The sequence below is a fragment of the Candidatus Atelocyanobacterium thalassa isolate ALOHA genome (assembly GCF_000025125.1).
GTDB classification, from domain to species: Bacteria; Cyanobacteriota; Cyanobacteriia; order Cyanobacteriales; family Microcystaceae; genus Atelocyanobacterium; species Atelocyanobacterium thalassae.
Genome location: NC_013771.1, coordinates 980,415 through 1,038,085 on the forward strand (window position 1 = coordinate 980,415; position 57,671 = coordinate 1,038,085).

Annotated in this window: 43 protein-coding genes and 1 pseudogene (2 of these 44 cut by a window edge); 18 read left to right on the forward strand and 26 right to left on the reverse strand. The window is 30.5% G+C overall.

Translation table 11 applies throughout. The annotated features are described in order from the left end of the window. The 5 genes from UCYN_RS04055 to UCYN_RS04070 all read right to left on the reverse strand — a co-directional run. A protein-coding gene (locus tag UCYN_RS04055; RefSeq protein ID WP_012954232.1) for a UPF0182 family protein crosses the window boundary here: on the reverse strand, positions 1-329 show its beginning. It extends 2,554 nt beyond the left edge of the window; 329 of the gene's 2,883 nt are visible here — the first part of the coding sequence; it begins with the start codon at positions 327-329; the stop codon falls past the left edge of the window. Positions 330-773: 444 nt separating this feature from the next. Beyond that, positions 774-2,663 (reverse strand): DNA-directed RNA polymerase subunit gamma, encoded by a 1,890-nt coding sequence (locus tag UCYN_RS04060; protein WP_012954233.1) that lies wholly within the window; start codon positions 2,661-2,663, stop codon positions 774-776. Between the two features lie 589 nt (positions 2,664-3,252). Continuing rightward, on the reverse strand, positions 3,253-3,915 hold the full coding sequence (deoC, locus tag UCYN_RS04065) for a deoxyribose-phosphate aldolase (protein WP_012954234.1): 663 nt from the start codon (positions 3,913-3,915) through the stop codon (positions 3,253-3,255). A 132-nt stretch (positions 3,916-4,047) separates the two neighbouring features. Then, a complete protein-coding gene (locus UCYN_RS06295; protein ID WP_012954235.1) occupies positions 4,048-4,212 on the reverse strand; it encodes a DUF8624 family small hydrophobic protein in 165 nt (54 codons plus the stop codon). Positions 4,213-4,389: 177 nt separating this feature from the next. Continuing rightward, complete coding sequence (locus UCYN_RS04070) at positions 4,390-5,709, reverse strand: GAF domain-containing sensor histidine kinase (RefSeq protein WP_012954236.1); 1,320 nt, start codon at positions 5,707-5,709, stop codon at positions 4,390-4,392. A 223-nt stretch (positions 5,710-5,932) separates the two neighbouring features. Between UCYN_RS04070 and UCYN_RS04075 the strand changes: the two genes are divergently transcribed. Beyond that, positions 5,933-6,253 carry a DUF3155 domain-containing protein gene (locus UCYN_RS04075; RefSeq protein ID WP_012954237.1) on the forward strand — a complete coding sequence of 107 codons (321 nt, stop codon included), beginning with the start codon at positions 5,933-5,935 and terminating at the stop codon, positions 6,251-6,253. A gap of 67 nt (positions 6,254-6,320) precedes the next feature. Here the strand turns inward: UCYN_RS04075 and UCYN_RS04080 are convergent, their stop codons facing one another. Further along, positions 6,321-6,836, reverse strand: coding sequence for a cofactor assembly of complex C subunit B (locus UCYN_RS04080; RefSeq protein ID WP_012954238.1), 516 nt, complete (start codon positions 6,834-6,836; stop codon positions 6,321-6,323). Between the two features lie 1,529 nt (positions 6,837-8,365). On the opposite strand from UCYN_RS04080, the gene UCYN_RS04085 reads away from it, so the two are divergent. Together UCYN_RS04085 and UCYN_RS04090 are read left to right on the forward strand one after the other, a co-directional pair. After that, the gene (locus tag UCYN_RS04085) at positions 8,366-9,118 is read left to right on the forward strand and encodes a Tic22 family protein (RefSeq protein WP_012954239.1); all 753 of its coding nucleotides are present in this window, start codon (positions 8,366-8,368) and stop codon (positions 9,116-9,118) included. 518 nt (positions 9,119-9,636) lie between these two features. Continuing rightward, positions 9,637-11,706 (forward strand): FAD-dependent oxidoreductase, encoded by a 2,070-nt coding sequence (locus UCYN_RS04090; RefSeq protein WP_012954240.1) that lies wholly within the window; start codon positions 9,637-9,639, stop codon positions 11,704-11,706. Between the two features lie 172 nt (positions 11,707-11,878). Here the strand turns inward: UCYN_RS04090 and smc are convergent, their stop codons facing one another. The 3 genes from smc to UCYN_RS04105 form a co-directional block, all read right to left on the reverse strand. After that, entirely contained in the window at positions 11,879-15,475 is a 3,597-nt protein-coding gene (gene smc, locus UCYN_RS04095; RefSeq protein ID WP_012954241.1) for a chromosome segregation protein SMC, read from the reverse strand. Positions 15,476-15,749: 274 nt separating this feature from the next. Beyond that, complete coding sequence (gene ispE / locus UCYN_RS04100) at positions 15,750-16,685, reverse strand: 4-(cytidine 5'-diphospho)-2-C-methyl-D-erythritol kinase (RefSeq protein WP_012954242.1); 936 nt, start codon at positions 16,683-16,685, stop codon at positions 15,750-15,752. 110 nt (positions 16,686-16,795) lie between these two features. Then, positions 16,796-17,212, reverse strand: a complete 417-nt coding sequence (locus UCYN_RS04105; protein ID WP_012954243.1) for a hypothetical protein — start codon at positions 17,210-17,212, stop codon at positions 16,796-16,798. A gap of 300 nt (positions 17,213-17,512) precedes the next feature. Between UCYN_RS04105 and hisS the strand changes: the two genes are divergently transcribed. Further along, entirely contained in the window at positions 17,513-18,811 is a 1,299-nt protein-coding gene (hisS, locus tag UCYN_RS04110; RefSeq protein WP_012954244.1) for a histidine--tRNA ligase, read from the forward strand. A gap of 108 nt (positions 18,812-18,919) precedes the next feature. Here hisS and UCYN_RS06200 read toward each other — a convergent pair whose 3' ends face one another. From UCYN_RS06200 to UCYN_RS04120, 3 genes are read right to left on the reverse strand one after another with little or no spacing between them, the layout of a single operon-like run. After that, the gene (locus UCYN_RS06200) at positions 18,920-19,081 is read right to left on the reverse strand and encodes a DUF5989 family protein (RefSeq protein WP_012954245.1); all 162 of its coding nucleotides are present in this window, start codon (positions 19,079-19,081) and stop codon (positions 18,920-18,922) included. Beyond that, entirely contained in the window at positions 19,081-19,479 is a 399-nt protein-coding gene (locus UCYN_RS04115; protein WP_012954246.1) for an SxtJ family membrane protein, read from the reverse strand. The genes UCYN_RS06200 and UCYN_RS04115 overlap by 1 nt, the downstream gene beginning before the upstream one ends. 34 nt (positions 19,480-19,513) lie before the next feature. Further along, on the reverse strand, positions 19,514-21,361 hold the full coding sequence (locus UCYN_RS04120) for a carbamoyltransferase family protein (protein ID WP_012954247.1): 1,848 nt from the start codon (positions 21,359-21,361) through the stop codon (positions 19,514-19,516). Between the two features lie 563 nt (positions 21,362-21,924). Here UCYN_RS04120 and aspS point away from each other — a divergent pair. Next, complete coding sequence (gene aspS / locus UCYN_RS04125; RefSeq protein WP_041487761.1) at positions 21,925-23,721, forward strand: aspartate--tRNA ligase; 1,797 nt, start codon at positions 21,925-21,927, stop codon at positions 23,719-23,721. 87 nt (positions 23,722-23,808) lie between these two features. Here the strand turns inward: aspS and UCYN_RS04130 are convergent, their stop codons facing one another. Together UCYN_RS04130 and cofH are read right to left on the reverse strand one after the other, a co-directional pair. Beyond that, a complete protein-coding gene (locus UCYN_RS04130) occupies positions 23,809-24,966 on the reverse strand; it encodes an FtsW/RodA/SpoVE family cell cycle protein (protein WP_012954249.1) in 1,158 nt (385 codons plus the stop codon). A 197-nt stretch (positions 24,967-25,163) separates the two neighbouring features. Next, positions 25,164-26,318, reverse strand: a complete 1,155-nt coding sequence (cofH, locus tag UCYN_RS04135) for a 7,8-didemethyl-8-hydroxy-5-deazariboflavin synthase subunit CofH (protein ID WP_012954250.1) — start codon at positions 26,316-26,318, stop codon at positions 25,164-25,166. Between the two features lie 423 nt (positions 26,319-26,741). Here cofH and galE point away from each other — a divergent pair, with 423 nt between their 5' ends. Next, on the forward strand, positions 26,742-27,734 hold the full coding sequence (gene galE / locus UCYN_RS04140; protein ID WP_012954251.1) for a UDP-glucose 4-epimerase GalE: 993 nt from the start codon (positions 26,742-26,744) through the stop codon (positions 27,732-27,734). A 121-nt stretch (positions 27,735-27,855) separates the two neighbouring features. Here galE and acsF read toward each other — a convergent pair whose 3' ends face one another. Next, complete coding sequence (gene acsF / locus UCYN_RS04145) at positions 27,856-28,932, reverse strand: magnesium-protoporphyrin IX monomethyl ester (oxidative) cyclase (protein WP_012954252.1); 1,077 nt, start codon at positions 28,930-28,932, stop codon at positions 27,856-27,858. Positions 28,933-29,487: 555 nt separating this feature from the next. Between acsF and UCYN_RS04150 the strand changes: the two genes are divergently transcribed. Further along, positions 29,488-30,132: a cofactor assembly of complex C subunit B gene (locus UCYN_RS04150; protein WP_012954253.1), complete on the forward strand. Its 645-nt coding sequence runs from the start codon at positions 29,488-29,490 to the stop codon at positions 30,130-30,132. A gap of 51 nt (positions 30,133-30,183) precedes the next feature. On the opposite strand, the gene UCYN_RS04155 is transcribed toward UCYN_RS04150, so the two are convergent. Together UCYN_RS04155 and UCYN_RS04160 are read right to left on the reverse strand one after the other, a co-directional pair. Continuing rightward, the gene (locus tag UCYN_RS04155) at positions 30,184-32,013 is read right to left on the reverse strand and encodes an ABC transporter ATP-binding protein (protein ID WP_012954254.1); all 1,830 of its coding nucleotides are present in this window, start codon (positions 32,011-32,013) and stop codon (positions 30,184-30,186) included. A 71-nt stretch (positions 32,014-32,084) separates the two neighbouring features. After that, a complete protein-coding gene (locus UCYN_RS04160) occupies positions 32,085-33,500 on the reverse strand; it encodes an amidase (RefSeq protein ID WP_012954255.1) in 1,416 nt (471 codons plus the stop codon). Positions 33,501-33,736: 236 nt separating this feature from the next. Between UCYN_RS04160 and wecB the strand changes: the two genes are divergently transcribed. Next, a complete protein-coding gene (wecB, locus tag UCYN_RS04165) occupies positions 33,737-34,861 on the forward strand; it encodes a non-hydrolyzing UDP-N-acetylglucosamine 2-epimerase (RefSeq protein WP_012954256.1) in 1,125 nt (374 codons plus the stop codon). 54 nt (positions 34,862-34,915) lie between these two features. Beyond that, positions 34,916-36,367, forward strand: a complete 1,452-nt coding sequence (gene cysS, locus UCYN_RS04170) for a cysteine--tRNA ligase (RefSeq protein ID WP_041487762.1) — start codon at positions 34,916-34,918, stop codon at positions 36,365-36,367. A 119-nt stretch (positions 36,368-36,486) separates the two neighbouring features. Here cysS and ftsY read toward each other — a convergent pair whose 3' ends face one another. Then, complete coding sequence (ftsY, locus tag UCYN_RS04175) at positions 36,487-37,794, reverse strand: signal recognition particle-docking protein FtsY (RefSeq protein WP_012954258.1); 1,308 nt, start codon at positions 37,792-37,794, stop codon at positions 36,487-36,489. Between the two features lie 296 nt (positions 37,795-38,090). Here ftsY and rpsO point away from each other — a divergent pair, with 296 nt between their 5' ends. Further along, positions 38,091-38,360 (forward strand): 30S ribosomal protein S15, encoded by a 270-nt coding sequence (gene rpsO, locus UCYN_RS04180; RefSeq protein WP_012954259.1) that lies wholly within the window; start codon positions 38,091-38,093, stop codon positions 38,358-38,360. A gap of 187 nt (positions 38,361-38,547) precedes the next feature. Here the strand turns inward: rpsO and chlG are convergent, their stop codons facing one another. After that, a complete protein-coding gene (chlG, locus tag UCYN_RS04185; RefSeq protein ID WP_012954260.1) occupies positions 38,548-39,528 on the reverse strand; it encodes a chlorophyll synthase ChlG in 981 nt (326 codons plus the stop codon). 200 nt (positions 39,529-39,728) lie between these two features. Continuing rightward, entirely contained in the window at positions 39,729-40,970 is a 1,242-nt protein-coding gene (locus tag UCYN_RS04190; protein WP_012954261.1) for a site-2 protease family protein, read from the reverse strand. 453 nt (positions 40,971-41,423) lie between these two features. Between UCYN_RS04190 and UCYN_RS04195 the strand changes: the two genes are divergently transcribed. Both UCYN_RS04195 and UCYN_RS04200 read left to right on the forward strand, forming a co-directional pair. Continuing rightward, complete coding sequence (locus UCYN_RS04195; RefSeq protein WP_041487867.1) at positions 41,424-42,455, forward strand: chlorophyll a/b binding light-harvesting protein; 1,032 nt, start codon at positions 41,424-41,426, stop codon at positions 42,453-42,455. 267 nt (positions 42,456-42,722) lie between these two features. Continuing rightward, positions 42,723-43,514 (forward strand): HpsJ family protein, encoded by a 792-nt coding sequence (locus UCYN_RS04200; RefSeq protein ID WP_041487868.1) that lies wholly within the window; start codon positions 42,723-42,725, stop codon positions 43,512-43,514. A 62-nt stretch (positions 43,515-43,576) separates the two neighbouring features. Here the strand turns inward: UCYN_RS04200 and fabI are convergent, their stop codons facing one another. Continuing rightward, positions 43,577-44,353, reverse strand: coding sequence for an enoyl-ACP reductase FabI (gene fabI / locus UCYN_RS04205; RefSeq protein ID WP_012954264.1), 777 nt, complete (start codon positions 44,351-44,353; stop codon positions 43,577-43,579). A 227-nt stretch (positions 44,354-44,580) separates the two neighbouring features. Between fabI and ntcA the strand changes: the two genes are divergently transcribed. The 3 genes and pseudogenes from ntcA to UCYN_RS04220 all read left to right on the forward strand — a co-directional run bounded on the left by ntcA (position 44,581) and on the right by UCYN_RS04220 (position 47,167). Further along, the gene (gene ntcA, locus UCYN_RS04210) at positions 44,581-45,258 is read left to right on the forward strand and encodes a global nitrogen regulator NtcA (protein ID WP_041487869.1); all 678 of its coding nucleotides are present in this window, start codon (positions 44,581-44,583) and stop codon (positions 45,256-45,258) included. 24 nt (positions 45,259-45,282) lie between these two features. Then, complete coding sequence (locus UCYN_RS04215) at positions 45,283-46,746, forward strand: DUF3084 family protein (protein WP_012954266.1); 1,464 nt, start codon at positions 45,283-45,285, stop codon at positions 46,744-46,746. Beyond that, a pseudogene (locus tag UCYN_RS04220) lies at positions 46,746-47,167 on the forward strand (RuvC family protein). Before UCYN_RS04215 ends, UCYN_RS04220 begins: the two are co-directional and overlap by 1 nt. 48 nt (positions 47,168-47,215) lie before the next feature. Here the strand turns inward: UCYN_RS04220 and alaS are convergent. Continuing rightward, positions 47,216-49,858 (reverse strand): alanine--tRNA ligase, encoded by a 2,643-nt coding sequence (alaS, locus tag UCYN_RS04225; protein ID WP_012954269.1) that lies wholly within the window; start codon positions 49,856-49,858, stop codon positions 47,216-47,218. A 199-nt stretch (positions 49,859-50,057) separates the two neighbouring features. Between alaS and UCYN_RS04230 the strand changes: the two genes are divergently transcribed. Beyond that, positions 50,058-50,477: a BlaI/MecI/CopY family transcriptional regulator gene (locus UCYN_RS04230; RefSeq protein WP_012954270.1), complete on the forward strand. Its 420-nt coding sequence runs from the start codon at positions 50,058-50,060 to the stop codon at positions 50,475-50,477. A 2-nt stretch (positions 50,478-50,479) separates the two neighbouring features. Continuing rightward, the gene (locus tag UCYN_RS04235; RefSeq protein ID WP_041487763.1) at positions 50,480-51,331 is read left to right on the forward strand and encodes a M56 family metallopeptidase; all 852 of its coding nucleotides are present in this window, start codon (positions 50,480-50,482) and stop codon (positions 51,329-51,331) included. Between the two features lie 190 nt (positions 51,332-51,521). On the opposite strand, the gene ligA is transcribed toward UCYN_RS04235, so the two are convergent. After that, positions 51,522-53,570, reverse strand: a complete 2,049-nt coding sequence (gene ligA, locus UCYN_RS04240) for an NAD-dependent DNA ligase LigA (RefSeq protein WP_012954272.1) — start codon at positions 53,568-53,570, stop codon at positions 51,522-51,524. Positions 53,571-54,042: 472 nt separating this feature from the next. Between ligA and UCYN_RS04245 the strand changes: the two genes are divergently transcribed. Beyond that, complete coding sequence (locus UCYN_RS04245) at positions 54,043-55,413, forward strand: efflux RND transporter periplasmic adaptor subunit (protein ID WP_012954273.1); 1,371 nt, start codon at positions 54,043-54,045, stop codon at positions 55,411-55,413. A gap of 77 nt (positions 55,414-55,490) precedes the next feature. Here UCYN_RS04245 and UCYN_RS04250 read toward each other — a convergent pair whose 3' ends face one another. The 3 genes from UCYN_RS04250 to UCYN_RS04260 all read right to left on the reverse strand — a co-directional run. Next, positions 55,491-56,192: a response regulator transcription factor gene (locus UCYN_RS04250; RefSeq protein WP_012954274.1), complete on the reverse strand. Its 702-nt coding sequence runs from the start codon at positions 56,190-56,192 to the stop codon at positions 55,491-55,493. A gap of 30 nt (positions 56,193-56,222) precedes the next feature. Further along, positions 56,223-56,516 (reverse strand): YkvA family protein, encoded by a 294-nt coding sequence (locus tag UCYN_RS04255; protein WP_012954275.1) that lies wholly within the window; start codon positions 56,514-56,516, stop codon positions 56,223-56,225. 158 nt (positions 56,517-56,674) lie between these two features. Further along, positions 56,675-57,671, reverse strand: the 3' portion of a protein-coding gene (locus UCYN_RS04260) for an adenosine deaminase (RefSeq protein ID WP_012954276.1). Its footprint extends 35 nt past the window's final position; 997 of the gene's 1,032 nt are visible here — the last part of the coding sequence; its start codon lies beyond the right edge, outside the window; its stop codon occupies positions 56,675-56,677.

The window sequence follows — 57,671 nt, forward strand, 5'->3', positions numbered from 1 at the left end:
AATCCTAGAGAAAAACAAGGAGGAGAAGAATCAAGTTGTATAAATTGAGATTTTTTTTTAGGATATATCTTGTGATTTTGAAAAGAGTCACTCCATTTATCATGTTCTGCTTGGTTTAAATTTTTAAATAAAAACCATATAGAAAAGCTGCTGATGAATATTAACAAATTTAGCTTCCAAAAAAGCTGTTTTAAAAAAACTTCTAGATAGCCTACTTCTTCAAACCAAAATTTTTCTACAATAATATAAGAAAATAATTCACAAAGACATCCAATGATTAGTATAGATAAACCAGATTGAATAAAAAAACGTTTTGAAAGTTTTAACATTGTATAAAAATTAGAGTTTTAAATACAGGAATTACAAATCACGAAGGAAGTTAAGATTAATTTTCTTATTTGTGTTTTAGTATATAGTGCCTATAAATAATATGTTAGTGCCTAATTATTTATATAAGAATGAGATACAGCTTACTAATATATCTAGTAGATTATAAGTTTTACAACTTATCTTGGTAAAGTTACTATAAAAACTGACTGATATTCAATGAAGGTAATACCTTAATATACAAACAGATAAATTTTTAAAGATTTAAATTATTGAAGTAATTTTTATTGATAATGAGCTATGTATAGCTGCATATTATAATTAATCGTACAAACATAAAAAATATAAATCATACTTTATAGAAAAATTTTCCATAAAATATGATTTATATTTTTTAAATAACTTTAAAATAATCTTTCTATGTAATAGAAATACAATACATAAGATTAGTCTAAAAAAGCTAAAGCGTCCTGAATTGTTTTGTTATAAATTATTCGTCCTGCTGTAGTGCGAATAAATTGAGAAAGAATTTCTCCGTTTAGTTCTCTGACCTTACGTTCTCTGTAATATTTTATTATACTACCATCTTCAGAAGTTTCTGTTTTTATTACTTCTTTATCTGGTTTGTCTGTAATAACCTCTTCATAGGGATCTTCACATCGAAGCCAAATATAAGCATGTAAATCAATATTACCTTGCTCATAAGCTTTAATAGCATCTTCAAAATTAGCGAAATATCTTCCTCCCCCTTTTTGGGCGTCAGGATTTTCTGCTGTAAGATAATAACATCCAAGAACCATATCTTGCGAAGGAGCAACAATGGGGGCTCCTGTAGCTGGTGATAGAATGTTATGACAAGCTAGCATTAGTAATCTTGCTTCTGCTTGAGATTCTAACGATAAAGGAACATGAACTGCCATTTGATCACCATCAAAATCAGCATTAAATGCTGGACAAACCAAAGGATGTAACTGAATAGCTCTTCCTTCAACTAAAATTGGTTCAAATGCTTGAATTCCCAAGCGATGCAAAGTAGGAGCACGGTTAAGTAAAACAGGATGTCCCGCAATTACTTCTTTTAGAACATTCCAGATACTAGAATCACCCTTAATGATAAGCTTTTTAGCAGCTTTAATATTATTTACTAAGCCTAAACGTATTAGACGATGAATTACAAAAGGTTGAAATAATTCGATAGCCATTTCACGAGGTAATCCGCATTGGTAAATTTTTAATTTTGGACCTACTACAATTACAGAACGACCAGAGTAATCAACCCTTTTTCCTAAAAGATTTTGACGAAAACGACCTTGCTTACCTTCAATAATATCAGATAATGATTTGAGAGGTCTATTATTCGCTCCTACCACTGTACGACCTCTTCTCCCGTTATCAATCAGAGCATCAACTGCTTCTTGCAGCATACGCTTTTCATTCCGAACAATAATTTCTGGAGCAAGAATTTCTTGAAGTCGAGCCAAACGGTTATTACGATTGATAACTCTTCGATATAAATCATTTAGATCAGATGTTGCAAAGCGTCCCCCATCTAACTGAACCATGGGTCGAAGATCAGGAGGAATTACAGGAATTACTTCTAAAACCATCCATTCGGCGAGTGATCCAGTAGCAATGAAGTTATCTATTACTCGTAGACGCTTAATTAGTTTTGCTCTCTTTTGCCCTTTACTTTGAGTAATTTCTTCTCGTAACTTTTCTGCTATTTCTTCTAGATCCATTTCTTGAAGTAATCTATGAATCGCTTCCGCTCCAATACCAACTTCTATTCCATATAGATCTGAGTCTTCAGCATAAATTTGATCTTCAATTTCAATCCATTGCTCTTCAGTTAATAGTTGTTTATATTGAAGATTGCTAGCATTGCCTGGGTCTAAAACTACGTAAGCATTAAAGTAAACAATTTGTTCTACGTCTTTTAAAGCCATATCAAGTAAGATACTCATATAGCTAGGAATTCCTTTCAAATACCATACATGTGTAACAGGAGCCGCTAACTTTATAAAACCCATGCGATGTCTACGAACACGAGATTCTGTAACTTCAACTCCACAACGTTCACAAACAATACCACGGTGACGAACTCTCTTATACTTGCCACACCAACATTCCCAGTCTTTTGAAGGACCAAAAATTCGTTCACAAAATAGTCCGTCCATCTCTGGCTTCAAAGTTCTGTAATTGATGGTTTCAGGCTTCGTCACCTCTCCAACAGTAGTACCATTAGGAAGAGTTCTTTCCCCCCACTGACGGATACGTTCTGGAGAAGCTAATCCAATTTTGACATAGTCAAATCTTGTATCTTGTTCTGGTTTCATGTTTGATAATTTTAAGAATATAAAATTTTTTCCTATCTCTACTAATTACTGCATAACTAATTTTGTAGAAGATTTAGTAACGTAATAGAGAGAAATTAATAGTAGTTAGAATAAACTTAAAACTCTAGAGTAAAATAATGAACACTATTTTTTATACTTACACATAATGAATAATGACATTTTTAACATTTACTTTTAATTTATAATTAAAATTATTTTAGAAATAGTTAATTCCTAAAATAGAAAGTTTAAATATTAATTGCAGTTTTTATTAAAAACCTCCGTTTCAGAATTTTAAGTTTACTCTTTAAGAATATCTACTAAAGATAATACATATTGAATGTAAAATAAAATCAGCCTTTTATCATACAATTTTTTAGCTTTTAGAGCAATATTTTAAGTAAGAATAAACAATTAATACTTCTAATATAAATGAAAATATAATCTATAGACTATATAAAAGTTAACAAGTTGGTTTTTAAACATTCAGCAAAATATTAAAAATAATTACCTTAGATTAGTTTACTCCAAAAAATTACTTAAAGAACTGAGTTAAAGTTAGTATTTCTATTATTTATTAGTATGAAAGTTATTTATTTTGATTTCTCACTATATTGATACCGTGAGAAGTACCTATACGAATTGCACCTAATTCGTATAAATCTGAGGCTTGTTTAAAAGTTTGAATTCCCCCAGAAGCTTTGATTCCAATTTTACCAGCGCAAATTTTATTTAAATATTCAATATCGATCTTTGTAATTCCTCCAAACCATCCAGTATTAGTTTCTATATATTTAGCTCCGGCATCTGTGCAAACTTCAACGGCTAAATTCTTTTCTGTATTTGTTAATAAATTACTTTCTAAAACTACCTTGATTGTTTTTTTTGTTATTTCACATATCGATGATATTTCATCATAAATAAACTTTGAATTACCTGATTTTAATTCTCCAAGATTTATCATGACATTCAATTCCTTAGCACCATTATCAGACGCTTCTTGTGCTTCATAAAGTTTAACTGATGAAGTAGTAGCACCTGCAGGAAATCCAATTACCGTACATACAGATATGTTGGTTCTATGGAGTAGCTGAACTGCTTGAGAGACTGAATTAGGGTATACACATACGCTGGGGAATTTAAAATATTGAGCTTCTTCACATAGTGTTTTAACATCTTCATCAGTATAATTAGGATTAAGCGATGAGTGCTCGATATAGTCAGCAATATTAATATTTAATTGAGATTCCATTTAAGTATTTAAGTTGTAGTTTGAAAAAGTATTTATTTTATAATATGTAAATTTTACTGATAACCTTATTTAAAAAGTATTTGTGTAAATTTTCAGATTTTACAAAATTTATTATATTTTCAAAGGATAATATTAGAAACGAATAAACTCAATTTTACTATCATTAAAAGTCATACTTAATGGAGCTGGCGTCAACAAATCAGATGTTATAAATGAACGTGCAATCATTATAAATAAAGAAATTATAAAAATAATAAGAATTAAGAGAGGAGCTATATATTCTCGGAAAAACTGCATAAAAATCTAATTGCTAGTACGTTAGCTAATTATATCAAATTTTTTTATATGTTTGTTTAATTGATTTAGATAAATATAGTGATTGGTATTAACAATAAATATAGTTAAAATTATAAAAAGATAATAAGAAATAAGATTTTGAAAACTTTATTTTTTTGTTGAAACTACTAATAAAGGTCAAGTTGTTATGCAATCTGAATCTTTTAAAGATAGCCATATTATAAATTGTGTTCCTTGATTATTTTTAAAATCAATTGGACTCGACAATTCAACAATTCCGTTCATTTTATTAACTAATTCTTTGACAATTGATAAACCTAGGCCATTACCTAGTGTACTGTCTTGTGTTTTTGCTCCTCTATAATGCCTCTCAAAAACATATGGTTGATCTTCAATAGGAATACCTATACCTGCATCTTGAATGCAAATTCCTTGATATTGTTTATTATTGATTATTTTAAATATTCCTAATTTAATATTCACTTTTCCAGATGAAGGTGTATATTTAATACTATTGTCAATTAAATTACTAACTACTTCCCTCAAACCGAAAACATTTGCCAAAACTGGTTGTAAATATTGTGGGGATTCTATTTGCAGAATTATGCTTTTATTCTGTGCAATGGGTTTCATCGAAATCAAGATATCTTCTAAAACCTCTGATGTATATATTTCATGTAAATCTAAAGATTGTGATGGAAGTAGAGAAGATAACGAATTTCTGGAAATAGCCATGGGGCTAGCATTTAAAGGAATAATATCTAAACTGGTATTTATTGAAATTTGATTGGTCTCGAATTCTTGAATTAAATCTTCTAAATGCTCTCCTTCTCTTACTATATTTTTAACTACGGCAAAACTTTGTTCATCAGATACCAGACGTTTAAGTAATAATTTACCAAAAATTTTTAAGGCTGTTAATGGATTTCTTAACTGATGAAATAAATTCTCAAGTCGATCATATTCTTGTTTATGTAATAGCTTTTGTTGATGTAATTGTTTTTTAGAGAATGCTTGACGTTTATCTAATGAACGTGCGATGGCTAAAGTATTTGCTATCTTTTTGATTTGAGCTAATTCATCCTGTTTCCAAGGGTAATTAAATCTTCTTGTTACTAAAACTCCTAAAACCATTCCTTCATATACTAAAGGAAATCCTACTTGATAAGGTTCTGATGCAAAAAGGTTACTACTACTATTATTTATATTAGATAAATCTTCGGAAATAGATGACAAATCTCCTCTGAAAATTGGTATGGTAGCAATTTCTTTTTCTTCAATACAGTCAATATGATTAGCAAAAGTATTTTTAGTTGTCCCATCGGCTGGATAAACAACTATTGGTATAAGATCTATCTGTTGATTATCTTTTTCTGAAGTCAAATATACAGCACTCCACTCCGCTTGTAGAATTTTAGCTAAAAGGGTGATTTGTGATTGACATAAAGAAATAAAATCTGAACTCGGGTAAGAAATTTTTGCTGTAGCAGAGAACATATTTTATTAAGTTTTATCAAGAAGTAAAAGTTTGTAGCCTAAAAATTAAATGAATTTGTTTTTAATCAAAAAAACATTGTTATAGTAATAATCATAATTTGAATTGCAAGAATTTACAATTTAAGTAATAAATGCTTGATTTTTTAAAATTAAACAGACATGGTTGGTTCGATTTTTGTAGCTATAACTACAGTCTATGTAGACTAAATAGGAGGTAAGAAGGTTGGCAAGAAAGCGCAAACGTAAGAGTCGCCGTCGCCAAGAGGGGCGAAAAATTCTTGAACTTGTTCCTCAATACAATATTGAGAGCGGTGAAGATAAACCAGTAACTGCTGCTAGAAAATATATTCATGGAATAGGAATACAAGCACCAGCTTTATTGGTTGTTAGGCGTAACGAACATACTACTGATAGATATTTTTGGGCTGAAAAAGGTTTATTCGGCGCTCAGTATGTTGAAGAAAATCATTTTTTATTTCCTAGTTTAAAAGAATTTCAGCCACAAGTTCAAAAAATGTCTATGAAAACTTCTATCATGGGTTGAATACTCAATAAAACTAGTATGAATAATATTTTTGATATATGGAAAAACGTATATATTGATTGTTTAGTTACAAAGAAAAAGCTTTCTTAAATTGAGCTATTTCATCACGGTGACCTGTCAAAATACAACAAGTAGAGTTGTCTTCTATTTTTTCCGTAGAATGCTCGAAAGATACAGATACTGTCTCAATTTTGCATGCTTTCCTCCAATAAAACAAACCTGTTATGGGAGATAAAATTCCTAAGCTTAAGAACATAGGGGTTAGTGGCTGATAAAGAAATGATAATATTAGCCCAAGACATAACAAACCAGTTAAAGATAAAATACTTAAGAAAATTGCAAGAAACCAGCTAGGACGGACTGTTCCCTCAAAAACAATTTTATTTTCTTGATTAGAGGTGACTTGATAGGATCGTTTTTCAAAGTAATTTTTAATCTGTTTTATTAAAAGTACTCTAGAGACTTGTAAAATAAGTTTTTCTTTTTCCGTACGTTCTTTTACAGAAGCGCGAATAAAGAAAAATAGTCCTATAGTTAGTAAAAGCGTTAAAAAAAAAGTAGAAATTAAAGAAAAATTATTCACAAAAATTAAAGTAATAGTAACTAGATAACAAATTCAAATAGTTCTGACCTGAATGATTGTAACCTATTAAATATATAAAAAATGACTTTTATTACAAGTTAAATAAAACTAATTGAGATTTTAAAATATAAATACCTCCAATTAAAAGTAGTTGTTTTTATTAAGTTTTTAATGCTTATATTTAACGTTATCCTTATGATAGTGATGGAATACGCTAATGAAGAAAAAATATATATTTATCATAGGCATCTACTAAATGTTATTTTAAAAATTAATATTTAGAATGTAATTTTTCAGAGTAAAAAAATTGAGAATTTTTTTACTCTGAAACGCAAGATTTTTTAATTGATAATACATTCAGCTTAGCTATTCCTCGTTTGTCCTAATTTTAACAAAATTAAAGATAGAAGTTTTAAAGCTAAGTAAAATAATTAAGCTTAAAACATGAATAAGCCAATGTGAAATTACTAAACTCCAGACGACAAACACTAGAGCGCTTGAGAAGGCAAGGACTCCAAAAATATCATTGCTAGTACGTTGATACCGTAAGATGCTTCCAATGAAAATTATAAAAAATAGAAGTGGAAAAACATAAAATATCATAGACAATTATCTTCCAATTTCTTAAATAGTTAAATGTCCATAAAACAATTGCTACTAGGTTTGATGTTTGGACATCTTTATTCTTCAACAATAATATTATCTTATATTAGATTGTAGTAATATAAACTATTTAATTGAGATATCGTAAGAAATCTTCGCATAACTTTAAGTTCGAGTAAATTATTTCAATTGATGATATTAATTTTTCCTAAAATCATAACGGTCCATAAAAGTACTACCACAGCACGTTTAACAAAGAATTAGCTTAATTTCCAAGAAAATAAATAATTATAATCATCTTGTAATAAGATAATTATTTTTAAATATAAAGTCTTATCGATCAAGACATATTGGACTTAACTAAGAACCAAATAAAAAATCTGTTTAGTAAATTATCGAAAAGTTAAAATTAATTATAGAAGACTAAAATAAAAACTTACTTCACATGATTTTACGTATAACAAAAAATATTTTATCAACTTCTTTTTTATCTTGTCTTTTGTTTTAAAAATTATTTTGATTGTAAATTAAAATAGAACCAAATATTACAGAAAGATCTTCAGCTCACAATCTTATTTTTTATCTATTTTCTTTTAGTATATAAAAAACAATAATTTTTATAGTTTATTTATCTTGAAAAAGTAAATTTTCAATGTTAGCTTTTCAAAATATTTACATTTACATAAACTTTTGAAGACTTTATTTATTTTTTGCTAAAAAGGAACTAACGACAGAAACTGTTAGTCTAGTGAAAAGCGTCTATATATACATTTTTTAAAAATTATTTTCAATAGGTCAAGGCTACAAAAAAAATTCAGAAAAATCTGATATAGTGCGCAATTTATATTAGGATTCTTTATAAAAGTTATTAAGAATTTTATCAAGTAATTGAAATACATAAATTTATAAAGTATGAGGGTATTTTTATGAAATCATTAGTTCGCTGGGGAACAACTATGGGCTTGATAGCAAGCACTCTATTGACATCTTGGTTAGGAAAGGTGCCAAAAGTTTTAGCTTTGCCTGAAGCTGATATTGTTAAGCTATTACAATCGGTTCCTGTCTTTACTATTACTACGGAAGAAGGAGGTCCTTTAGTTGCAACAGTGGAAAATAATCAAAAAGTAACACAAGTCTTTATGAGTTTAAAAGATGCTGATGGTTTCTTAGATAAACTTCGTAAGCATCAGCCAGATGTCGGAAATAAGGTCAAGGTACAACCTGTTTCTTTAGGAGAAATATATCGTTTCGCTATAGCTAATAATAGTGACACACAAAAAGAACCGCTTCAATTTGTTTATGTCCCTATGAAAAGTGCCATAGATTCGGCCAAAAAACTTTTAGATACTAAAGGACAGGAATATAAAGGTGGTGTTCCTTTATTTCTTTTGAGAGGTGGTCCTGAAAATAGTATGTTGACCATTCAACAAAATGATCAAGAAGTTATTCCTCTCTTTTTTGAAGAAGCTCCCATTCAAGCCATCACAGAAAAAATGAAGAAGGATCAGCCAAATATTGCTCAAACAATAAAAGTTGAAGTAGTTCCTTTAGAGAATGTAATCGGATTATTGCAAACAAAAGATGATGAAGCACTAAAGCAAATACAATTAGTGCCATCTGAAGAAACTATTCAGTTTATCCAAAATAAAATAAAACTACAGCAAGCTCAAGAAGGTTAAAGTATTTAACTACCAATTATTTACATTCAAGATATCTTAAAACTGAGAAATCTTGAATGTTTACATTTATCTTTCATTATCTATAGGAACCATATTATAAAAAGTAATTTGTTAATAAGTATTGAGTACAAGATATAAAATTCAAAAAAAGAAAAATAATAATACTCTCTATTTCTTAGATAAAGGCTTCTATTACAGCTTTTAACTTGTTTTAAAAGTTTGGCTAAATTCTAGATATAATTAAAATAAGCTGAGTTTCATACAAAAATTATTATAATTATTGATATACTTTTTTAATTTTAAGATAGAAGATATATAAATATTTAAAATTTATTTGGACTAATGATAAAAAGTAATGATTAATCATTAGCTTAGTTATTAAGAATATGGGGAAAAACTTGTAATATCTCACTATTTTTTTAGGCTAAAGAGATAAAAAGTAATATAAATAAATGATTAACTGTTTATACTTATAATCACTAGGTGAGTTTACAATATTTATATTCTAAATAACAATTATGGGAAAATTTAAAGCAAGAGAATTAATAAATAAACAGTTACTTTCCCGTAAGAGAAATAATGAACTGAAATTTCTAGGACATATTTTTACTTCATTATCCTTAGGCATAATCTCTTTAAATACTATTTTTCCAGCATCTGCACGTACATCTGAAGAATTAATTAGTTGCGACATGCTAATTGTAGGTGCTGGATTATCAGGTTCTGCTGCTGCCTACGAAGGTTTATTAGCAGGAAAGACTGTTTGTTTAACTGAATTAACTGATTGGGTCGGAGGGCAAATTTCCTCACAAGGTAATTCAGCTTTTGATGAAGGGAAACAACAAAGATCATTACAGCATTTTTCTCGAGGATATAATGTTTTAAGAAATAATATTGCTCGTTTTTATAATCGACAAAATCCTGGAGAATGTTGGGTTAGCGAAAGTTGTTTTTTACCATCTCATGGTCATCAGCTATTATATAAACAATTAAAGAAGGCCGAGCAAAGCGGTAATGGAACTTTAAAATGGTTCCCATCAACTGTTGTTAAAGAGATAGAATTAAGCGAGAATAATAGGTTAATACAAAGTGCTATTGCTATCCAACATAGTCCTACCGATTCAGATCTTTATCTGCATAAAGAACCACTCTCTCATACTATTAAGGATATTTACAGTTATAGTGACTCTGAGCGTTTTAAAAAAAGAATTATTCGTTTCCAGGCAAAATCTCAGGGAAAAAGTTCTACTAATTGGTTTGTAATAGAAACAACTGAAACAGGAGAAATAATTGCTCTAGCTGATATTCCATATAATTTGGGATTAGATCCTTTAAATCATTTTAATCCATCATCTCCAACAAAGAATAGAGATCCTTATTGTCTACAAGGTTTTACATATCCTTTTGCAATGGAAAGAACAGCAAGTTCTCAAAACCAAAGCAAACCAAAATTTTATGATAAATATAAACCTTACTATGGATACGATAATGATCGTCGACTAGCTCATTTCGATCTGGTATTTACTTATCGAAGGATTTGGACTCCTCGTAAGGGAAGACTAGTAAAGACTGGCCCCCTTAAAGTTAATGAGCCTAGTTCTGGAGATATTTCTATGCAAAATTGGCTATGGGGAAATGATTACCGGCCAGGAACATCTCAAGATAATCTTGTATATACTCGTCAGCAATTAAAAGAGAAAGGACAATTAGAAAAAGGTAAATGGGAGGGAGGTTTACGCACAGAAACTTTGAGGAAAGGAGAGGAATTATCTCTAGGATTTTATTATTGGTTAGTAGCAGGAACCACTGATTCTCGCCTAGGTAATAATATTAAAAAACCATCTTTAAATCATCGTCTATTAAAAGGTCTTAGTTCTCCTATGGGTACTAAGCATGGACTATCTAAGTATCCTTATATTAGAGAAGGAAGACGTATTATTGGAAGACCTTCTTATGATCATCCAAATGGATTTTCTGTAAATGAGATTGATATCTCAACTAAAGATTATTGGAATAATTTTTATCGTACCTCTTTACCTCGACCAATGTATCAAAGAGTATGGTCAACCATTGCTAATTTAGAATCAAGGATAATGACATTAAGTAACCGTCCTTCATATTTAGTAACTAGACGCACCCATGCAACAATTTATCCAGATTCTGTCGGTGTTACCCAATATATGATCGATTTTCATCCATGTATGGTCTTATCTCCTCCAGAAAAATCAGGAAACCTTGAAAGAAGAGAAGTCCGTGTAGCTCATGGTTCAGCTCATCCAGCACAAATTCCTTTAAGAGCTATGATTCCTCAAAAAATAGATAATTTAATTGTTTCTGGGAAAAATATAGCTACCAGTCACATCGCAGCAGCAGCATATAGGGTACATGGATTTGAATGGTCAGTAGGAGCAGCGGCTGGTACATTGGCTAGCTTTTCTTTAGAGAAAGATATTTTACCCTATGAGTTAGTAGATGATTTACCTAAGCAAGAGCCTAATTTACAAAAATTTCGCCAAATACTAGAAAATAATGGTAATCCAACTACTTTCCCTCAAGCTATGATGTTTAGTTATTTACAAAATAATTAGTTTAAATAGTCTTTTTTTAGATTTATTAAACTAATTTTAGATCTAGATGTATTATCTAAAATTAATATATCTAGATCTGAAATTAGTTTAATAAATATCAGTTACAAATAAGTTAAAGGAATAACTAAGTATTATCAATTTTGTTTGTCTTAAAAAACATGGGAAAAATAACTTATAATTTAATCCCTAAAACTTGGGTATGAGCTCCTCTTGCTTGTGTAACGCCAATAGTCCTCTGAGATGCTTCAATCATTGGACGGCGTAAGCTTACAACGATAAATTGAGCTTTTTGTGCTTGTGTATGGATCATTTGAGATAATCTTTCTACATTTGCTCCATCTAGAAACATATCAACTTCATCGAAAGCATAAAATGGTGATGGACGATACTGCTGTAGAGAAAAAATAAAACTTAATGCTGTTAATGATTTTTCCCCACCTGACATTGAGCTTAAACGTTGCACTGGCTTACCTTTTGGGTGTGCCACAAGATTCAAACCACCTTTGAACGGATCTTCTTCATCGTCTAATTGCAAGTATCCATCACCTTGTGATAAGGTGGCAAAAATTTTCTTGAAGTTGTCATTAACTGTATCAAAAGATTCTTTAAATGAACGTAATCTTAAAGTTGTAAAATTTTCAATTCTTAATAACAATTCTGTTCTTTCTTCTTGAATAGTAACTAATTTACTTGTAAGTTCACTAAGTCTCTCTTGCACTTTTTCATATTCTTCTAATGCAAGCATATTAACGGGCTCCATTAACTCCAATTGTCTTTGTTTTTTATATATTTCTTTCTGTAATTTTTCAGTATGGGTTAATAAGTCATCTAAACTCTCGCTTAGTTCAGATAATAAAGGTATTTCCGGCAAAGGATTTGGTAAATTACATTGAGCTTCTTTCTCATCTTTCTCAAAAGTGGATAATATTTCTTGTTTTTCTTTTTGCTTAGCTTGTAACTTCTCTAATGTCCAAATATGATCCTGATATTCTTTTTCGAGGACTTTAATCTTTTCTTCTAGAGAATCACGTTTGTTTTTAGTAACATATAATTTTTGTGTTAATTCTTCTAATAAAATTTCTAGTTTTCCAATCTCAATATTAAGATTTTTAAGTTTACCTTCAATTTCTACTTGCTGATTGTTAATATCAGAAATTTGTTGCTTGTTCAATTTTATTTTTAATTCATCTTCATGAATTTTATATTCTATACCAGCAATTTGATTTTTAATATCTTGAAACTTTTCTTCTCCTCGACGTAATTCTATTTCTCGATCTTGTAAATGATTTTCTTGATCTTTTATTAATACCTGAACTTCTTGCCATTCACTGTGGGAATGAGATTTTTCTATATTTTTTAATTGTTGTTGTTTCTTGAGTAATTCTATTTCCAACAAAGAACTTTTTTTATCAATACTAGCAAGCTCATTTTTTAATGTTTCTATTTCTTTTTGATAACTACTTATTTTAATTTTTGAATCACTTTTATAGCTTTCGAGTTTTCCTACTTCTTTCTTAACTTGTTGATATTTCAACTGTTGTTCTCTATCTAACTGCTGTGTTTTTATTAATTTATCAGAAATATCTTGAATTTGCTTTGTCTTAATTTCTATATTTGCTTCATTTTTAAGTACAAGGTTTTCTATATCTACTAACCTTTCTTTAAATATTCTAATTTCCTCAGGTTCTCCCTGATTTAAAATGCCAAAACGTATGGTAGGCCTCTGAGGCCTACTCCCGCCTGTCATAGCTCCACTAGCCTCTAGTAAGTCTCCATCTAAAGTTACGATACGCTGTTTACCTGAATATTGCTTCGCATAATCTATAGTTTCAAAAACAGCTGTATTACCAAAAATATAGGAAAAAACTTTTGCATACTTTGAGTTACATTCGACTAGATCAACTGCTAAACCAATAAAACCAGGAGCGTTTTTTAGATAAAAATTATTTTGTTTAGAATACGATCTAATTTTGGTTAGTGGTAAAAAAGTTGCCCTTCCAGCTTTTGCCTTTTTTAACATGTTAATCCCAGAAATAGCAATAGCGTCATCTTCAACTACAACATGCCCTAAACGCGAACCTGCCGCAATTTCTAGCGCTAATTGATGAAGTGGATCAACTTGTCCTAATTCAGCTACTAAACCACATATACCAGATAACTTTGAATTTAAAATAAATTGAGAAGCGTAAGTTCCTTGGACTTCTTGCTTTGCTTGCCTAGATGCCTCTAAACGATCTAGTTGCCTTTGTTTTTCTCTATATTCTTTATCTAGCCTTGACTGAGTTTCTTTTATAATGTTGTACTCTTGTCTTTCTATATTTAATTTATCAGTTATTACTTGTATATTTTCTGTATAGAAAATTGATAATTTTTCCAATTCTTGATTTTGCAGATCTAGATCTTTTTCATATTTTTCAAACTGTTCTTTTTCCTTATTTAAACTACCTAATATTAGCTGCTGACGCTCAGATAATTTAGCTTTTTGTGCTAATTGAGGATTTAGCTCACTTTGTAGGCTAGATGCTTCTATACTAAGGCCTGCTTGTTCTTGTATCCAAGAATCAGATGTTTCAGCAATTATTGCAGCTTGTTTTCTTACCTTTTGTAAGGTGTTATAACTTCTTGATTTTTGTTCTTTAAGCAGTGGTAAAAGTTCTTGTTGCAATTTATTACTGTTTTGACTTAGTACGTTTAATTCTTCTTCTTTTTGAAGAATATTTTCTACTGCTTTATTTTCTTCTAGTTTAATTTTTTCACTCGTACAATATGATTCTTTCTTATGCTGCTGTAGTTGATCAACTTGTGCTTTTTGTGTAGCAATTTTAGAGGCAATAGTTAACCGTTCATCTTCTCCTAGTTCTTTAACTTGAAGATTTAAGTTCTTAAGATCAGTATTTAGTATGTCTAATTTATTTTCTAATTCTGAATTACTTTTAATTAGTTTTTCTTCTCTTTCCTCATCTTCTGATTTTTCTTTTTTAAGGTTAGAAATTTTCTTGAGCAAAGATTTCCATAATAAAACTGCTTCCCATTCTTTTTTCTGAGAAATTTCTTGTTTAAGCTTTTGATATTTTTCAGCTTTTGCCCTATCGCCTGCCAAGCGTTCTAATGAATTTTCTAATTCTACTTGTATAATCTTGCAACGTTCTTCTCTATCTCTAACCTCCTCTAAAGTTTCCTTAGTTTTATTAATTTTGCGATCAAATTCTGCAACTCCAGCAAGTTCATCAATAATAACTCGTCTTTCTTTAGAGTTCATGCTAATGATACTAGTTACATCTCCTTGAAGAACAACATTATAGCCTTCAGGATAAATACGAAAGCGATTTAATTCTTCGTGAAGCTCATTAACAGTGCATGGTCTTTCGTTTATGTAGTAATTAGAAGAATAACTACCTCCTTTGGTAACACGTAAGCGTCTTGTTACTTTCCATTCGGTTTTATTAATTAAATTGTTTTCTTCTTCTGTTTCTATTGTTTTTAAAGATTCTTCTGAACTTAAATAATCTGAAATATCGAAGGTAACAGAAACATAAGCTTCTCGATTATTACGATTATTAGTATTATGGCTAATTAAATCTGGTAACCTTTCAGCTCTTAGTCCCTTAGAAGTGGCTAATCCAAGGCAAAATAGTAATGCATCCAATATGTTGGATTTACCTGAACCGTTTGGTCCAGATACTACTGTAAATCCAGGCAGAAATGGGATGGATGTAGTTCCACCAAAAGATTTAAAATGAGATAGTTCAATGCGCTTAATATGAACCATGGAGCGATATTAATAATGCAATTGAAAAATTTAAAACACAATTTAGATATAGTTCTATATATCTAAATTCAAAAGACTCTTTTCAACATATATAGGTTTCTAAATAACTAATAAAAGTTAAAAGAATTTTTAAAATATACTCATAAACCTTGTTAAAAGCTCATACTGAATATGAATTATATAGATGGTCTTTAAAGCTATTTAGTTTCATATCATAGAATTAAAATTATTTAATTCAAGACTTCTATAAAATGTGCTTAGTAGTGAAGATAGTTCAACTTTTTATATTGTTGATACCATTACTTGAAAGTTTACTGATGAATAACTCTAAATTAGGATCTTGAAAAGTTTTTACGATAATGTTTTTAATTTCTTCAGCTTGTTCACGAGACTGGCATAATGTAAAGATGGTAGGTCCTGACCCTGACATCATAGTACCTAAACCCCCCATTTTCTCCATAAAAGATTTCAATTCAGTAATCATCAGATGCTCAGATAAAACAACTTTTTCTAAATCGTTATACAGTAAATTTCCAATTTTTTGACCGTCTTTCTGATCAATAGCATTAATAAGAAGTTCGAAGTTATTACTATTTTTCTTTTTATCATTTTTTTCATAACATTTACCAAATTGTTCTTTATGTTTTTGATAAGCCCAAGGAGTTGAAATAGAAAAATTTTGATACTTTGCTAAAACTATCCAAAGGTTGTCTAATTTATTTATTGGATTTATTATTTCGCCTTTTCCTGTAGCGATCGCAGTTCCTCCATTAATACAAAACGGAACATCGGAACCTAGTTCTTCCCCCAACTTTTGTAATTCATAATCATTTAAATCTAATTTCCATAATAAATTTAATGCTAATAAAACTGCAGCTCCATCAGTTGATCCTCCTGCTAATCCTGCAGCTACAGGTATCCGCTTATCAATAATAATATCAACCCCTCCATAAAGATTCAGGGAGTTGGGAAATTTTTTTATTATGAGTTGAGCAGCACGATAAGCAATATTTGTTTCGTTCAAAGGAACCAGCAAGTTATTGCAATATAAATTAATATTTTGAGTTCCATTAAAATTAATTTTTATGTAATCACTTAATTCAATACTCTGTAGAACCATTATCAACTCATGATAATTATCAAACCGTTCCCCAAGAATCTCTAGGTATAAGTTAATCTTAGCTGGGGCAAGTAAGTTACAAGTTTTCATTTTATTGGCCTAGTAAATAATTGTTGACATGATAATACTAATAAAATTTAAAAATTATAGACTTTTATCTAGGTTATATTTTGAATATTAAATATATACAAATACTTTTTCTATTTTTTACTCAATTTCTGCAAATCCAACCTTTGTAGTTCAACTATATAGAACTCTCCAATATCTTGATTACCGATAAGAATGGGCTGATATATTATCTCCCCTTTAATTTTTATTATCTCTCCTATATTTGGAATTTCACCAAAAGTTTTTAATACCCATATTTTCCCAGTTTCATCTTGAAGTTGATAAGAACTACTATCTAGAAAGAGAGCATGATCTACAACGCTTCCTTCGAGATAAACAACTTGATGAGTTAAGCTGGAATCAATTGGTTTTTGAGTCAAAAGCTTTTGGATAGAAATAGTTGAAGATTGAAAAAAAGTAAGATGGTTTAATATTGCATATCCAATCGATGTTCCTGCTATAAGAAGAAAAATAATAACGATAACTTTTCTAATATTTAAAATTTTCATAACATAACAAGAATTATTGAATCGATCATTTAAAAATGCTTTTCCTATAGGATAGGACGCAATAAGATAATTCTACGTTCCGACATAGTTCATATTTTTCTAAATGTTGAGCATTAGTATAAAAAATAATTAAATTTACTTATGTCTTTTAGCTAAACTTTATAGAATTGATGAATGATTATTAGTGCTTGAAAATCAAAGCAAAAGTTAAAGTTTCGACATAACTGTAGCTTGAGTTTCATATTATGCTTAAAAGAGTTATTATCATCCGTAGATATTTGTAGAAATTAACTTAATTTGATGGTTACAATAAGTACGCTACCAGGAACACGAGATATTCTGCCAGAAGAGATTGGTTATTGGCAATATGTGGAAGCTACAGCGGCTAAAATTCTTGGTCGTGCGATGTACCGTGAAATTCGCTCTCCAATTTTTGAAAATACTTCTTTGTTTGAGAGGGGTATAGGAGAAGCTACAGATGTTGTAAGTAAAGAAATGTACACTTTCCCCGATCGTAGTGATCGTTTAGTCACACTTCGACCAGAGGGGACTGCAGGAGTCGCACGTGCTTATCTACAAAATAATTTACATTCTCTGGGCGGAGTTCAACGCCTTTGGTATTCTGGACCAATGTTTCGTTATGAGAGGCCACAAGCTGGTCGCCAAAGACAGTTTCATCAAATTGGATTGGAGTTGATAGGTGCAAGAGATCCTAGGGCAGACGTAGAAGTTATTGCTTTAGCAACTGATGTTTTAAAATTTCTAGGATTAAAACAACTAAAACTAAATATTAATTCTATAGGTGATAAAAATGATAGGAACCTTTATCGAGAAGCATTAATTAATTATTTTTTATCTCATAAAGAAGATTTAGATATTGACTCTCAAAATCGTTTACTTAAAAATCCTTTACGAATTCTAGATAGTAAGAACGAAAAGACTAAAGAAATTAATAAAAACGCTCCTAACATATTACATTTTCTTGGGAAAGAGTCTCAAAAACACTTTGACGAAGTACAACAACTATTAACGGATTTAAACATTAATTATCAGATTAACCCATGTCTTGTCAGAGGGCTAGACTATTATACACATACTGCATTTGAGATTCAGTCTGATAACTTAGGCACTCAATCTACAGTATGTGGTGGCGGAAGATATGATCATTTAATCGAAGAACTTGGTGGAACCTCAACTCCTGCCGTAGGATGGGCTATAGGCGTTGAAAGATTAATTATGCTACTTAAACAAATTGAATGTTCTCCTCAACACAACCCTGATGTTTATATTGTTTCAAAAGGTAAAAAAGCAGAAGCAATTGGGTTATACTTAGCTCAAAAATTACGCTCTGAAGAATTAATCGTTGAATTAGATATGAGTGGAAGTAACTTTGGGAAACAGTTTAAGAGAGCTGACCGTAGCAAAGCATCTGTTTGTATAGTTCTTGGTGAAGAGGAAGCAGAAAATAACACGTTACAGGTTAAGTGGCTACATACCAAGGAACAAAATTCTATGACTCAGGTAGACTTATTAAATCACATTACAGAGTTTAAAAAACAGATAAACAAATATAGAGAAGTATCATCAAAATTAATTTAAGAAAACAATTTAGTTGATATAAAAAATTAATGATCTTTATTTGAATTTATCTAAATTATTGTGTTTTTCCTACAATATAGTTTTCGGAGAATCATGACAGACAATTATTTAAAATAGTGTATATATAAAAGGTGCAATTACTGACCCTTGGGTAAACACAATTAGTGCTCCCAATACTACTAAAGTTATTATCAAAGGAGCTAGCCAAAACTTTTTGCGTTCACGAAGAAAACCCCATATATCTTTTAAGAATTCAAAAAATCCAATCATTAGTAAGGTTTCTCCATGCTTGATTTGCTTTTAGATGTACTAAATATACGATAACTTTCCGTATTAAATTCAAATTTTCTTTTCATCGCGTCGTATTTAAGAATTCTTATAAAAAATCCCATGGGAGTTACTACAATAAAAAAAATAATTCCCAAAATTATTCTACTATTAACCCATGAAGCTATTTCTGCAAAGAGCATCCATCCTTTATAAAATGGTAAAAGAAAATTTGGGGAAATAAAAGAGAAAATAAGAAAAAGTGTACCAATTATCCATGAGACTACAGAATAAGAATGTCCTAGTAAAGTGGGAATAAATAAACCAAAAAATAGGGTAAAGGTTGTTCCCATCAATATTCCGAAAGACATTAACTTTTTATTGTTTGTTTTTTGAGGCATATAATAAAACATGTTTCTAGTATCTATTTATAAATTAATCTAATTCAAACTCATTTTGCCAAGATTTATCATGTTTCCATTTAGGTTGATCTACCTTTTTAAGTACATAGTCATTGATTACCAAGTAATCCATCTCAGTTCTCATAAAACAACGATAAGCGTCTTCGGGTGTACAGACGATAGGTTCGCCTCTTACATTAAAAGATGTGTTAATTAAAACTCCACATCCTGTTAAAGCTTCAAAATGCTTGATTAATTGATAATATCTAGAATTATTCGCAGGATTTACTGTTTGTATCCTAGCTGAGTAATCAACATGAGTAACTGCAGGAATAGTTGATCGAACAGCCTTCAATTTATCTATACCAAATAAACTTTGAGTTTCTTTTTGGTTATTTATACGTAAGTCTTCTTTAACTTTAGCAACTATTAACATATAGTCACTAGGTTTTTCTAACTCAAAGTATTGTGAGGCTTTTTCTGTTAATACAGAAGGAGCGAAAGGACGAAAAGACTCTCTATATTTAATTTTTAAATTCATAATAGATTGCATCTCTTGATTTCGTGGATCACCAAGAATAGATCTATTACCTAGTGCTCGAGGTCCAAATTCCATACGTCCCTGGAACCAACCCACAACATATCCTTTGGATAAAATTGAGGCCACTTCATTAAGAAGTTCATCTTCTTCTTTAAAATAATTATATTTAGCTTTTACATCATCAAGATATTCTTGAGTCTCGTCATTATTAAACTGGGGTCCTAAGTACGAACCTTGCATCATATCAGGTTCATTTATGTTTAAGTGACGTTCGTTACTAAGATATTGATACCAGACTGCTAGCGCAGCTCCAACGGAACCACCTGCATCTCCAGCCGCAGGTTGTATCCAAATATTTTTAAAATTTGTTTCCTGATATATTCTTCCATTAGCAACACAATTTAAAGCAACTCCACCTGCTAAACAAAGGTTATCTGTTTTTAGTTCTTGATAAGCTGTATTAGCCAACCTTAAGACCACTTCTTCAGTTACTTTTTGTATAGAAGCGGCAATATCCATTTCGTGTTGTGTAATTTTATTTTCTGCTTTGCGAGGAGGTTGGCCAAAGAGACGAGAAAATTTATTATTAATCATTTTTAGTCCCATGGCATAGTTGAAATATTCCATGTTTAAGCGAAAACTACCATCTGCTTTTATGTCAATTAAATTTTCTAAAATTAAATTGACATATTTTGGCTCTCCATAAGGAGCTAATCCCATTAACTTATATTCTCCAGAATTAACTTTAAATCCAGTATAGTAAGTGAAAGCAGAATATAATAACCCTAAAGAATGAGGAAAATGAAGCTCCCATCTAGGTGTTATTCGATTTGATTCTCCAAGCCATAAAGATGTTGTTGCCCATTCTCCAACAGCATCCAAACATAAAATTGCAGCATTGTCGAAAGGACTAGGAAAAAAAGCAGAAGCAACATGTGATTGATGATGTTCCGTAAATAGTAGGGGAGGAAGTTGACCAACTTTACAATTAGCTAGTTTTGCTAACTCTTTTTTGAGAACTGTTTTTAGATAAAGTTTTTCTTTTAACCATACTGTCATAGCAGAAATGAAAGAATGAAAACCTTGAGGGGCGTATGCTATATAGGTTTCCAAAAGACGCTCAAAGGTTATTAAAGGTTTCTCGTAAAAAACAATATAATCTAATTTTCTCAAAGGTATTTTTGCTTCTTCTAAAGCATAAGCAATAGCATTTTTAGGAAATCTCGCATCATGTTTTTTACGAGTAAATCTTTCTTCTTGTGCAGCAGCTATAATACGACCTGATTTAACTAATGCTGCTGCACTGTCATGGTAATAAGCAGAAATTCCTAAAATATTCATCTTAAATTTAATTCCTCACTTTGATTTGATAAAACGTAACTAATCTCACAAAAAATGTATATTATATCAGGATTCTAATATGTTAGTTAATCGATAGCTCATAACTTGGATTTAAAAAAATAAGGTATGTAAGAAACCATACATATATTAAATTACTATAAATCTTTCTTACTATTTAATTGATTAGTTGCTTGAAAAAATATTAAAGTTACTTTTTTTCAAGCAACTAAGGCTAATTTCTTAATAAAAAGTCAGCAACTTTTCATTAACTCTTCATGAAGAATTATAATTTATTTTTTATTAAAATTTATTTCTCAAGACACCTTAGCTACTACTTAGTGAGAAAACCGTGATTTATCTAAAATCAAGGCATATAATTATAAAAAATTAGCTATTTGATTCATGGAATATAAATTTATTCTTAAAAAAAATCTTATGATAAATAACATAATCAACTTATTTATAAATAAGAGATAATGAGAAATACTTTTGACTTTTAATTATTCAATCTTATTAAAGATTAATATAATAAATAATATTTAATATTTTAATTTAAACTTTAGATGCGAACTCATTACTGTAATCAACTAAGTGCGATGGATCTTGGTACGAATGTTACCCTTTTTGGATGGGTTGATCGTCGTCGAGATCACGGAGGAGTGATTTTTATAGACTTACGAGATCATACTGGTATTATTCAAATTGTTAGCGATCCGAAACATAATTCTTCATCTTATGAAACTGCTGAAAGATTACGTAATGAATATGTTATTAAAATCATAGGTAAAGTTAGTTGTCGTCCTTCAGATTCTCTAAACTCAAAGATGAAAACTGGAGAAATAGAAATATATGCAGACTCTATTGAAATACTTAGTGTAGTAAATAAAAAACTACCTTTTAGTATCTCAGGCTCAGAAGAAGAATTAATAAAAGAAGAAACTCGTCTTAGATATCGCTACCTAGATTTAAGACGAGAAAAAATGTTAAGCAATTTACAGCTTCGTCATAAAGTGATTAAAACTATACGACACTATTTAGAAGATTACCAGAACTTTATAGAAGTAGAAACTCCTATCCTAACTAGGTCTACTCCTGAAGGAGCACGAGATTATTTAGTTCCTTCCAGAGTAAATTTTGGACAATGGTATGCTTTGCCGCAGTCCCCTCAATTGTTTAAACAGCTGCTTATGGTATCAGGCTTTGATCGTTATTATCAAGTAGCAAGATGTTTCCGTGATGAAGACTTAAGGGCTGATAGACAACCTGAGTTTACTCAACTAGACATGGAGATGAGTTTCATGTCTGAGGATGAAATTTTAGATCTAAACGAAGGTTTAATTTGTCATATTTTTAAGACTATTAAAAATGTAGAATTATCTCGTCCTTTTCCACGTTTAACATATCAATATGTTATGGAAAATTATGGGACAGACTGTCCAGATACTCGTTTTGACTTAACTTTAGTTGATGTATCTGATATTCTTCGAAATAGTAAATTTAAAGTATTTTCGGAAGCAATTAAAAATTCAGGAAGTGTAAAAGTATTACCTATACCTGAAGGTAATAGTGCGATCTCCAACGTTCGAATCAAGTCAGGAGGAGATCTTTTCCAAGAAGCAGTAGAATCAGGCTCTAAGGGGATTGTTTATATTCGAGTAAAAGAAGATTCTCAGATAGAAACTATTGGAGCAATAAAAGATAATTTAACCAATGAACAGAAAAAAGATTTACTAGAGAAAACAGGAGCAAAACCTGGTCATCTACTATTGATTAGTGCTGGGGATACGGCGCTAGTTAATAAATCCTTATCTCGCTTAAGACTAATAATTGGGAAACAGATGAATCTTATTGATAAAAATAAAATAAATTTGTTATGGGTAACAGAATTTCCATTATTTGAATGGAATCCTGATGAACAACGATTCGAATCGTTGCACCATCCATTTACCTGTCCTAATACTTCAGACTTAAATGATCTGACCACAGCCAGAGCACAAGCTTATGATTTGATATTTAATGGAATAGAAGTTGGCGGTGGAAGCTTGAGGATTTATCAGAAAGATATTCAAAAAAAAGTTTTTCAAACCATTGGATTATCAGAGGAAGAAATTCATAATAAATTTCAATTTATATTAGATGCTTTTGAATATGGAGCGCCTCCTCATGGAGGGATAGCTTATGGATTAGATCGGTTAATAATGTTACTGGCAGAAGAAGAATCTATTCGTGATGTTATAGCTTTTCCAAAAACTCAGCAAGCAAGTTGTCTACTTACGGAATCTCCTTCTTCAGTAGACTTTAAGCAATTACAGGAATTGCAAGTAACTTCAACTTATAAGTCCGTAGATCAGAAAAATTAGTATAAATAATTCCTATGCTAATTTTGACTGGCTTTAGACATAAATTATTCAAATATGACTGAAAGTAATAATAAAATTGTTCTCTAACTATTCACTTTTATCAATTCTAACTATAGGGTCTTCACCATTTTCTCTAATAACACGAATTAATAAACCTGATAAAGTCAAACTAGCAATAATAGAACTTCCTCCGTAACTCCATAAAGGTAGTGGCAATCCGGTTGTGGGTAACAGTCCGATTGTGACACCAATATTCAATAAAGCTTGGCCAACCATCATAATCATGCTGCCAACAGCAATTAATCTTTTGACTGGATGAGTACAGTTTATTAAAATTTTTAGTGTGAAAGTTGCATATACAAATAATAATAGCAACAAAAATATACTTCCGATAAAACCAAACTCTTCAGCATAAACTGAAAAAATAAAATCAGTGTAATGAATAGGTAGATATGACCATTTCTGTATAGATTGTCCATACCCTAACCCAAAAATTCCTCCAGACCCTACAGCTATTAAACTTTGTATTAACTGATAACCATCAGTCTTAGCTATTTCATCTTTCCAAGGATCAAGGAAGGATAGAATTCTTTTAAGTTGATATCTATGAGTATAAACACTAAATGAAGCAGCTGATAAACCACTAGCAGCTGCCGTTATTAAGTATCTTACAGGAATTCCAGATGCAAGAGCAATTAACCACAGACTAATGCCACATAGAGCTGTGGTACTCAAATTAGGCTGTATTAGAATACCTGCTAAAACAGCTGAGAATATCAATATCCACTGTATCTTGATACGTAATGAATGACGGTGCCAAAAGCCAAAGATATAAGCACTTTGCAGTACCAAAAATGGTTTAATTAGTTCTGAAGGTTGAATAATAGCAGGACCTATTTTGATCCAACGAGTCGCACCATTAACTGTATGACCTAATCCTGTTTTAGTTAATAAAATTAGACTGAGCAAGAAAAAAATAAAAAAAGGAACAAACTTCATTAAATATTTTAATGGCATCTTAACAATTATATTAAATCCCTGTAACCCTATCCATATCCAAATAGTTTGACGAATTATATAATGAAAACCATTACCAAAATCTTGTTGAGCACTGTGATAAGACGCAGAAAAAAGAGCAATAATACCTAAAAATAACCATAAAAAAGTTAACCAGCGTAAAAATCTAGCTTCTTTCGACCATTCTTTAATACTAGGATCAATGATAGGAATAAAAAAATTGAACATAAATAATTTATTATTATTTGAAATATTGTAGTAAAGCTTTAGTAACTAATTATTTACAAAATAAATATATTAAAAAATTATTTTATATCTTAGGATAGTTGGATTTAAATTAAGGTTTTTGTATCTTTGATTTGTCAAAAATTTTTTTGACAAATCATCTTTCATAAAAAGTTAGTATTATTGATACAGCTAATATACTAATAAACTTGATCACTATTGTAATCGTATAAAGTTTTTCGTGATTTATAATAGCGATTGATTGATTTAATAACTTGTTGAAATTTTTCTGCGGATATATAAGTACCATTTTTAGCTCCAGCCATAGCTGAAATGTTCTCTTCCATTAATGTGCCACCAAAATCATTACAACCCCACTTGAGCGTTTCAACAGCTCGATACAAGCCTAACTTAACCCAACTTGGCTGGTGATTAGGTATCCATTTTCCCAAAAAAATTCTTGATACAGCTGTAAGTAAAAAGATTTTATCAAAATTAAGCTCTTGACTTTGTAAATACTTACTAGGAAAACTAGAGATATTCTTACTAATAAAAGGTAATAAAATAAATTCTGTGATTTTAGCAGGATATTTTTGCTCAATAGATTTTCTTTGTAGATTTCTTAAGTGACTTAAATGTTCTACCTGTTCCTGTATATTTTCAATGTGACCACATAGCATTGTACTACTCGTATATATACCTAACGAATGAGCTAAACTAATAATCTCAATCCATGTATTACTATTAATTTTTTCAGGACAAATTTGATTTCTCACCTGATCATTCAGAATTTCAGCTGCAGTTCCTGGTATAGAATCTAAACCAGCTTTTTTAAGTTCTGTTATTACATATATGTAACTTAATTTATCCTCTTGAGAGATAAATACTATTTCTTGAGGAGAAAATGCATGTATATGGATTTTGGGAAATCTTTGTTTAATCGAGATAATAATTTTTTGATAATATTTCAGAGAACTTTTTTCTATTTTAAGATTTGGATTTAAGCCACCCTGAATACAAACTTCAGTAGCCCCTTTTTTTAAAGCATTGGTTATTTTTTGAATAATATTTTCTAAGTTTAGAGTATATGAGTTTTGATCCTCTACATCTTTTCCAAATCCACAAAAATGACATTTTTGCTTACAAATATTAGTAAAATTTATATTTTGATTTACAACATAAGTGACATTGTTTCCGGCTTGCTTTTGTCGGAGACAATCGGCTGTCTGACGTATTTTATTAATCATACGTTTATTAGTTTGAGAAAGAAGAACAATTGCTTCATCTTCTGATAAATCAATTTCATTTCCTGCTTTCCTTAGAATATCTACTACGGCTTTTTCTTGGTATAGCATTAATAAATAATGTTTTTATTGCACAAGAATATTGAAATAGAAATAAAGTTACCTTTAAAGTATATTAATATTTAATTAATCGTTACTAAAATAATAAAAAACAAGCTAAAGAAAAACTTTTGACAACCTATACTATATATTTTTAATATATTGGTTTAAAATATATTTTGTAAAATTATTAATCATACTAAGCTAAATAACTTTTAATGCCTGTTTAAATAAAACTATTTTTTGTTTGAATAATTAAGAACATAAAATCTTTAAAATAGGGATATTACTTAGGATGTTTCCTACTTCTTAAATGATATCAAAAAAAATCTTTTCTCTCTACTAGATCTAAAAACTTTCAAAAAGACAGGGAGCGCTAATAGTAGCGATTACTGTTATTATTGTTTCTAATTTATAATAAAGGATGTCCATGTTGTGAATAAATCTACGATTTTAGTTACAGGAGGAGCTGGATATATTGGCTCTCATGTAGCTTTATTACTTAAAAAAGCAGGATATAATATTCTTATTCTCGATAATCTTTCTTTCGGTCATTCTGAAATTGTAAGAGATGTTTTAGACGTTGAGCTTATTATTGGAGATACTAATGATCGCCTTTTATTAGATAAAATTTTCGCAACAAGAAATATTTGTGCTGTAATGCATTTTGCTGCCTTCCTTGCAGTAGGAGAATCAGTTCATCATCCAGCTACATATTATAAAAACAACGTAGTAGGAACTTTAACTCTTTTAGAAGCGATGGTTTCTGCTAATATAAATAAACTTATTTTTTCTTCTACTTGTTCTATATATGGGATATCTAATAATATTCCAATAACAGAAAACCATCCTAATAATCCTTTAAATCCATATGCTTCAAGTAAATATATGGTTGAGCAAATATTAAAAGACTTTGATCAAGCTTATAATTTAAAATCTGTAGTTTTTAGATACTTTAATGCTGCAGGGGCCGATCCTTCTGGAGATTTAGGAGAAGATCATACACCTGAAATTCATTTGATCCCCTTAGCTTTACTTACAGCTTTAAAAAAGAGAGAGCACCTTGTTATTTTCGGCACAGACTATGACACTCCTGATGGTACTGCAATTAGAGATTATATCCATGTCAGTGATTTAGCAACAGCTCACATTCTTGGTTTAGAATATCTTCTAAGCGGAGGAAGTAGCGATATGTTTAATTTAGGTAATGGAAATGGATTTTCTGTACGAGAAGTAATTGATGTCGTGAAAAAAATTACTGATGTAGATTTTCTAGTTAAAGAAGGTAAACGTCGACCAGGAGACGCACCCATACTAGTAGGAAGTGGGTTAAAAATTAAATCAAAGCTAAATTGGAAACCACAGTATCCTAGTCTGGAAACTATAGTCGATCATGCCTGGAAGTGGCATCGCAAAAGACACAAATAGATTTAGTAATACTTACTAAATCTATTTAGATTAAACTGTGTATTTTCATGTTTCATCAATACTTTAATTTTAAAACTTATAGCCTATTTTAAATAGACTACAAGTTTTAATTTGCAGCTTTTTAGCGTATATTCCCTTGTAAATGTTCAGTATTAATCGGATTTATTAAATATAGCTTTAAAAGTTGGCTTGCATTAGATACTAGTATTGGTAATTTTCTTAAAAACTTTAGAGTATAATGTTGTTCAGAAGAATCTATTTCTCTTAATTTAGCGTTATTACTAACGCATATCTCTAAACGCTCATAGAATTTAGGATCTTTAAGGTTCAATATTACTGGAAAAACTCGTCCAGCTACTTCATTAGTTTTTTCAATAACATGCTTATCATAATCTCGAGCATTTAAACCAATAGCTGAGTAAAAATCACTCCTTTGAGTATCATTAAAATACATAGTTGCAAATACTGATAACAAGAAAAAGCGGCACCATAAACGGGCTTTCCAATCATTCAATATCTCAGGATTTGCTTTCATGATTGCATCAAAAAAATCTCCATGACGATTTTCATCTTGACACCAATTTTCAAAAAAGTTAAATATAGGATATATCTTATTTTCAGGATTATTTTCTAGATGTCGATAAATTGTAATATAACGCCAATAGCCAATCTTTTCAGATAAATAAGTTGCATAAAAAATGAACTTAGGCTGGAAGAAAGTATAACTACGACTTTTGGTTAAAAACCCCAAATCTAAAGTCATATTAAAGTCTGACAAAGCTTTATTTAAAAATCCAGCATGACGTGCTTCATCTCGTGACATTAATAAAAAACATTCTGCAAGAATAGGATTTTTATTTTTTAAACGTCTTCCTAATTCCTTGTAAAGTAAAAAACCTGAGAATTCAGCTGTGCATGAACGTTCTAAAAATTCAACAAATAACTTACGAGTATCTTCATCAAAATGGTCCCAAGTTTGAGAAAACTCTCCACGTCGAATAAAATGATAACGATTATAATCTGTACGAAACTCTTCAAGAATAGCTTTCAATTCTTCTTCATTAATTGAAATATCCATCTTTGCTAATGCTTCAAAATCAGTCGTATAAAAACGGGGAGTTAAAAGAGTTTCTTTCGCTGTAGATTGAATGTTTGGATGTAGTTCTTTGAGTTTAGGTTTTTGAAGAGTATTTACCATAAGTTATTTTAAAAATATTTCGGGATTCGATGATAAACATAGCACTTTTAAGGTAATAAAATTACCATTATTCTTATTAAGAATATACAAGTAAAAAGCTGAAACTATAGTGTAACAGGATTAAGAGCATTAAGAAATATTATTTATGTCAAGAATTACAACATATTATCAATTTATATTAAGAAGAATAGGCTTTGAATTAATTATTTAATAAAAACAAAATATAAGAAGTTAATTCGAATGGTTTCATAGATACCAACACTAACATTATCTAGAAATACTGTGCTTAGTTATGACTAACATTAGCGCTCGTCATGTTATTTGAAAATTATCATATACCCATAACAGTCTGAAGATAATAAATTAAGCTTATACAGATCAATTTATTATCTCCATGCTATTAATTAATATTGGCTCATTTTTTATACAAAGCTTTTTCGTTAGAAAAATTTATGAATCGTTTTCTAAAATAGTTGCTTTAACTATAATAAAGTATGTTCTACAATAACTAATTAATCGTAGAATTTTTAAATAATTTTTAAGTAATTATCTTTAATGAGCTCAAACTATAATCAAAGTCTACGACTAATTCCTATATTTTCAGGCATCATAGGAAGCACATTGTTAGTAATTAATCGTTTTACAACAGTACAACTAACTGAATCTCAAGCAAGATCTGATGTTGTAGGAATTATTTTAAGTGGAACACTAGTTCTTGTTGGGTTACTTTGGCAACAAATGCAACCAAAGTCACCTAATGCTGTTACTTTAATCGGAGAAGAGGGGATTGAATTTAATATTCATTTAGATGAAGAAACTCAGATAGATTTAGCTTGGGCATCTCACTTATTATTAAATAATACTGTTACTAAATCTGTAATTATTTACTATAAAAACGACATTTTGCTTCGCCGTGGAATTTTAGGTGAAAACAATAAAGTTACTCCGGGTAAGATATTAAATAAAGTTCTTCAGGAACAGAAACCAATATATTTAGTTAACCTTGAATTATATCCAGGAAAAATTGAATTTGATTATTTACCAGTGAATACACAAGGAATCATCTGCCAACCATTAGGGGGAAATGGTGTGATGGTTCTTGGTACTAATATTGCTCGTAGTTACACGAAACAAGATGAAAACTGGATTGAAGGCATTGCTGACAAAATAACTCTAACTTTGCAGAAAAAATTAGGTTAACTCTTAAAAGGCAATAATAAAATTTTCACTATAAGTAATCATGCATATGAATTATTTATGTCTCATGACTTGCAACTGATACAAATTTCTATATAAGCCTTTTTGTTTTATTAGATTTTCATGATTCCCTGATTGAATTATTTTGCCTTGTTTCAAAACGAATATTCTATCAACATCTCTAATGGTCGATAGTCTGTGAGCAATAATAAGCCCTGTCCTATCAATTAGTAACTGTTTTAATGCTTGCTGTATTAAAACTTCAGTTTTTACATCCAAACTAGCTGTTGCCTCATCTAAAACTAAAATATTTGGATTACGAATAGCAATTCTAGCAAAAGCCAATAATTGCTTTTCTCCCTTGGATAAGTTAGTACCTTTTTCTTTTAGTAGAGTATGGTATCCTTCAGGAAAATTTTCAATCAACTGATCTGTATTAGTTGATTTTGCTGCCTGCTTAACTTCTTCTAAAGAGTAATATTCTCCTAAAGTAATATTTCTTTTAATATCACCAGCAAATAAAAAATTCTCTTGTAAGACAATTCCTATATATTTTCTAAGTTCTTCTTTTGGAATGTAACGACTGTCAATTCCATCAATTAAAATTCTTCCATGAGTAGGTTCATACAAACGTGACAAAAGTCTTACTATTGAACTTTTTCCGGATCCTGTTGGTCCTATTAAGGCTATTTTTTCTCCTGGATAAATTTTAAAATTTAGATTTTTAAGAATGAAATCATTTTTCTTATATCCAAACCACACATTGTCAAAAATAATTTCGCCTATTTTATTGTTGTTATTCCTAGTAATTGAAAAATTTATATTTGTTTTACTATCTTTTACTTCTATAGGTTCTTGCATTATTTCTGCAATGCGTTCAATAGAGGTAAAACCAGACTGAAACGTGGTGAATTTATCAGCAAATTGACGTAGTGGATTAAATAGCCTCTGAGCATATAAAATAAATGCAGATAAAGTACCAAAGTTAATACTAGCGTTCATTATACCAATACCTCCTAGCAAGAGAACCGTTGCAATTGCTACCAAGCTTATCCATTCTAAAGTTGCCGAAACTGCTGAATCATGGAAGATTGTTTTATTAGTTGCTTGACGGTAATCTTTGTTAATATCTTTAAATAACTTGCTATTAAAGTTCTTCCTTCGAAAAATTTGAACTACATTAATACCTGAAATGTTTTCTTGTATCATAGAATTCAGTTCAGATAATTTTTCTCTTGATTGATAATTTGCCTTACGGTATTGTTTTTGAAAATATACTATCAATACTGCCACAGGAACTATCATTAATAAAAGCACTAGAGCCATTTTCATATCTAGCATAAACATAGTAACTACAATTGCTAAAATATAAACTGAGTCACTAATAATTCCAATTCCACCACTGGCAAAAATATCTCCTAAGGCTTCTACATCACTAGTTAAACGAGTAATTAAATTACCTATTGGGGTTTTGTTGAAAAAGCTACTTTCTAATGAAATAACATGACTATATAGGTCCCCTCTAATATCAGCTGTGATACTTTGTCCTAACTTTTGAATAATAAATCCTTGAACAGAAGAACAAATCAAACGAATTATTATTGTTACTAATAATAATAACGTCAACAACCTTAAACCTTGCTCCAGAGATAAGATTTCTATAAAATTCCAAGTTGCTTCTTGGCGTGATAGAGAAATTGCTTGTCCTATAAGGAGAGGTTGTACTGCTCCTGCTATGGACAAAGGTATTAAAAGAGTTATTGATGATAATAATAATCCAGGATATAAAACAACATAAGGTAATAACTTAAAGATTAGACTACTACCACGTTTCTGTGAACTTATAATAGATTTTTTGAATCGTAATTTAGAGAAAGAAACCATATCTAAACAGTATAAATGTTTATTATCATGATCTAAACTGATTTTTGATAAATATTAGTATCAAAGTCAGTCTATCTATTTACTGACTTTGGTACTAGTAATTGGTAATTATTAATTTTTTCTAATTGAGCAGCTACACGAATCAGAGTTATTTCATCAGCAGGTTTTCCTATTAACTGGACTCCTATTGGCAATCCCTTATTGTCGTATCCCATAGGTAAACTAATAGCAGGTAACCCACTAGCATTGAATGCTGGACAAGGAGATATCCAATTAATAATTTTATTTAAAGTTTTTTCAGGTGGTAGAGCAGACCACTCTCCAATCTTTATGGGTTGATGTAAGTAAATAGGTAAAACTAAGATATCAAAAGTATCAAAGAAACTTACCAATTTACGAGAAAAAACTTGTATTTCATGAACTGCCTGTAAATACTTTCCTGCTGTTACTGTGTGTTGTTGTAACCAAATATTTAGTGGGCTTAAAATATTTGATGGTAAACCAGCAGCTTCAACCCCTGATTGCCAAATAATCTTAAATGGATCAATTAAAGCCTCTACTGAAGGGCACTTTTCTTCTACGTGATGTCCCAAAGATTCTAGAAGCAAAGCAGTCTCTCGAACTGTTCTCTTGATAATTAATTCAGTTTCTGGAAAAGGTGGTATGTGATCAGAAAAAGCGATAACTAAAGGTTCAGTAGTTTGTTTCGTGGCTTCTAAGAAGGAAGTTTCAGGTGTGGGCAACCAATATGGATCACCTTTGGTATAACCTGACATTACATCTAATAAAGCTGCGGCATCACTTACTGTACGTGCTATTGGACCATTGCTGGAAATTCCGCTTTGATAATCTCCAACAGGAGCATTAGAAACTCTTCCTCGAGAAGGTTTTATTCCAACTAGTCCACAGCAACTTGCTGGACCTCGAATTGATCCGCCTCCATCAGAACCTTGAGCGATTGGACACATTCCTGACGCAACAGCAGCAGCTGAGCCGCCACTTGATCCTCCTGACGTGTAATCTAAGTTCCAGGGATTACGAGAGGGCAAAAAGCCTGGAGGTTCTGTGTATGGGAACGAACCTAGTTGAGAGGTTGCTGTTTTTCCTAATATTACAAATCCAGCATGCTTTAAACGTTTAGTAACTTCATCGTCATAAGTAGCAATGTTATTCTCGAGAGCAGCTACACCATAGGTTAGAGGCATATTTGCTACAGAATTAAGATCTTTTATCCCAATAGGAACTCCAAAAAAAGGAGGAAGATAATCCAACTTAGATATAGAGCTTAATTTCTTTGTTTTTATCTCAGCATCTCTAAGAGCATCGCTTTTTGCAATAAAAAAAAAGCTTCCTAGTTTTGGATTATATTTTTCAATTCGTTCTAAAAATAATTTAGTTAAATCTAGAGGTGTAATTTGACGATTTAGAATTAGTTTAGCCAATTCTAAGGCAGGAGTAAAAGCTAAATCAATATCAATTGAACTCATGTGTAATAGATACTAGATACTTTATAATTATAAAGTATCTATTTTAAAACTAGTATTGTAAGTTACTGTATTAATTGCTAATCAAATTTTTGCAGATTCCAATTTATTAATAAGAAAAATGCTTTTTGTTTTTAAAATACCTTAATAGCATTTATTAAAATTTAGTAATGGGAAAGTTAATAAACATGATCTTGTGTAAAACTATAAAATAAACTAAATTTTATTGTCCTAGATATATGGCTTCAACCCCTTTTAAAGTTTGTATTACTTTAGGAACTCGTCCAGAAGCAATAAAGCTTGCTCCCTTGATAAAAAAATTTCAAAGATCGAAAGCGCTTATCACTTATGTCATCTTAACAGGACAACATCAGGAGATGGTAAGACAGGTTATGAAATTATTTAATATTGAAGCAAACGAAGATTTAAAAATAATGCAACCCGATCAAAGTCTTACTGATATTACATGTCGTAGTTTGAAAGGATTGGAAGAAATTTTTAAAAAGATCAAGCCTCAATTTGTTATTGTTCAAGGAGATACTACTACTTCTTTCGCAGCTAGTTTAGCAGCTTTTTATCAAAAAATCCCCGTTGGTCATGTTGAAGCGGGTTTGCGGACAGATAATATCTATAACCCTTATCCAGAAGAAGCAAATCGTCGCTTAATTTCTCAGCTTGCTCAATTACATTTTGCGCCAACTCACTTGGCTTTAGAAAATTTAAAAAACTCTAATATTACAGGAGAAATACATCTAACGGGAAATACTGTTGTTGATGCTTTATTAGATGTTGCTAAGAAATTTCCTGATTGTAATATTGATGGTTTAGACTGGGACAATTATGATGTTCTTTTGGCGACTGTACATCGAAGGGAAAATTGGGGTGATCCACTAAAAAACATTATCAAAGGCTTTAGTCTTATTTTAGAAAAATTTCCAAATGTTGCATTATTAATCCCTATGCACCGTAATCCAGTTATCAGAGAACCGATTCAAGATCTTCTAGGAAAACATCCCAGAGTTTTTCTAACCGAACCTTTAGACTACACAAAGTTAATAGGTGCTATTCAAAGATGTTATTTATTATTAACAGATTCTGGAGGTCTACAAGAAGAAGCGCCAAGTCTTGGTAAACCTTTATTGGTACTAAGAGATACTACAGAACGCCCAGAAGCTGTTGAAGCAGGTACTGCTACTTTGGTTGGGACTGACCCCTATAAGATTTTAACAAAAGTTGATGAATTACTTACAAATAAATTAACATATGCGAAAATGGCTAATACGATTAACCCTTTCGGAGATGGACAGTCAAGTAATAGAATTTTAGAAATTGTACAAAGTTTCTTACATAGAGAAAGTTTGTAAGAATAATGTCATACCTTCTTTAAATTTAGTTTCCCCTTTATTCTTTGGATTTAAATAATGTTAGTAATTTATAATACTTTAACTCGAACAAAAGAACCTTTCATAACTCTTGAGGAAGCGAGAGTAAAAATGTATTGTTGTGGTATTACCACTTATGATTTCTGTCATTTAGGTCATGCCAGAACCTGTATTATTTGGGATACAGTAAGAAATTATTTAGAATGGATTGGCTATGAAGTTAAATATGTTCAAAACTTTACAGATGTAGATGATAAGATACTCAGCCGTGCAATCAAGGAAAAGACAACCATGGAAGAAGTATCAAATAAATTTATCAATGCTTATTTTGAGGATATGGAACGTCTTAATGTCAAAAAGGCCAGTGTTTATCCCAGAGTAACGCATATAATTGACGATATTCAAAATTTGATTGGAGAATTGGAAAAGAGCGGGCATGCATATCTTTCTGAGGGAGATGTTTATTTTGATATTAAGAGTTATAAAGATTATGGGAAGTTATCAGGACGTAAGTTAGAAGATCTAAAAGCAGGTGCTAGCGGTAGAGTTTCCCTAGAAGATTTTCAAAAGAATAAGAAAAGAGATCCTGCTGATTTTGCAGTATGGAAAAAAGCTAAGCCTACAGAAAAGTCTTGGGATTCTAAGTGGGGAAAAGGCAGACCTGGATGGCATATAGAATGTTCTGCAATGATTAAAAAAGAACTAGGAGAAACTATTGATCTTCACGTAGGAGGTAGTGATTTGATTTTTCCTCATCATGAGAATGAAATCGCTCAATCAGAAGCAATCACAGGAAAAGAATTGTCTCGTTACTGGTCACATAATGGAATGGTAAAGGTAGATGGAGAAAAAATGTCAAAATCTTTGGGTAACTTCACCACAATACGAGAACTACTAGATCAATTTGAGCCTATGGTAGTTAGATTATTTATTTTACAAACACATTATCGCAACCCGTTGGATTTTAGTCATAATTCATTAGTAGCGGCGACCAATAGTTGGCAAACTTTGTCGGATGGCCTCTTGTTCGGATATCAGTATGGCGAAAAATTAAATTTTAAAAATAACCCTGCTACAGAACTATTACCTGATTTAGTTAACAGGTTTAAAAAAGCAATAAATGATGATTTTAACTTTGCTGGTGGATTAGCGGTTTTGTTTGAGATTGCTAAGAACTTGCGTAAAGAAAGTAATGTATTAACTCATACAGGAGTTACTACGTTATCATCTAATTTTTTAGAGACACAATGGCATACTTTAAAAAGCCTAGCGAAACTTTTAGGATTAGAGGCTAATCAAACTACTCTAAAGATAGAATTATTCAAAAAACTAACTGATGAAGAAATTGATGAATTAGTCAAGAAACGTAAAATAGCTAAAAATGCTAAACAATACAAGGAAAGTGATCTTATTAGAGATAAATTGAAAGAAAATAATATAACTTTATTAGATATGTCGGACGGGTCAACTGTGTGGCATTATGACTAATCTAACAACTGAATATTAATTTATTTTTCACTAAATAATCTTTAAATATAAAATGAAACTAAATTTCAATGTATTGTATTAACAACATTAGGCTTGCATCATAGTTAACATAATGAATATTACTCATCTAATAAAGCTTCTACAAATTCATGGCTAGAAAAAGGTTTCAGATCTTTCATGTTTTCACCTACTCCAATAAAGCGAATTGGCAAACCAAATTGTTGTGTTATTGCTAGTGCAATTCCACCTTTTGAGCTTCCATCAAGTTTTGTTAGGATTACTCCAGTTAAATGAGCTGCTTCTGAAAAAAGTTCTGTTTGACGCAATCCATTCTGTCCTAAAGTTGCATCAATAACCAATAAAGATTCAATATGAACATTATTTTTTGCTTTTTTATCAATAACACGCCTAATTTTAGCTAATTCTTCCATTAAATTTGTTTTATTTTGTAGTCTTCCTGCAGTATCTACAAGTAGTAGATCAACATTGCGGGCTTGGGCTGCCATTAGTCCATCATAAACAACAGCAGCTGGATCAGTGTTTTTACCAGAATTAGAAATAATAGGAGTATTTGTTTTCTCTCCCCATATTTTCACCTGCTCAACAGCAGCAGCTCTGAAAGTATCAGCTGCTGCAATGATACAACTATGTCCACATTGTTGAGCTAAATATGCAAGTTTTCCAATAGTTGTTGTCTTTCCAGCGCCGTTAACGCCTGTCAATAACCAAATATTTAGAACTTCTTTCTTTACTAAAATTTCTGAATCATATGCTTGTTTTAGAGGAGAATTTAAGATATCACATAAAATAGTTTTTAGATATTCAATCGCTTTCTCTGAAGGTAAAGATTCTTCTAAGAGTTTATTCTGTAAAGTTGTAACAATATAATCTGTCGCATTAATTCCTATATCTGCTTGTAATAATATAGTTTCTATTTCTAAAATAGCATTTTCGCTCAAAGGTCCTTGACCTAAGACAAGTTTTAATTGATTTAGTAAACCACGACGAGTTTTACTTAAACCTTTATGTAGACTTTTTAACCATTGTATTTCATCTTCAGTTATGTCTTCCGGCTTTCTACCTTGATCTGCTAGAATTTTTGCAGACCAAACAAATTCTTTATCAAATTCTACAGAAATTTCACTATTAGCAGTTGTTAATTCGGTAGCATTCTCTTTAAGAGCCTCCAAGCGATTAGATTTTTGCATCCATGTAGGAGTATTCGTTGAAGATTCATTTGCAGAGTTAGAAATATTGACAGACGAAGAATTGACAGTTTCTGTAGCGTTTATTTTTGCATCATCTAATTTATCTATTATCTTCTCTTCCTGAATATGCTTATAAGCTTTTTGGGCCCAAGATATGTAGTATTCTTGAGATATATTTTTATTTTCAGAATGAGATTGATCATTAGGCCAATTGGACATATTACAAAGATTATATCGGTATTAGTATAGTAACTTATTAATTATATTTAATGATAACTATTAGCAAAACTAAATACTAATTTAGTGATTCCTCTATTCAGTTTTTTTTATAAAGATATAAAGACAAATGATTTTTATAGTTTATATTTATCAATTTCATAAATGTGAGAGGAAAAAATAATTAATTAAACATAATATATCCAAGAAAGTAGTTTATTTTTTAAATGACATATAGTAGTTATATTAAAAAATAAATGGTATTATAAGAGACTGCAGTATTTATCAAACAATTTTTTATGAGTTTGAACCCTATTCAAAAGCAAACCCTGATGAGCGCATATCAGATTCATGAGACTGATACAGGATCAGCTGATTTACAAGTTGCTATACTTACAGAACGAATTGTTCAACTAACTAGCCATTTAAAGAAAAATCCAAAAGATCATGCATCGCGTAGAGGACTACTAAAAATGATTGGTCGTCGTAGACGTTTATTAGCATATATCAAAGATAAATCTTTCAATCGTTATCAGGACCTAATTAAACGCCTTGGTATTCGACGTTAATGTATATTCTGCTATTGTTAAAATTTAGTTGTAAAAATAAATAGTAGTAAAAAAAAGAATTGCTTAAAATAGGCTACAAAGATAAATCTTTGTAGCCTATTTTAAGTAAATATATTTTAAAAACTTATAACGTTTTTAATTTTCTTGTTTTGTACTGAATCTACTTAAACAGATATTTAATTTATAGCTATATTACTTGTCTACCCAATGCCAAGCCAACTACTAGCATTCCCAATACTAAAAATGGCTGAGCAATAGCTTGGTATTTTACATCATTTTTTAATGGATCTCTTAAAAAATACATATCTTGTAGTGTTATTTGTGGAATAACTAACAACAATAAAATTGTTGCATAAAGATTTTCATGAATATAAATTAGGTAAATACCAATCCCTATTTGAAATACATCAATCATCATGACGCAAATCCATGATGCTATCGTCACACCAAACATAACAGGCATAGAGTTTAATCCTAACTTAGAATCTCCTTCAATACTTTTAAAATCATTAATAATAGCAATTCCCAAACCTGAAAAGCTATAAAATAAAGTCAAAATTATAATCATATAATTCAACTCCCCAAACAAAGCATGACCTGCCCACCAAGGCAAGGCTATATAACTAGCTCCTAGGGCAAAGTTACCTAACCAGCCATTCTTTTTCAACTTCAATGGAGGAGCCGAGTATATATAGGATACGAATGCACCTCCCAACGTTAAGCATAGCATTATTGGAAATTCATGATTACTCCAAATATCTAGCCCATAACTCAATAATAATCCTAAAGTTAATAGGATTATTATTTGCGCTTTTACTTGAGGTACAGAAATAGCGCCTGAAGGGATAGGTCTATAAGGTTCATTAATAGCATCAATTTCACGATCATAAAAATCATTAAGAGTTTGAGTAAACCCTGTCATTAAAGGTCCCGACAATATCATGCAAACTATAGTTTTCAAAAAATCTTCTATTGTCCAAAAAAAGTTACCTGAGGACGCAGCTCCACATATGACTCCCCACATCAATGGGACCCAAGTAATAGGCTTTGTTAATTGTAATCTTATTTTCCAGATTGATTTTTTTTCATCAACTGCTCCCTTCATTCCTAGTAATTGACGAGCCTGTTTATTTGTTTTGTTAGTCTCAAATTTTGTAGAAGCGGACATAAGTTAAATTTAATAAATATTAGGTTACAAAATTAAAATATCTATATGTGTAAATTCATAATTAGAAATTTTTTAATGATATTTGCTAACAATTCATCTTATTAAAGATACCTTTAAAGACAGGAGTGATGATTGTTAACAAGAGTAAAGTAACTTTTAATGATACATTATTTTGAGATATATAAATTTACGATAATATCTTATTTTTTTTCAGTATCATGATCATACTGTACAGCTTTTGATATTGCAGATAATTGTAAATAACTTGGATATTGACCTTTTTCTTTAATATACTTAATTTCATCATCAGAAATTGGCAAGTTATTATATGAAGCAATTTTTTTAACAATATCTCCTCGATCAATTATTCCTATAACAGCATTAGCTAGAGAAAGGACGGTAATATAAGACTCCTCACTCTCTTCTAATTTATCAATTACTTTGATCAATAAAGTTTTTTCTTCTACTGAAGATATGGTATTTAAAGGACGTACTATATCTTTTAATAAGTAATCTGAATTACTATTATTTTTTAAATCTTTTCTTAAGAGTAATCCTCGATAACGTCCTTCTGAAGAAGCAAAGTAAGCTACTCCATGATCTTTTTGACTGTGATATTTTTGAATAAATTCAGACAAAGTTAGATTAGCATTAACAACACGAAAATTATGAGTCATAACATCCGTAGCTTTAATTTCTAAGAGACTTTTTTGTAATTGAGAAATACGAGCATAGTTATTTGCGTTACGCAAAACGAACCATCCGACAATTACTATCCAGAAACCGCCTAAAGAAGATGTTAATAAAATTACAAGGGAGCCTAAGGTGATGCCTAACCATCCTATTATTCTACCGCTTATAGATGCATAGAGAACTCCAGCAAAGTAATCGTCTTTTAATTTCCATATAATTGCTTTAACTATTTGCCCTCCATCCAAAGGTAGTCCTGGAATTAAATTAAAAATTCCTAGTACAAAATTTATTCTTATCATATCTTCCAACACATAAGACAATAAAGGATGTAAGAGATTATTTCCCTGCTGCGAAAGAATAATATGTTGGATAGCAAATAAAAAAGCTGACAATCCTAAACTAACTAGAGGACCAGCGATAGCTATCAAAAATGCCTCAATAGGTTTTTTTGATTCCTGCTCTATGGTCGCAACTCCACCAAATAAAAATAACGTAATGGATTTAACTTGAATTCCTTGACTATGGGCAACTAGACTATGACCTAGTTCATGAGATAAAACTGAAACAAACAAAAATAGAGAAAGAAATAATCCTGTTAACCATTCTAGCCACAATGAATTGCCAGCAAGTCCCCTAATATTAATTTCTTGTATGTTAGATAAAGTAATTAATCCTAGAATTAAAAACCAAGAAGAATTTATATAGAAAGGAATGCCTAATAGAGAGCCGATTTTCCATTTTCCATCCATGATTTAGAAGGTGTAAGAATTGATTTTTTGATTAGTATCTCAATAGATGTTTTTACTATACCGAATATTGAAATAGGATTCATCATTTAGTATCTTGATAAAAACATTTACAATATTTGTCAACACTTATGAGATTTAGCTTATGTCCCATACTTTATTATTGTAAATATTACATATACAAAATATAGTAACTATTAATTATAGTATAACTAAAATAGATGTTCAGGTATCTTGCTTTTACTGTTTTAGAATTTTTTGAACAGTGTAGCAATAGTTTCAGTCTACCGGTTCTTAGCAGTATAAAAACAAAGATTTCTCAACTAAAGAATTAAGAATATTAAAACTAAATAAATTTATAGTACTCTGAGTTAAATGAAATATATTTTAGTATTAGTATACTTATTAAATATAAGTATTTTAAAATTATTCTACAGGATATAAAAAATGACAGGAATGCAAACTTATGGCGATCCAGACGTTAAATATGGTTGGTGGGCTGGAAATTCGCGTTTGGCAGATTTATCTGGTAAATGGCTTGCTGCACATATAGCTCATGCAGCATTAATTATATTTTGGGCAGGAGCATTTTGCCTATTTGAAGTGACACATTATTCTCCTGATATTCCCATGGGAGAACAGAATCTTATTTTGATTCCTCATTTAGCCAGTTTAGGGATAGGCGTTGGTAAAGGTGGTCAAGTTATTGATACCTATCCATATTTTCTTATTGGCATTATACATTTAATTTCTTCAGCTGTTTTAGGTGCAGGAGGTCTCTTTCACTCTTTAAAGGGACCAGCAATTTTAAAAGATAGCTCTTATCGTGCATCTAAATTTCATTTTGAGTGGAATGATCCAATTAAACTAGGATTTATTCTTGGTCATCATTTGATTATGCTGGGACTAGGAGCTTTTTTATTCGTTTTTTGGTGTTACTCGCATGGAATTTATGATCCCGTAATAGGAGAAGTAAGGAGTGTCATGTCTCCCACACTTAATCCAGTGACGATTTTTACTTATCAAACTCATTTCGTTGATACTAATTCTTTAGAAGATTTAGTAGGTGGACATATTTATGTAGCTACTGCTTTAATTCTCGGTGGAATATGGCATATATTTGTCCCTCCTTCAAAATGGGCTCAAAGTTTATTTATATTCTCTGGAGAAGGCCTATTATCTTATGCTTTAGGAGGTTTAGCTGTTTGTGGGTTTACAGCAGTAGCTTATTGTTCTCATAATACATTGGCTTATCCTGTAGAGTTTTATGGACCTCCTTTAGAACTAAAATTTAGTATTGCTCCTTATTTTGTAGATAGCATACAACTTTCTGATCGTTTATATAGTTCTCGTGCATGGCTAGCTAATTCACACTTCTTTCTAGCTTTTTTTATTTTACAAGGTCATTTATGGCATGCTTTAAGAGCTATCGGATTTAACTTTAAACGTGTACCAGAAGTTTCAAAAACATTAGGCACTAGAGTATAAGGACTCAAAATTCATCAAAACTTAGACATTAACCATATATAGCGATGTATATAGTTCACGTTCAATAAAAAACCTTCTATAGAATTTGAGTAATATTAAAAAAGGTTTTTAATATTACTCAAATTCTATAATTCTTAATTTTATAGATAACCTATTAAGTTTATAGGGATATAATTTTATATTTACTAGCTTATTAGATATTTTTGATAATAATTGAATAAGCAGTTAATAAAAAAAATTGCAAGCAATATTGATAAATTAAAAAGTATGACCTACTCAGCATTTACATCTCTTGTTCTTAAAATTATTGGTATAGTTTTTATACTTAATTCTTTATTACATTATGCTATTTTAATTGTTCCTCTAGATTTAGATATACAATTACAGAATAATCTAATAAATTCTGTTGTTGATGAAGGCACTCTGCCATTAGTGGGCATAGGATTTGTATTAGTTGGTTATTTTATTGAGAGTTTAAATAATAAACAAAGTAATAAAAAATCAATATTTAATTTAGAGTTACCAACTTATATCTTAGCTAGCCTTTTAGGACTTATATTTTTATTGATAATCCCTGTACATTTGAATAATCAAAATACTATTAAAGTAGCAGCCTTAGAAAGAATTGAGCAAGGAGCAGTTCAAGGAGCTGAACAAATTAAACAATTTCTTACCCAAGTTGATACCTTGTCAAAAAACCCTGATCTTCTTAACGATCAAATAGTAAACCTTCGTAGTATTTTAGAAGCTAGACAAATTGAAGGAAAGCCTTTAGAAGCACAACAGCTAGAAACTCTCCAACAACAATACCAACAGCTAACAAGTTTGAGAGAATTAGCAAAAAATCCAGAAGAATATAAACAACGAACAACTGAGTTAAAGCAACAACTAGAAACTCAATTGAATCAAAATAGAGAAAAAGCTGAAAATCAGGCTAAAAAACAGTATACTACGCAAAATTTAAATGTTGGATTTAAGAGTTTAATGCTAGCTATTGCTTACAACATAATTGGCTGGATGGGATTAAGATCTACTATTAATAACTTTAAAAAGCCATAAGCTTAAAAAACTTAAATGTAGCAAAAAAGAGTAAGAAGTAATTTTTTACTTCTTACTCTTTTTTACATACCCATGATTGTATATCCAGCATCTACATAAACTATTTGCCCTGTAATACCACTAGCCAGGTCACTACATAGAAAAGCAGCAGTATTACCGACCTCTAGTTGAGTTACTGTTCTCTTTAAAGGAGCGACCTTCTCTACATGATTAATCATATCCAAGATACCTCCTACTGCTGAAGATGCTAGTGTTCGCATCGGACCAGCTGAAATAGCATTAATTCGAATATTGTCTGGACCTAGCTCATTAGCCAAGTAACGAACACTCATTTCTAGACCAGCCTTAGCAATTCCCATTAAATTGTAATTAGGTATAACCTTAACTCCTCCCACGTAGGTTAAAGTTAATATACTACCCCCTTCATTCATTATCGGTTTAGCATATTTGACCATATTACCTAACGAAAAAGTACTAATATCGAGAGATTGATTGAAAACTTCACGAGATATATTACTATAATCTCCTTCTAATCCTTCTTTATCTGAAAATGCTAGACAATGAATTAATATATCTAGCTTTCCTAAGTTATTGGAAATATGATTAAATGTTTCTTGTATCTGTAATTCATCTTGAACATCACAAGGCAGAATAATAGTAGGTGAAATAGGTTTAACTACATCACGAACTTTTTTTTCGAAGCGCCCTTTTTCATCAGGTAAATATGTAACACAAATGTTCGCTCCAGCTTTATGAAGTTGTTGAGCAATTCCCCAAGCAATAGAGCGGTTATTAGCAATTCCCGTAATAAGAGCGTTTTTTCCAGATAGATCTAACATAGTTATCTAAATAATTAAACAAATTTTTCTCTAACATGCCACCATTTTTGAACAATGGTGGCTATAATCATTCACAGGGTAAGAGATATATTATCCTGATAAAAACATTGTGAAGCAAAAAGTAGCAAAAATCTCTCAAGATGCTTTAAATTAAAATTTTTGTCGAGGATTAATATAATCTTAAATATTTTAACTTCCTTTGTTTTTTCATGTTCTATTAAAGTGTGATTGAATTGTCTGTGCTACAAAATAAACCACTAACGGCTATTTTGCGTCATATTAATGGAGAGGATTACTCTTCGAATATTGAATTATTCGAACGAGGAAAAACTATTTTTTTCCCTGGTGATCCAGCAGACAAAATATATTTTCTACTTAAAGGAGCTGTTAAGCTATCTCTTGTATATGAAGCAGGAGACGAGATTACTGTAGCTTTGTTGCGAGAAAATAGTGTTTTTGGGGTCTTTTCTTTAATTGCAGGACAAAAATCAGATCGTTTCTACCATGCTGTCGCTTTTTCTGCTGTGGAGCTATTATCTGCTCCAACTAACAGAGTAGAAGAAGCTTTGAAAAATAACTCTGATTTGTCCATTTTAATGCTTAAAGGTTTATCCTCACGAATTCTACAAACAGAAATGATGATTGAAACTCTCGCTCATCGTGATATGGGATCTCGCTTAGTCAGTTTCTTGTTAATTTTATGCCGAGATTTTGGAGTTCCTGTATCTGATGGTATTCATATTGATTTAAAATTATCTCATCAGGCTATTGCAGAAGCTATTGGTTCTACTCGTGTTACCATAACTCGTCTTCTAGGAGATTTGCGTCAGCAAGGAATAATCTCCATCTATAAGAAAAAAATTACAGTTCACAATCCTATTAATCTTAGTCAACAATTTTCTTAATATTGGTATTAATCTTAAAAGCGAATGACTAGCTCTTATATCTTAGTACTATCGATTCTCGTTTTAGGAGGCTTAATTGCAGCGTTAGGTGATCGATTGGGAAGTAAAGTTGGCAAAGCCCGACTTACAATTGGCAATCTTCGCCCAAAACAAACAGCCATTGTAGTTACTGTTTTGACAGGAACACTCATAGCAGCTTCAACATTTAGTATTTTATTGATTTCTAGTAAATCTTTAAGAGAAGGACTTTTTCGACTTGATAAAATTCAAAAACAATTACGTATTGCCGAAGCTGATTTAGAAAGACTCGGTATTGATAAAAAGAATACTGAAAAAGAGTTAAGAAAAGTTAAAAGTGAACAATATGCTGTCGAGAAAAAGTTAGAAATAACTATTAATAATTTTAATACAGCTAAGCAGCAACTCAAATCAGCTTTTGATCAAGCTTTAAAGTTAAGAAGTGATATACAAACTCTTTTAAACGAGAGAAAGGAGCTTCGTCAAAGTAAAATAAATCTTGATAAGCAGATTAAAAAGTTAAAACAGGAAATTAATAACCGAGATCAAGAACTAGGAAAAGGGAAAAAACAAATTATAGAACAAACTAAGATTTTAAATGAACGACAAAACAGGTTACAAAGTTTGGAGAAACGTCAAAGTATCTTAAAAGAAGAAATTGACAGAAGAGACGCTGAAATTATTCAACTTGATCAAGATATCAATGGTAAAGATATTGCTCTCAAAAATAAGGAATCTCAACTCCAACAATTAGAAAAGAAATCGATGTATCTTCAAAGGCAGATGACTATCTTAGAGCAATATTATCAAACTTATCAAGAATTACGAGAAAGAAAAATTGCTATTGTTAGAGGTCAAGTATTGTCTATTGGAGCAGTACGTCTTATAGTTTCTAAAGCTAATACGCAGCAGGTAGTAGATGAATTACTCAGACAAGCTAATAGAACTGTTATAGAGTTAATAGGGAAAAATACTATAGATTCAGACCACAGAGTAGTGAAAATTACCCAAAGCCAAGTTCAGCAATTAATTCAGGAGTTACGAGATAACAAAGAATATGTGGTTAGAATTATTGCTGCTGGCAATTATGTGCAAGGAGAAAAAGAAGTAAGAGTTTTTGCAGATGTTGCACTCAATCAAACAATTTTTAGGAAAGAAGAAACAATTTCTGTTATTTCAATTGATTCTTTAAAATTAACAGAAGAAGTGATACAGCAAAAATTAGATTTATTATTATTATCGGCAACTCAATTTCATGCTCGTCGTTCAGGAGTCTTGGGTGGGATACAGGTAGCAGATGGAAGATTAAAAACTTTAGTAGACTTTATTGAAAGCATACGACAATCCCAAGTAGGGTTAGATAAACTTAAGGCAATTGCAATGCAAGACACAAAAACAATTGGCCCTTTAAAATTAAAACTTTTAGGGATAAAAGGAATAGATATAGTTTTAGAAACAAAAAGTAAATAATGACTAAGAAAAAACCACTATTTATTCTGGGATTTGATCCTGGAAGAGATAAATGCGGAATTGCCGTCATTAGTGAAGATGGTAAGCTTTATTATCATGCAGTTATCACATCATACGATGTTGTTCGAGAAGTAAATTTCTTATATAAAAAATTTTTTTTAAAATATTAGTAATGGGAGGGCAAACAACTTCTAGAATTTGGAAAGAAAGTTTAGAAAAAAAATTATTATTTTCAATTCCTATTATTAAAATAGATGAAAGTAACAGTACTTTAGAAGCTCGTAATCGATATTGGCAAATGTATCCTCCAAAATCTATTTCACGTCTTATTCCTGAGAGTTTAAGAATTCCAACCCGTTCAATCGATGATATCGTTGCTATTCTCTTAGTAGAAAGATTTTTTCAAATTAATAAAAAGTAATAATAATCTATAGTAGATAAATATCATATTGCATTTATCTACTATAGATTATTTCAATAATTGAATAAGTTTGTTTTTTGCAGTTAATAATGCTTCTTCTAATTTACTTGCATCTTTTCCACCTGCTTGAGCTAAGTTAGGGCGACCTCCCCCTCCTCCTTCACATATTTGAGCAATTTCTCCAATAAATTTACCAGCTGATAAATTCTTATCTTTATAAATTTTTTTACTAAAGGATGCTACAAGACTAACTTTATTTCCTGGAAGTGTAGCTCCTAAAACTACGGCACCTTCTCCAAGCTTGTTTTGCAGCCTTTCTGCAGAATGCTGCAATGCTTTTTTGTCAACGTTGCCTACATTGGAGACAATTATTTTTAAATCATTATCTAATGATTCTGCTATGTCTAATAACTTATCAGACTTAACCATAGCTAATTCTTGCTGTACAATTTCTAATTGTTTTTGGGTATCTTTTAAATCAGTCTGTAACGATATGATACGCTTTTGAATTTCTTCAGGTTTTACCTTAAAGTGCTCACATAAATTTTTAACTATACTGTCTTTAACCTTTAAGTATTCTAAGATAGCTGATCCTGTAATTGCTTCTATCCGTCTAACACCAGAAGAAATTCCAGTTTGTGAGATTATTTTAAATAAACCAATTTCAGCTATATTATTTACATGTGTTCCTCCACATAACTCCATTGAAATTTCAGGAATATCAATAACACGAACTTCTTCGCTATATTTTTCTCCAAACATTGCTATGGCGCCTTTTTCCTTTGCGACTTTTAAAGACATATTTTCAATACTTACATCATGCTTCTCAGAAATCCAAAAATTGACGGTATTTTCTATTTGTTCTATTTGTTCTATAGTTATTTGATGAGGATATTGAAAATCAAACCTTAGTCTATCAAAAGTAACTAGCGAACCTGCTTGTGTAATAGAACTATCTAAGTTTTTTCTCAGGGCAGCCTGCAATAAATGAGTTGATGTGTGATTTAGTTTAATACACTGACGATAATTATTATCAACAACTGCATCTAGAGTTTCATTAGTTAATAAATATCCTTCTTCTATCTTTCCGTAATGAATAAAAACTTCAGATTCTTTTTGGATATCGTTAATTCTAATGAATGATTTGTGTCCAACCAAGTAGCCATGATCACTTACCTGACCACCTGATTCTGCATAGAATGGAGTGCTATCAAGTATTATTTGAACATTATTTCCTTTTTCTGCTTGTTGAACAACTTTCTGATTAACTAATATCTTTTTAACTACAACAGATGAATTTAGATCAGAATAACCTGTAAATTTTGTGGCATCAACATCGCTTATTAATTTATTAATTTCATATCCCAGAGATAAATTTATATTTTCATGTGCTGCTTTTGATCTACATTGTTGCAATTTCATTTGTTCATAAAATTCATCAATGTTAACTTTTAACTGACTTTCCTCTGCAATCTCTTGAGTCAACTCTAATGGAAAGCCATAGGTATCGTACAAAATAAAAGCATCTAAGCCGGAAATTTGATTAGGTTTTATAGTATTATCAATTATTTCACATAATAGCTTTTCTCCTCTTTCTAAAGTCTTGAGAAAAATATCTTCTTCTTTGCTTAGTTCCTTACTAATAAAAATTTCTTTTTCTCTAACTTCTGGATAAGATTTTTCAGAAATTTGAATTGCAGTCTGTGCAATTTTATTAATGAATTTTCCTTCTATTCCAATTAGACGTCCGTGCCGAATAATTCTACGAATTATTCGACGTAGTACATAACCTCTGTCTGTATTAGAAGCAGTAATACCATCAGCTATCATATGAATAACTGCTCTAATATGATCTCCAATAATTTTTAAAGATTTTTTTGTATTTTCTTCTGCATGTCTATATTCAATTGCAATTATATTCAAAATAGATTCAATTATAGGAAAAATTAAATCTGTTTCATAATTATTTGGTACTTTTTGTAATATTTGAGCCATTCTTTCTAGGCCCATTCCTGTATCAATATTTTTTTTACCTAAGGGAAATAAATTACCATTTTCATCACGACTATATTCCATAAATACAAGATTATAGAATTCGATAAAGCGAGAATCATCTTCTAAATTAAGATTTTGTTCTCCTAATTCGGGATGAAAGTCATAGTATAATTCTGAGCAAGGGCCACAAGGTCCAGTTTTTCCTGCTTTCCAAAAGTTATCTTTTTCTCCCATTCTTATAATTCTTGTTTGAGGAATACCAATAATATTTTCCCAAATATTAAAAGCTTCATCATCACTCTCAAAAACACTAACAACAATACTTTCTGGAGGTAAAAGAAAAATCTGAGTAGACAGCTCCCAGGCCCATCTTATAGATTGTTCTTTAAAGTAATCTCCGAAACTAAAATTACCTAGCATTTCAAAAAAGGTATGATGTCTAGCTGTATAACCTACATTATCGATATCATTAGTACGAATGCATTTTTGAGAAGTAGTAATACGAGAAAAGCTAGATTTTTCTTGACCGAGAAAAATAGGCTTAAAAGGCAACATTCCAGCTATTGTTAGCAAAACAGTTGGATCTCTTGGTATCAATGATGCGCTAGGAAAAATTTGATGTTTTTTCCCCTTATAAAAGTGCAGGAATTTATCGCGTATTTCATTTCCAGTTAAAAAAGGTGGATTTATTGTCATTACAAAATATTTATTTAGATTTATTGATTTTTATATTGTTACATTTTATGAATGAATATTAAAAATATACTATTTATACTATTATTCTTAAATGTTGAAATGATAAGTATTGGTATTGTTTTAAGAGCTTTATTAGTATAATTAAAATGTAGACATCTCTATTAGTTATATTACTCTTTAATTTTGATTACATTAAGTTATGTCTCCTTTACCTCAATATCGTCCTCACAAGCTGTCATTAGGCTCTCTTGAAACTGAGATTCTGGAAATTCTTTGGGATCTTGAAAAAGCTACAGTTAAGCAAATTCATGATTGCATCTTATCTGATTTAGAAAGAGAATTGGCTTACGCTTCTGTTACAACAGTTTTAAATCGTTTAACTAAAAAAGGGTGGTTAAAATGTTGTAAACAAAATAAAGCATTTTCCTGGGAGCCTCTTGTATCTCGAGAACAGACTAATACATTGCGAGCTTGCGAACAGTTGCAACAATTTCTTGCTATTAGTAACCCTAATATGGTTGCTTCACTTGTAGATAGTTTAGATACTACTAGTTTAGAACGTTTAGAATTAATCGCCGCAAATTTACAAGCGATTCGTCATCAACGAGAGATAAAATAAATATGCACATATTAATGATTTTACTAGTCTTAACTCTTGCATGTGGAATTAGATTACTGTATCCCTTTACTTTGATGGGAATGAGCCGCTGGCAGATTTCTCTTATAACTTTTATTGTACCTCCTTTATTACTCATAGTAACAACTATTTCAATTGTTTCGATGGGATATGATGGCAAGATGTTAGGCTTGCCATCAAGTCGTTTTAGTTATTCAACATCAATAATATTTTTAGGGATTGCCTTGGTAAAATTTATTAAAACTACTTTACAAGGATGTGATTCAGTCAAAGTAATTAAAAATTATCCGAAGCAAGTTATTAATAATTACTTAGTAAGAATTGTTGAAATAGATTTACCTTATAGTGCACAAATCGGATTTTGGAATCCTGAATTAATTATCAGTAGTGGCTTACTAAAATCTCTAGATTTAAATCATTTAAAAGCTGTTATTGCCCATGAAGAAGCACATAAAAATTATCATGATACCTTTTATTTTTTTTGGCTAGGTTGGTTAAAAACTATTAGCTCTTGGCTACCAAATACAAATATGATTTGGGAAGAATTATTATTATTGAGAGAAATTCGTGCAGATAAAGAAGCTATTAAAAATATCGATCCTCTAGTTCTTGCTGAATCTTTAATTATTGTAGCTAGAAAAATGAATTTAGTAGCCAAGAATAACTCGACTAGTTTTGTAGAAGTATGTTTTCATGATATGAACACCAATAGTAGACTTGAAAAAAGAATCAAAGCGTTATTTGAAATGTCAGAAGATTTAGAAAACGATAATTCTCACATAAATTATCTTCTGTTAGTTTTATTACCATTACTTTCTATTCCTTTCCATAATTAAATAATAAAAATATTATTCATGTTTATTTTTTATAAAATATTTATGATGTTTCATATATACATTAATTTATAACTTTTATATATGGAAATATCTTTTGTGAATATACTTCTATAAAACATTCATCTCCTAAAAGACGCTATAGTTAATACCATAGAAATATAAATTCTAAACATAGCTCATATCTGATTTTTTAAATTTCGTTAATTTCAATATTCGCATCCTTTAGTATTCTGAGAAAATCTGTTTCATTTAAACGAATAATATTTAATTTCATTCCTTCTGCTAATTTAGAACCAGGATTTTCCCCTACTAAAATATAATTTGTTTTTTTAGTTACTGAATTAACTACTTTACCTCCAAAATTCTCTATCAAGTTTTTGATCTCACTTCGTTTTAAAGTATTTAAGCTTCCAGTAATCACGAAAGTAATATTAAAAAATATTTGTTTATCTGGCTTATTTTGATTGATCCCTAAATTTTTATTTTCTAAAACAAAGCCATTTTTATCTAATTCGCTTATTAATTTCTGGTTTTCTTCAAGCGAGAACCAACTTCTAATTGAATAAGCAACTTCTTTCCCTATTCCCTTAATAGTTACCAAAGTATCATAAGGCGCTTGCAATAGCTGCTGAACACTAGAAAAATTTTCTGTTAACAATATAGCTGTTGTGTACCCTACATGATGAATACCCAATCCATATAGTACCTTTGTCCAAGACTTTGTTTTACTACTTTCTATAGATTTAATTAAATTTTCTGCAGACTTTATTCCCATTCTTTCTAAATTAGAAACTTCTTGAAAATTTAAATGATACAAGTCTGAAATAGAATTTACCAAGCCATTACTGATTAAAAGATCTATAATTTTTTCACCTAAACCAGAAATATCTACAGCATCTCTTGAAGACCAATGAATTAAATTTCCTTTTAAAATTGCTGGACAAGAATTATTAATACAACGAACCACTGCCTCGTTTGAAAAACTAACAAGCATGCTATTACATTTAGGGCATCGTTCAGAGATTTGAAAAACTTTGGTTTTATGATGACGTAATGTTTTTAGTACCCGAATTACTTCTGGTATTATTTCACCAGCTTTACGAATAGTGACTGTATCTCCGATACAAATTCCTAATTGAGCAATACGATCAATATTATGTAAAGTAGCCTTGCGGACTATTGTTCCACCGAGAAGAACCGGGTTCATTACTGCCATCGGAGTAACAGCTCCAGTTCTTCCTGTATTGAAAATGATATCTTCAACTACTGTTGAGATCTCCTCTGCAGGATATTTTAATGCGATTGCCCAACGAGGGAACCTTTGTGTATAAGCCAATTCTTTCTGCAAGATATGAGAATTAATCTTTATCACAACTCCATCCGTCATATAGGGCAAATGCTTTTTTGCACTTTTCCACTCATTAAAGTAGTTAGTTACTGTATCAAGAGACTTACATAGCCGATAGTAAGGATTAACTAAAAATCCACATTCTTGTAGAAATTTTAAAGTATCCCATTGACTTTTAATATCTAAATTATCAGCATATAAAGAGTATGCAAAAAATTGTAACTTTCGTTCGCTCACAATTTTTGAATCTAGCTGTCTTAGAGTTCCTGCAGCTGCGTTTCTGGGATTGGCAAACAATGATTTGCCTTCTTTTTGCTTCTGTTTATTAATTCTCTTAAATTCATCCAGAGGTAAAAATGCTTCCCCATTTACATGCATAATGGAAGGTGGATCATCTAAATTTAGATGTAATGGAATAGAAAAAATGGTACGAATATTTTGAGTAATATCTTCTCCTACTATTCCATCTCCTCTTGTTAAACCACGTGTTAATAGTCCATTCTCATATGTCAACGATAGTGCTGAGCCATCAATTTTCAATTCCGCAATATATTTTATTAACTGATTTTCTTGTGATTTTAAGTACTTTTGATTACGATTTTCCCAAGCTTCTAATTCTTGTAAATTAAAGGCATTTTCTAAACTATATAGAGGAATATCATGTTTAACAGAATTAAAATGAAGGGCAGGTTTTTCTCCTACTCTTTGTGTAACACTGTCAGAGCTGATGAGATTTGGATTTCTTTGTTCTAAATTGTATAACTGTCGGTACAGCTGATCATACACTGAGTCTTCCATTATGGACTCATTTAAAACATGATAAGCATAATTAGCTTGCTGAAGATGTTTACGAAGTTTTATGATTGTTTTCTGAATATTTAAATTATTCACTTTTCTAACCTTCAATATAATAACTGTTGTATTGCTAACTATTTATCCTTAAATATATGCATAAATATACATTTCTTAAAAGTTTTTGATAACTTCAATATTATTTATTAGGACTAGAAATATTTCATTAAATATACTAGCTTGAGTAAATATTGCTGAAACATGTTAGTTTTAAATTTTAATAATTTTTAGCCTATGGCAAGTAATTAATCTTTATATTATAAATAAAATTTTTTTTCTGTATAAGTAGATTTATAATCATTTTGGTACAAGACATATAAAATATCAATCTTGTAATTTTTTACGTAATATTTAGAAATTTAGTGTTTAAGATGAGTTGATAATAATGTTTAAGAAAAAAATAAAGTTTAATAATAAAGAATTTTTGGTTCTTATTCTAGGCTCGCTATTAATTTTTATATTGATTAACAAAACATTCAGGCGATCAATTAATAATAGTCACGAATATAGATTGTCAAATAATATTATAGGGAAAAGCTCTCCTGATGATATAAAAATAATTGTTTTAAAACCAAAAATAGTTAAAATTTTTTCTGAATTTACAGGAACCATAGAAGCCAAAAATATATTAATCCTCAAATCAGAAATTTATGGGAAAATAAAACAAATTTTAGCTAAGGAAGGAGACAACATCACAAAAAATCAAATAATAATGGAATTTGATCCCGATAATTTGCAAGCAAAATTATTAGAATCACAGGCTAAGCTAGCTAGTACCAAAGCTAGATTATTGGAATTAGAAACTGGAAATCGTATTGAAGATCTGAAAGAAGCCAAGGCTAGATTAAGAGGTGCAAAAGTTCGTTTAAACAACACAAAAATAGGAGATAGTATTGAAGAGATTGCTCAAGCTAGAGCAAATTTAAATTCTTCACAGGCTAGTCTCGAATTAGCCCAGCAAAGAGTTGCTCGCTATAAAATGCTAAAAGAACAAGGTGTAATTTCTATTGATGAATATCAAGAACACATAACAATTCTACGTAGAGCAAGAGCTGATCTAGAACAAACTAAACGACGTTTGTCCCAACTCAAGAAAAGACGTTTAGCTGATTTAGATGAATTGACTACCGTTGTAGAAACAGAGTTACAAAATTTACAAAGACTACAAGCTGGTCCACGGCGAGAAGTTATTGCTCAAGCTAAAGCAGATGTTATAGAAGCAAGTGCACAACTTCAAACATCTCAAATTCATATTTCTAAGACTAAAGTTAAGGCACCTTTCTCTGGAGTAGTAGAAAATATTTTTACTAGAGATAATGAATATGTAAAAGAAGGAGATTCTTTAATAAGTTTAATAAACAACAATACTTTAAGACTGCGCTTAACTATTCCATTAAAATACAGTTCTCGACTAAGTATAGGTTTACCTGTAGAAATTATTGATGATTCGGAAAAAATAATTACTACAGGAAAAATTAGTTTTATATCTTCTAATATTATTAAAAACTCACAATCAATATTCATTAGAGCTAGTTTTAACAATTTAAATCAAAAACTTTTAAACGGTCAATTTGTTCGTGCAAGAATAATTTGGCAGAAAAATAGCAGCTTATCAATTCCAGCTAAATCTGTATATCATATTGGAAAAGAAAAATTTGTTTTTATAGTTAAAGATAATAATTCAGGGGAAAATAACATACCTAACTCAATAGCCAAGAGAGTTAAAGTTCAATTAAATAGTTTAGAAGGTGGTGATTATAAGGTAATTAATGGTTTAACTGCTTATGACAAGTTGATAGTATCCAACAATAAAAAATTAAAAGATGGAATGTTTCTTCAAAAACTAGATTCCCATGAGAAGAAGGTTAAAAATAGTAATTAAGAGATATGAGTTACCTTGAAAAACTAATAAAAATTATTATTTGTATATTGTTTTGATGTATTAAATTTGGTTAGAACTTAATATTGAGTTAATCCATGTTTTAATGCAAAACGTACTAACTCTGTGCGACTATTAGTTTCAGTCTTACCAAACAAACGACTTACATATTTCTCTACATTTCTAACACTTGTATTTAAACGAGCTGCAATTTCTTTATTCATAAGACCTTCTGCAACTAGGTCTAAAACACTTTTTTCTCTTGGAGTTAAATCGATTTTAATAGATGGTGGTATTACTGTTAAATGAGTTTTTTGTTGACCTAATTGTTCTTTTAGTCCTTTAATTTCTTGAGCTATCTCTTCTAGTTTTACAGAGTTATTACCAATTTTTTCATTAATTTTACGACGTTCTAGAAAACTTTTTACAATCGCTTCTAATTCTTCAGGATCAAAAGGTTTTGGTAAGTATGCGTCACACCCAGCGTTATAACCTTTAATACGATCAGCAGTCATACCTCTGGCAGTAAGAAAAATCAAAGGAATAGTTTGTAGACGGTTGTTATGACGTATTCTTTCTAAAAATTGGTATCCGTCTATTTCCGGCATCATAACATCAGAAATAATGATATCAGGAATTGTTGTTTCTAAAAGTTTCCAAGCTTCTTTCGCATTATTTGCGATTTTTACTATTAAATCACCATTGTATTCTAAGTATGCTTGTATAGAATCACACACACTTGGTTCATCATCAACTAATAAAATTACAGGAGAATTACTCATAGCTTATATCTTTTTAATGCTATTACAATTTTAATCTAAGTATTCATCAATAGAAGTTGCTTCAACTTCCACTGTTTCATTCTCTGATGATTTTTCTACGATAATTTGAGAAGGACCTTCGAATATTACTTTAATTAGCTCTGTTATTAGTAGAGTTAGAATAGCAAAATCATCTACTTGTCCTATTATGGGGAAAAAGTCTGGAGAGAAGTCTAAAGGGCTTATAAAATAAGCTAAAGTCCCTAAAATTACCCACCAGCGATATCTCTTGTTACGAATTAAGGATCTGTAACTATTGTAAATAGAACGTAAAGAAAGTTTCATTTAGTTAACTGTATTTAATATTTCAACATTAAATCAGGATATATTTATAGGCACTTATATCATTTCAGTATTTTAAATAGATAAAGTAATTATTTTTATATTAGAAATTATCAAACAATTTTCCATATTAATTTTTAAGTTTTACTAAATATTGATTATTAAGATCTCTGCAAAGATTTATCCTTTAAAAGACCAGTCAGTAAAGATGCAGGGGGCTTTTTGTAAGGCCAGGCAAAAGCATGTTGAAAAGCAAAATTTTGACATGCTTGTAATTGATGAAAATCAATTACATCTTGAGTTAAAAGATTTTCAAATTCAAAAGGTAGACGTACATTGTGCAATCCTGCATTATCTGTACAAATCGCTATATGTACTCCTGCTTCAAAGCAACGATCAAAAACTGTTTTTAGTTCATATAAATTTTCTAAATTTCCTGTTTTTAGATAAGTTGTTGGGCAAATTTCTAAGCATTGATTAGAACGTGCAATTTCTGGTAATAGTTCTGGAAATTTTAATGGTATCTGAATGCCATGACCAATCCTCATTAAATACGGAAGAAGTTCAGGGTAACAACCGTCAGAAGTTTCATAAAGGTGGCCGGTAGTATTTAATCCCAAGGCTCTTGCATATTTATATAAATCTATAAATTCATCTAATCTTTCACCATAATGGGAGTCTCCTCCTGCGACATCGATAGCACAAACATAATTTTTCATTTGAGCAGCTAAATCTACTATAGCTTTGTTAACCTCGTAAGGTAAGCGAGAATGCATGCAAAGAATTTGACTAATGACAATGGGGTATTCTTTGACTTGACTAGCTTTGCCAACTATTTTAACAATATTGGTCATAGCATCAATTCTTTCTGATTGCTCAAGATATTGAGGAGTGCGGAGATATGGGGTGTACCTTAACTCTAAATATGCTAAATGTTCAAAAATATAAGCTCCACGAATTAAACGGTAGATAAAATAAGGTAGTGTTTCCTCTGTTTGAACATTCTCTACTAAGGTATGTAACTCTAAATATTCATCTAGAGTTTTACGTTTGCGTGTATAGAATTCTTCAAAAACTGGATATTGAGGAAATCTTTGCGCCATTTTAGGGTCATGGCGTTTAAAATATCTCCAAAGAATACGCGGAACTACTGATCCT

Coding starts and splice junctions, on each gene's coding strand:
- UCYN_RS04060 (WP_012954233.1), bottom strand. CDS start 2,663: ATGAAACCAGAACAAGATACAAGATTTGACTATGTCAAAATTGGATTA.
- deoC (WP_012954234.1), bottom strand. CDS start 3,915: ATGGAATCTCAATTAAATATTAATATTGCTGACTATATCGAGCACTCA.
- UCYN_RS06295 (WP_012954235.1), bottom strand. CDS start 4,212: ATGCAGTTTTTCCGAGAATATATAGCTCCTCTCTTAATTCTTATTATT.
- UCYN_RS04070 (WP_012954236.1), bottom strand. CDS start 5,709: ATGTTCTCTGCTACAGCAAAAATTTCTTACCCGAGTTCAGATTTTATT.
- UCYN_RS04085 (WP_012954239.1), top strand. CDS start 8,366: ATGAAATCATTAGTTCGCTGGGGAACAACTATGGGCTTGATAGCAAGC.
- UCYN_RS04090 (WP_012954240.1), top strand. CDS start 9,637: ATGGGAAAATTTAAAGCAAGAGAATTAATAAATAAACAGTTACTTTCC.
- smc (WP_012954241.1), bottom strand. CDS start 15,475: ATGGTTCATATTAAGCGCATTGAACTATCTCATTTTAAATCTTTTGGT.
- ispE (WP_012954242.1), bottom strand. CDS start 16,685: ATGAAAACTTGTAACTTACTTGCCCCAGCTAAGATTAACTTATACCTA.
- UCYN_RS04105 (WP_012954243.1), bottom strand. CDS start 17,212: ATGAAAATTTTAAATATTAGAAAAGTTATCGTTATTATTTTTCTTCTT.
- hisS (WP_012954244.1), top strand. CDS start 17,513: ATGGTTACAATAAGTACGCTACCAGGAACACGAGATATTCTGCCAGAA.
- UCYN_RS06200 (WP_012954245.1), bottom strand. CDS start 19,081: ATGATTGGATTTTTTGAATTCTTAAAAGATATATGGGGTTTTCTTCGT.
- UCYN_RS04115 (WP_012954246.1), bottom strand. CDS start 19,479: ATGCCTCAAAAAACAAACAATAAAAAGTTAATGTCTTTCGGAATATTG.
- UCYN_RS04120 (WP_012954247.1), bottom strand. CDS start 21,361: ATGAATATTTTAGGAATTTCTGCTTATTACCATGACAGTGCAGCAGCA.
- aspS (WP_041487761.1), top strand. CDS start 21,925: ATGCGAACTCATTACTGTAATCAACTAAGTGCGATGGATCTTGGTACG.
- UCYN_RS04130 (WP_012954249.1), bottom strand. CDS start 24,966: ATGTTCAATTTTTTTATTCCTATCATTGATCCTAGTATTAAAGAATGG.
- cofH (WP_012954250.1), bottom strand. CDS start 26,318: ATGCTATACCAAGAAAAAGCCGTAGTAGATATTCTAAGGAAAGCAGGA.
- acsF (WP_012954252.1), bottom strand. CDS start 28,932: ATGGTAAATACTCTTCAAAAACCTAAACTCAAAGAACTACATCCAAAC.
- UCYN_RS04150 (WP_012954253.1), top strand. CDS start 29,488: ATGAGCTCAAACTATAATCAAAGTCTACGACTAATTCCTATATTTTCA.
- UCYN_RS04155 (WP_012954254.1), bottom strand. CDS start 32,013: ATGGTTTCTTTCTCTAAATTACGATTCAAAAAATCTATTATAAGTTCA.
- UCYN_RS04160 (WP_012954255.1), bottom strand. CDS start 33,500: ATGAGTTCAATTGATATTGATTTAGCTTTTACTCCTGCCTTAGAATTG.
- wecB (WP_012954256.1), top strand. CDS start 33,737: ATGGCTTCAACCCCTTTTAAAGTTTGTATTACTTTAGGAACTCGTCCA.
- ftsY (WP_012954258.1), bottom strand. CDS start 37,794: ATGTCCAATTGGCCTAATGATCAATCTCATTCTGAAAATAAAAATATA.
- rpsO (WP_012954259.1), top strand. CDS start 38,091: ATGAGTTTGAACCCTATTCAAAAGCAAACCCTGATGAGCGCATATCAG.
- chlG (WP_012954260.1), bottom strand. CDS start 39,528: ATGTCCGCTTCTACAAAATTTGAGACTAACAAAACAAATAAACAGGCT.
- UCYN_RS04190 (WP_012954261.1), bottom strand. CDS start 40,970: ATGGATGGAAAATGGAAAATCGGCTCTCTATTAGGCATTCCTTTCTAT.
- UCYN_RS04195 (WP_041487867.1), top strand. CDS start 41,424: ATGCAAACTTATGGCGATCCAGACGTTAAATATGGTTGGTGGGCTGGA.
- UCYN_RS04200 (WP_041487868.1), top strand. CDS start 42,723: ATGACCTACTCAGCATTTACATCTCTTGTTCTTAAAATTATTGGTATA.
- fabI (WP_012954264.1), bottom strand. CDS start 44,353: ATGTTAGATCTATCTGGAAAAAACGCTCTTATTACGGGAATTGCTAAT.
- UCYN_RS04215 (WP_012954266.1), top strand. CDS start 45,283: ATGACTAGCTCTTATATCTTAGTACTATCGATTCTCGTTTTAGGAGGC.
- alaS (WP_012954269.1), bottom strand. CDS start 49,858: ATGACAATAAATCCACCTTTTTTAACTGGAAATGAAATACGCGATAAA.
- UCYN_RS04230 (WP_012954270.1), top strand. CDS start 50,058: ATGTCTCCTTTACCTCAATATCGTCCTCACAAGCTGTCATTAGGCTCT.
- UCYN_RS04235 (WP_041487763.1), top strand. CDS start 50,480: ATGCACATATTAATGATTTTACTAGTCTTAACTCTTGCATGTGGAATT.
- UCYN_RS04250 (WP_012954274.1), bottom strand. CDS start 56,192: ATGAGTAATTCTCCTGTAATTTTATTAGTTGATGATGAACCAAGTGTG.
- UCYN_RS04255 (WP_012954275.1), bottom strand. CDS start 56,516: ATGAAACTTTCTTTACGTTCTATTTACAATAGTTACAGATCCTTAATT.